Origin of the sequence: Pseudomonas sp. NPDC089758 (assembly GCF_044748705.1) — a bacterium.
Taxonomy (GTDB): Bacteria; Pseudomonadota; Gammaproteobacteria; order Pseudomonadales; family Pseudomonadaceae; genus Aquipseudomonas; species Aquipseudomonas putida_X.
Window position 1 is genome coordinate 228,949 of sequence record NZ_JBIVGN010000003.1, and the last position, 55,431, is coordinate 284,379.

The 55,431-nt window shown below is 63.1% G+C and carries 49 protein-coding genes, 1 pseudogene and 1 riboswitch (1 of these 51 only partly in view); of the genes and pseudogenes, 22 read left to right on the top strand and 28 right to left on the bottom strand.

Annotated elements, in window-relative coordinates; all coding sequences use genetic code 11:
• The 6 genes from ACIPZH_RS05655 to ACIPZH_RS05680 form a co-directional block, all read left to right on the top strand.
• On the top strand, nt 1–535 hold the 3' portion of the coding sequence (locus ACIPZH_RS05655; protein WP_400635468.1) for a multidrug efflux RND transporter permease subunit. It extends 2,558 nt beyond the left edge of the window; only the last 535 of its 3,093 coding nucleotides appear in the window; its start codon lies beyond the left edge, outside the window; its stop codon occupies nt 533–535.
• 9 nt (nt 536–544) lie between these two features.
• Nucleotides 545–1,219, top strand: a complete 675-nt coding sequence (locus ACIPZH_RS05660) for a heavy metal response regulator transcription factor (RefSeq protein ID WP_267818660.1) — start codon at nt 545–547, stop codon at nt 1,217–1,219.
• Nucleotides 1,194–2,606, top strand: a complete 1,413-nt coding sequence (locus ACIPZH_RS05665; protein WP_400635470.1) for a heavy metal sensor histidine kinase — start codon at nt 1,194–1,196, stop codon at nt 2,604–2,606. The genes ACIPZH_RS05660 and ACIPZH_RS05665 overlap by 26 nt, the downstream gene beginning before the upstream one ends.
• A 131-nt stretch (nt 2,607–2,737) precedes the next feature.
• Nucleotides 2,738–2,959: a hypothetical protein gene (locus ACIPZH_RS05670; RefSeq protein WP_349974836.1), complete on the top strand. Its 222-nt coding sequence runs from the start codon at nt 2,738–2,740 to the stop codon at nt 2,957–2,959.
• A gap of 204 nt (nt 2,960–3,163) precedes the next feature.
• Nucleotides 3,164–4,498 (top strand): OprD family porin, encoded by a 1,335-nt coding sequence (locus ACIPZH_RS05675; protein WP_400635472.1) that lies wholly within the window; start codon nt 3,164–3,166, stop codon nt 4,496–4,498.
• Between the two features lie 302 nt (nt 4,499–4,800).
• Nucleotides 4,801–6,297 (top strand): diguanylate cyclase domain-containing protein, encoded by a 1,497-nt coding sequence (locus ACIPZH_RS05680; protein ID WP_400635474.1) that lies wholly within the window; start codon nt 4,801–4,803, stop codon nt 6,295–6,297.
• Here the strand turns inward: ACIPZH_RS05680 and ACIPZH_RS05685 are convergent.
• The gene (locus ACIPZH_RS05685; protein ID WP_267818670.1) at nt 6,294–6,770 is read right to left on the bottom strand and encodes a PA2169 family four-helix-bundle protein; all 477 of its coding nucleotides are present in this window, start codon (nt 6,768–6,770) and stop codon (nt 6,294–6,296) included. The two genes, ACIPZH_RS05680 and ACIPZH_RS05685, sit on opposite strands and share 4 nt — an antisense overlap.
• A gap of 201 nt (nt 6,771–6,971) precedes the next feature.
• Here ACIPZH_RS05685 and ACIPZH_RS05690 point away from each other — a divergent pair, with 201 nt between their 5' ends.
• A complete protein-coding gene (locus ACIPZH_RS05690; RefSeq protein WP_012316204.1) occupies nt 6,972–7,193 on the top strand; it encodes a DUF3820 family protein in 222 nt (73 codons plus the stop codon).
• Nucleotides 7,194–7,474: 281 nt separating this feature from the next.
• On the opposite strand, the gene ACIPZH_RS05695 is transcribed toward ACIPZH_RS05690, so the two are convergent.
• Genes ACIPZH_RS05695 through ptsP form a run of 3 tightly spaced genes read right to left on the bottom strand, consistent with a single transcriptional unit; the run spans nt 7,475 to nt 13,011 of the window.
• Nucleotides 7,475–9,214 carry a PTS fructose-like transporter subunit IIB gene (locus ACIPZH_RS05695; protein ID WP_267818673.1) on the bottom strand — a complete coding sequence of 580 codons (1,740 nt, stop codon included), beginning with the start codon at nt 9,212–9,214 and terminating at the stop codon, nt 7,475–7,477.
• The gene (gene pfkB, locus ACIPZH_RS05700; protein WP_400626008.1) at nt 9,211–10,158 is read right to left on the bottom strand and encodes a 1-phosphofructokinase; all 948 of its coding nucleotides are present in this window, start codon (nt 10,156–10,158) and stop codon (nt 9,211–9,213) included. The genes ACIPZH_RS05695 and pfkB overlap by 4 nt, the downstream gene beginning before the upstream one ends.
• Nucleotides 10,159–13,011 carry a phosphoenolpyruvate--protein phosphotransferase gene (gene ptsP, locus ACIPZH_RS05705; RefSeq protein WP_400635477.1) on the bottom strand — a complete coding sequence of 951 codons (2,853 nt, stop codon included), beginning with the start codon at nt 13,009–13,011 and terminating at the stop codon, nt 10,159–10,161.
• A gap of 296 nt (nt 13,012–13,307) precedes the next feature.
• Here ptsP and cra point away from each other — a divergent pair, with 296 nt between their 5' ends.
• Both cra and ACIPZH_RS05715 read left to right on the top strand, forming a co-directional pair.
• The gene (gene cra, locus ACIPZH_RS05710; protein ID WP_241806367.1) at nt 13,308–14,303 is read left to right on the top strand and encodes a catabolite repressor/activator; all 996 of its coding nucleotides are present in this window, start codon (nt 13,308–13,310) and stop codon (nt 14,301–14,303) included.
• A gap of 2 nt (nt 14,304–14,305) precedes the next feature.
• Entirely contained in the window at nt 14,306–15,082 is a 777-nt protein-coding gene (locus tag ACIPZH_RS05715; protein WP_400635479.1) for a TatD family hydrolase, read from the top strand.
• 39 nt (nt 15,083–15,121) lie between these two features.
• Here ACIPZH_RS05715 and ACIPZH_RS05720 read toward each other — a convergent pair whose 3' ends face one another.
• The 5 genes and pseudogenes from ACIPZH_RS05720 to ACIPZH_RS05740 form a co-directional block, all read right to left on the bottom strand.
• Entirely contained in the window at nt 15,122–15,835 is a 714-nt protein-coding gene (locus ACIPZH_RS05720; protein WP_400635617.1) for a methyl-accepting chemotaxis protein, read from the bottom strand.
• Nucleotides 15,836–15,979: 144 nt separating this feature from the next.
• Nucleotides 15,980–17,101 (bottom strand): annotated as a pseudogene (locus tag ACIPZH_RS05725) (HAMP domain-containing protein); the annotation flags it as partial.
• A 135-nt stretch (nt 17,102–17,236) separates the two neighbouring features.
• Nucleotides 17,237–18,067: a regulatory signaling modulator protein AmpE gene (gene ampE / locus ACIPZH_RS05730; protein ID WP_400635481.1), complete on the bottom strand. Its 831-nt coding sequence runs from the start codon at nt 18,065–18,067 to the stop codon at nt 17,237–17,239.
• Entirely contained in the window at nt 18,064–18,636 is a 573-nt protein-coding gene (gene ampD / locus ACIPZH_RS05735) for a 1,6-anhydro-N-acetylmuramyl-L-alanine amidase AmpD (RefSeq protein ID WP_400635483.1), read from the bottom strand. The genes ampE and ampD overlap by 4 nt, the downstream gene beginning before the upstream one ends.
• 85 nt (nt 18,637–18,721) lie before the next feature.
• On the bottom strand, nt 18,722–20,887 hold the full coding sequence (locus tag ACIPZH_RS05740; protein ID WP_400635484.1) for a DUF1631 domain-containing protein: 2,166 nt from the start codon (nt 20,885–20,887) through the stop codon (nt 18,722–18,724).
• A 242-nt stretch (nt 20,888–21,129) separates the two neighbouring features.
• On the opposite strand from ACIPZH_RS05740, the gene nadC reads away from it, so the two are divergent.
• Nucleotides 21,130–21,978, top strand: a complete 849-nt coding sequence (gene nadC, locus ACIPZH_RS05745; protein ID WP_267818691.1) for a carboxylating nicotinate-nucleotide diphosphorylase — start codon at nt 21,130–21,132, stop codon at nt 21,976–21,978.
• A gap of 138 nt (nt 21,979–22,116) precedes the next feature.
• On the opposite strand, the gene trxB is transcribed toward nadC, so the two are convergent.
• On the bottom strand, nt 22,117–23,079 hold the full coding sequence (gene trxB / locus ACIPZH_RS05750) for a thioredoxin-disulfide reductase (RefSeq protein WP_003247318.1): 963 nt from the start codon (nt 23,077–23,079) through the stop codon (nt 22,117–22,119).
• 330 nt (nt 23,080–23,409) lie between these two features.
• Here trxB and cysZ point away from each other — a divergent pair, with 330 nt between their 5' ends.
• Together cysZ and ACIPZH_RS05760 are read left to right on the top strand one after the other, a co-directional pair.
• A complete protein-coding gene (gene cysZ, locus ACIPZH_RS05755; RefSeq protein WP_241806360.1) occupies nt 23,410–24,135 on the top strand; it encodes a sulfate transporter CysZ in 726 nt (241 codons plus the stop codon).
• 92 nt (nt 24,136–24,227) lie between these two features.
• Nucleotides 24,228–24,605: a hypothetical protein gene (locus ACIPZH_RS05760; protein ID WP_400635486.1), complete on the top strand. Its 378-nt coding sequence runs from the start codon at nt 24,228–24,230 to the stop codon at nt 24,603–24,605.
• Between the two features lie 64 nt (nt 24,606–24,669).
• Here the strand turns inward: ACIPZH_RS05760 and ACIPZH_RS05765 are convergent, their stop codons facing one another.
• Entirely contained in the window at nt 24,670–25,986 is a 1,317-nt protein-coding gene (locus ACIPZH_RS05765) for a methyl-accepting chemotaxis protein (protein ID WP_400635487.1), read from the bottom strand.
• Between the two features lie 174 nt (nt 25,987–26,160).
• Here ACIPZH_RS05765 and ACIPZH_RS05770 point away from each other — a divergent pair, with 174 nt between their 5' ends.
• Nucleotides 26,161–27,375, top strand: coding sequence for a glycosyltransferase family 4 protein (locus tag ACIPZH_RS05770; RefSeq protein WP_400635489.1), 1,215 nt, complete (start codon nt 26,161–26,163; stop codon nt 27,373–27,375).
• On the opposite strand, the gene ACIPZH_RS05775 is transcribed toward ACIPZH_RS05770, so the two are convergent.
• From ACIPZH_RS05775 to ACIPZH_RS05785, 3 genes are all read right to left on the bottom strand, one after another.
• A complete protein-coding gene (locus ACIPZH_RS05775; RefSeq protein WP_400635491.1) occupies nt 27,344–28,447 on the bottom strand; it encodes an NADH:flavin oxidoreductase in 1,104 nt (367 codons plus the stop codon). The two genes, ACIPZH_RS05770 and ACIPZH_RS05775, sit on opposite strands and share 32 nt — an antisense overlap.
• Before the next feature lie 124 nt (nt 28,448–28,571).
• Nucleotides 28,572–29,054 (bottom strand): glutathione peroxidase, encoded by a 483-nt coding sequence (locus tag ACIPZH_RS05780; protein ID WP_046784531.1) that lies wholly within the window; start codon nt 29,052–29,054, stop codon nt 28,572–28,574.
• 142 nt (nt 29,055–29,196) lie between these two features.
• Nucleotides 29,197–29,682 (bottom strand): peptidylprolyl isomerase, encoded by a 486-nt coding sequence (locus tag ACIPZH_RS05785; protein ID WP_400635493.1) that lies wholly within the window; start codon nt 29,680–29,682, stop codon nt 29,197–29,199.
• On the opposite strand from ACIPZH_RS05785, the gene ACIPZH_RS05790 reads away from it, so the two are divergent.
• Nucleotides 29,681–29,983, top strand: coding sequence for a DUF3565 domain-containing protein (locus ACIPZH_RS05790; RefSeq protein WP_400635495.1), 303 nt, complete (start codon nt 29,681–29,683; stop codon nt 29,981–29,983). The genes ACIPZH_RS05785 and ACIPZH_RS05790 overlap by 2 nt on opposite strands.
• A 31-nt stretch (nt 29,984–30,014) precedes the next feature.
• On the top strand, nt 30,015–32,102 hold the full coding sequence (pta, locus tag ACIPZH_RS05795; protein ID WP_400625985.1) for a phosphate acetyltransferase: 2,088 nt from the start codon (nt 30,015–30,017) through the stop codon (nt 32,100–32,102).
• 334 nt (nt 32,103–32,436) lie between these two features.
• On the opposite strand, the gene ACIPZH_RS05800 is transcribed toward pta, so the two are convergent.
• The 8 genes from ACIPZH_RS05800 to ACIPZH_RS05835 all read right to left on the bottom strand — a co-directional run bounded on the left by ACIPZH_RS05800 (nt 32,437) and on the right by ACIPZH_RS05835 (nt 44,800).
• On the bottom strand, nt 32,437–33,159 hold the full coding sequence (locus tag ACIPZH_RS05800; protein WP_241806352.1) for an OmpA family protein: 723 nt from the start codon (nt 33,157–33,159) through the stop codon (nt 32,437–32,439).
• Between the two features lie 109 nt (nt 33,160–33,268).
• Nucleotides 33,269–33,913 (bottom strand): MBL fold metallo-hydrolase, encoded by a 645-nt coding sequence (locus tag ACIPZH_RS05805; RefSeq protein ID WP_400635497.1) that lies wholly within the window; start codon nt 33,911–33,913, stop codon nt 33,269–33,271.
• A 116-nt stretch (nt 33,914–34,029) separates the two neighbouring features.
• Nucleotides 34,030–34,722 carry a sensor histidine kinase gene (locus ACIPZH_RS05810; protein ID WP_400635499.1) on the bottom strand — a complete coding sequence of 231 codons (693 nt, stop codon included), beginning with the start codon at nt 34,720–34,722 and terminating at the stop codon, nt 34,030–34,032.
• Nucleotides 34,719–36,326, bottom strand: coding sequence for a tetratricopeptide repeat-containing response regulator (locus tag ACIPZH_RS05815; protein ID WP_241806349.1), 1,608 nt, complete (start codon nt 36,324–36,326; stop codon nt 34,719–34,721). Before ACIPZH_RS05815 ends, ACIPZH_RS05810 begins: the two co-directional genes overlap by 4 nt.
• Before the next feature lie 159 nt (nt 36,327–36,485).
• Entirely contained in the window at nt 36,486–39,203 is a 2,718-nt protein-coding gene (locus ACIPZH_RS05820; RefSeq protein WP_400635501.1) for a LuxR C-terminal-related transcriptional regulator, read from the bottom strand.
• A 273-nt stretch (nt 39,204–39,476) separates the two neighbouring features.
• Nucleotides 39,477–40,841 carry a DUF1329 domain-containing protein gene (locus ACIPZH_RS05825; protein ID WP_241806347.1) on the bottom strand — a complete coding sequence of 455 codons (1,365 nt, stop codon included), beginning with the start codon at nt 40,839–40,841 and terminating at the stop codon, nt 39,477–39,479.
• A gap of 25 nt (nt 40,842–40,866) precedes the next feature.
• Nucleotides 40,867–42,786 (bottom strand): DUF1302 domain-containing protein, encoded by a 1,920-nt coding sequence (locus ACIPZH_RS05830; protein WP_400635503.1) that lies wholly within the window; start codon nt 42,784–42,786, stop codon nt 40,867–40,869.
• A 331-nt stretch (nt 42,787–43,117) separates the two neighbouring features.
• A complete protein-coding gene (locus ACIPZH_RS05835) occupies nt 43,118–44,800 on the bottom strand; it encodes a fatty acid--CoA ligase (RefSeq protein ID WP_400635505.1) in 1,683 nt (560 codons plus the stop codon).
• A gap of 161 nt (nt 44,801–44,961) precedes the next feature.
• Here ACIPZH_RS05835 and ACIPZH_RS05840 point away from each other — a divergent pair, with 161 nt between their 5' ends.
• The 3 genes from ACIPZH_RS05840 (at nt 44,962) to ACIPZH_RS05850 (ending at nt 47,814) form a co-directional block, all read left to right on the top strand.
• On the top strand, nt 44,962–45,927 hold the full coding sequence (locus ACIPZH_RS05840) for a 2-hydroxyacid dehydrogenase (protein ID WP_400635507.1): 966 nt from the start codon (nt 44,962–44,964) through the stop codon (nt 45,925–45,927).
• 53 nt (nt 45,928–45,980) lie between these two features.
• On the top strand, nt 45,981–46,976 hold the full coding sequence (locus tag ACIPZH_RS05845; RefSeq protein ID WP_400635509.1) for a methyltransferase: 996 nt from the start codon (nt 45,981–45,983) through the stop codon (nt 46,974–46,976).
• Between the two features lie 42 nt (nt 46,977–47,018).
• Nucleotides 47,019–47,138: riboswitch (yybP-ykoY riboswitch) on the top strand.
• A gap of 91 nt (nt 47,139–47,229) precedes the next feature.
• On the top strand, nt 47,230–47,814 hold the full coding sequence (locus ACIPZH_RS05850) for a TMEM165/GDT1 family protein (RefSeq protein WP_241806377.1): 585 nt from the start codon (nt 47,230–47,232) through the stop codon (nt 47,812–47,814).
• Nucleotides 47,815–47,958: 144 nt separating this feature from the next.
• On the opposite strand, the gene ACIPZH_RS05855 is transcribed toward ACIPZH_RS05850, so the two are convergent.
• The 4 genes from ACIPZH_RS05855 to ACIPZH_RS05870 all read right to left on the bottom strand — a co-directional run bounded on the left by ACIPZH_RS05855 (nt 47,959) and on the right by ACIPZH_RS05870 (nt 49,952).
• Entirely contained in the window at nt 47,959–48,774 is an 816-nt protein-coding gene (locus ACIPZH_RS05855; protein WP_400625973.1) for a M48 family metallopeptidase, read from the bottom strand.
• 96 nt (nt 48,775–48,870) lie between these two features.
• Nucleotides 48,871–49,491: an SOS response-associated peptidase gene (locus ACIPZH_RS05860; RefSeq protein WP_400635511.1), complete on the bottom strand. Its 621-nt coding sequence runs from the start codon at nt 49,489–49,491 to the stop codon at nt 48,871–48,873.
• Between the two features lie 15 nt (nt 49,492–49,506).
• Nucleotides 49,507–49,767 carry a putative signal transducing protein gene (locus tag ACIPZH_RS05865; RefSeq protein ID WP_115273872.1) on the bottom strand — a complete coding sequence of 87 codons (261 nt, stop codon included), beginning with the start codon at nt 49,765–49,767 and terminating at the stop codon, nt 49,507–49,509.
• Entirely contained in the window at nt 49,767–49,952 is a 186-nt protein-coding gene (locus ACIPZH_RS05870) for a CPXCG motif-containing cysteine-rich protein (RefSeq protein WP_012316238.1), read from the bottom strand. Before ACIPZH_RS05870 ends, ACIPZH_RS05865 begins: the two co-directional genes overlap by 1 nt.
• Nucleotides 49,953–50,074: 122 nt before the next feature.
• Here ACIPZH_RS05870 and ACIPZH_RS05875 point away from each other — a divergent pair, with 122 nt between their 5' ends.
• Nucleotides 50,075–51,244, top strand: coding sequence for a 1-acyl-sn-glycerol-3-phosphate acyltransferase (locus tag ACIPZH_RS05875; protein ID WP_241806340.1), 1,170 nt, complete (start codon nt 50,075–50,077; stop codon nt 51,242–51,244).
• A gap of 31 nt (nt 51,245–51,275) precedes the next feature.
• Here the strand turns inward: ACIPZH_RS05875 and ACIPZH_RS05880 are convergent, their stop codons facing one another.
• Nucleotides 51,276–51,536, bottom strand: a complete 261-nt coding sequence (locus tag ACIPZH_RS05880) for a hypothetical protein (RefSeq protein ID WP_400635513.1) — start codon at nt 51,534–51,536, stop codon at nt 51,276–51,278.
• Between the two features lie 160 nt (nt 51,537–51,696).
• On the opposite strand from ACIPZH_RS05880, the gene ACIPZH_RS05885 reads away from it, so the two are divergent.
• The gene (locus tag ACIPZH_RS05885) at nt 51,697–51,903 is read left to right on the top strand and encodes a hypothetical protein (RefSeq protein WP_267818729.1); all 207 of its coding nucleotides are present in this window, start codon (nt 51,697–51,699) and stop codon (nt 51,901–51,903) included.
• Nucleotides 51,904–51,976: 73 nt separating this feature from the next.
• Here the strand turns inward: ACIPZH_RS05885 and ACIPZH_RS05890 are convergent, their stop codons facing one another.
• Nucleotides 51,977–52,561, bottom strand: coding sequence for a YajG family lipoprotein (locus ACIPZH_RS05890; protein ID WP_241806337.1), 585 nt, complete (start codon nt 52,559–52,561; stop codon nt 51,977–51,979).
• A 192-nt stretch (nt 52,562–52,753) separates the two neighbouring features.
• Between ACIPZH_RS05890 and ACIPZH_RS05895 the strand changes: the two genes are divergently transcribed.
• The gene (locus tag ACIPZH_RS05895) at nt 52,754–52,987 is read left to right on the top strand and encodes a hypothetical protein (RefSeq protein WP_400635515.1); all 234 of its coding nucleotides are present in this window, start codon (nt 52,754–52,756) and stop codon (nt 52,985–52,987) included.
• A gap of 604 nt (nt 52,988–53,591) precedes the next feature.
• Nucleotides 53,592–55,097 (top strand): malate dehydrogenase (quinone), encoded by a 1,506-nt coding sequence (gene mqo / locus ACIPZH_RS05900; protein ID WP_400635517.1) that lies wholly within the window; start codon nt 53,592–53,594, stop codon nt 55,095–55,097.
• Nucleotides 55,098–55,431 lie beyond the last annotated feature (334 nt).

A 55,431-nucleotide genomic window follows, 5' to 3' on the forward strand; every position in this document is an offset into this window, starting at 1 on the left:
GTCGAGCCAGCCGTGGCTGATCCTCGCCGCACTGGTGGCGGTGTACATCATCCTTGGCGTGCTCTACGAGAGCCTGGTGCACCCGCTGACCATCATCTCGACCCTGCCGTCGGCGGGCCTGGGCGCGTTGATACTGCTGTGGGCGATGGGCCAGGACTTCAGCATCATGGGCCTGATCGGGGTGGTGCTGCTGATCGGCATCGTCAAGAAGAACGGCATCCTGCTCATCGATTTTGCCCTGGAAGCTCAGCGCCAGCGTGGCCTGACGCCTGAGCAGGCCATCCACCAGGCATGCCTGACGCGCTTTCGGCCCATCATCATGACCACCCTGGCCGCCCTGCTCGGCGCGCTGCCGCTGATGTTCGGCTTTGGCGCCGGTGCCGAGCTGCGCCAGCCGCTGGGTATCGCTGTGGTCGGCGGCCTGCTGGTCAGCCAGGCCCTGACGCTGTTCACCACCCCGGTCATATACTTGGCGCTGGAGCGCCTGTTCCATCGCCCCAAGGCCGCCAGCGCGGTCGCGCCGAGTATCCACTGAGACAAGTCCATGCGTGTGCTGATCATCGAAGACGAAGAGAAAACCGCTGACTACCTGCATCGCGGCCTGAGTGAGCAAGGCTTCACTGTCGACCTCGCGCGGGACGGCATCGACGGCCTGCACCTGGCGCTTGAAGGTGACTATGCGGTGATCGTACTCGATGTGATGCTGCCGGGCCTGGATGGCTATGGCGTGCTGCGTGCCTTGCGTGCACGCAAGCAGACGCCGGTGATCATGCTCACCGCACGCGAGCGCGTCGAGGACCGCATCCACGGGCTGCGCGAGGGCGCCGACGATTACCTGGGCAAGCCGTTCTCCTTCCTTGAACTGGTCGCCCGTCTGCAGGCCCTGACCCGTCGCAGCAGCAGCCATGAACCGTTGCAGGTGCAGGTCGGCGACCTGTGGATCGACCTGATGGCGCGCAAGGCCAGCCGTGCCGGCCAACGCCTGGACCTGACCGCCAAGGAATTCTCGCTGCTCAGCGTGCTGGCCAGGCGCCAGGGCGAAATCCTCTCCAAGACCGCCATCGCCGAACTGGTCTGGGACATCAATTTCGACAGCGACGCCAATGTCGTCGAAGTGGCCATCAAGCGCCTGCGCGCCAAGCTCGACGGGCCATTTGACAACAAGCTGCTGCATACCATTCGAGGCATGGGCTATGTCCTGGAAAACCGTGCCGGTTAACTCCCTCGCATTGCGCTTGTCGGCGCTGTTCATTCTGGTGGCGATGGGCGTGTTTCTGGTTATCGGCTCGGCCCTTTACCGCCAGGTCGACCATAGCCTGGACATGCTCCCAGCGGCCGAGCTGGACGCCCGCTTCAGCGTGCTCGAATCCACCCTCAATCGCTACGGTACCCGCGAGCACTGGGCCAAGATCAGTAACAAGCTCAACCTGCTGAGCGAGGAAGACAAACGTATCCGCTTCTGGGTGGTCGGCAGCGACCCCGCGTTCGAATATGGCCACCCCAGCGAACAGGTCCGCGCATTCGCCCAAGGCCCTGAAGGGATGCGCGACCTGCGCCTGCCTGACAGGCCTTACCCTTACAAGGTGCTGATCAGCGAGTTGCCGGCCCTGGCAGGCCGCCCGCCCCTGCGGTTTCTGATCGCCATCGATACCGAGACCTTCTGGCAGGCCCAACACAGCCTGCTGGTGGCCATCATCGGGCTGGCGGTGCTCGGCGTGCTGCTGGCCTCGCTACTGGGCTACTGGGTAGCACGCATCGGCCTGCGGCCGCTGCTGGCGCTGTCCAACGAGGCCCAGGCCTTGGCCCCCCCGCGCCTGGATGGCCGCTTGCAAACCGTCAACCTGGCCCCGGAACTGGCGCAGTTCGCCGGCGCATTCAACGCCGCGCTCGACCGGGTCAGCCAGGCCTATTCGCAGCTGGAAGCGTTCAACGCCGACGTTGCCCACGAACTGCGCTCGCCGCTGACCAACCTGATCGGCCAGACCCAGGTCGCCCTCACCCGGGGGCGCAGCGCCGAACACTACTTCGAGGTGTTGCAATCGAACCTGGAAGAGCTCGAACGCTTGCGCAACATCATCAACGACATGCTGTTCCTGGCCAGCGCCGACCAGGGCAGCAAAGCCACCGCGCTGACCGAGGTATCGCTGGCCGAAGAAGTGGCCACCACCCTCGATTACCTCGACTACATCCTCGAAGACGCCCAGGTCAGCGTCACCGTCAGCGGCGATGCCCAGGCCCCCATCGAAAAAGCCCACTTGCGCCGGGCATTGATCAACCTGCTGAACAACGCCGTGCAGCACACCGCGCCGCATCAGGTGATCGGCGTGCATATCGATGCCGGGCTGAAGCAGGTCAGCATTGCCGTGAGCAACCCCGGGCCGGCTATCGACGATGATCACCTGCCACTGCTGTTCGAGCGGTTCTATCGGGTGGATGCGGCACGCAGCAACAGTGGCGGGGGCAACCATGGGTTGGGGTTGGCCATCGTCAAGGCGATTGCCTTGATGCATGGGGGCGAAGTTTTCGTGCGCAGCGAGGCAGGTGCCAACACCTTCGGCATTCGCCTGCCAAACGCTCAACTGCAGGGTTTTGCGGCGAAGGGGTGACGGTTTTTGCAGGGATAGTTACCTTTTGCGCAACAGTGCTTATCGTGCCAGGCGCTGTTTCCAAGGCCCTGAAGCGACTAACTTTACCCCTGTCTCCATTAGCACTTGCAGCGCAAGAAGGTAGTTTCAACATGTCCAACAGTATGGGTATTGCCAGCGTTTTCGTTCTGTCTTCCCTGTTGTTGTCGCCCCTGGCCATGGCCGAAGAATCCCCGGCTTTCGTCGCCCGTAATGCAGAGCTGGCCGCTGTGCACCAGCAAGCCCAAGAGGCTGTCGCGCACAAGGTCGACGCAGGCAAAGATGCAGAACAGACAGCCTCCCGGGTTCACAGCGACGCCAATGCCGAAGGCTGATCGCGCACCACTGCCGCTCCCGTTTCCCCCCGGCTACACCATGGGCACCCCCGGCGCCGATATGTTAGCCTTTTAAAGCCGCTGCCGATCAGCGGCTTTTTTTATGTGCGTTGACGATCAGCCCGGCCGTTATTTCTCTAACAAGAAAGTTGCACATTCAAAAATAAAAACTGCCCCACCGTCAGACCAAAGGAGCTAGTACCGGTGCCTTCCGCGTTTCGTTTTACCCCGTTGTTCATTGCATTGATTGCAACGATTCCCTTCGCCGCCCAGGCAGATGAAGACAAGGCTGATGGCTTCATCGAAGGGTCGTCATTCAACCTGCATTTTCGCAATGCCTACTTCAACCGCGACAACCACAACCGCGGCGTGCGCGACACCCGCGAGTGGGGCCAGGGCGCGGTTGCCCGCTTCGAATCGGGCTACACGCCCGGCGTAGTCGGCTTTGGCCTCGATGCGCACGCCATGCTGGGCCTTAAGCTCGATGGCGGTGGCGGCCATGCCGGCACCAGCATCCTGCCCAAGCACGTGAAGGACAACGGTGAACTGGGCGCTGCCCCCCACGCGTTCTCCACCGCAGGCGCGGCGGTCAAGCTCAAGGCCTTCGACACAGAACTCAAAGCCGGTGACCTGTTCCTTACCAACCCGGTGATCGCCGGTGGCGAAACCCGCATGCTGCCGCAAACCTTCCGTGGCGTCAGCCTGACCAACACCAGCGTCGACGGCCTGCTGCTCGAAGGCGGCCAGGTCAGTTTCACCAAGCCGTACAACCAGAGCGGCCACCGCCGCATCGACACCTACTACGGCTTGCTGGATGAGCACGACAAAAGCAAGCATCTGAACTGGGCGGGCGCCTCGTGGAGCGGTACCGAGAACATCACGGCCAACCTTTATGCCGCTGAGCTGAAGGACATCTGGAACCAGTACTACGCTGATTTCGACTACATCTATGTGGTCAACGACCTGGTCAGCCTCAACCCGGGCGTGCACTTCTACCACACCCAGGACACCGGCCAGGCGCTGCTGGGCAAGATCGACAACAACACCTACAGCGTGCACTTCACCGTCAACGCCGGCTACCACAGCGTCACTGCTGCCTACCAGCGGGTCAATGGCGACACGCCGTTCGACTACATCAACCTGGGCGATAGTGTGTACCTGGACAACTCGCGCATGTACTCGGACTTCAACGCGCCCAACGAGCGTTCGTGGAAGCTGCAGTACGGTTATGATTTCACCGGCCTTGGCATGCCTGGCCTGACCACTAGCGTGTCGTACTCGCGCGGCGAGGCGGACCTGACCAAGGCTGACCAGAACAACACCCACTACGACTACTACCGCGCCGACGGCAAGAACGCCCAGCACTGGGAACGTGACCTGGATGTGAAGTACGTGTTCCAGGAAGGCGACTTCAAGGACCTGTCGGTACTGGTGCGCTATGCCGTACATCGCGGCGGCCAGGGCTATGCGTCGATCGACAGCAACAGCGATAACGACGAACTGCGGGTGATCGTCGATTATCCATTGAACGTGTTCTGACCTGAGGCCGGCGATAGCCTGGGGCCGCTTCGCGGCCCATCGCCGGCAAGCCGGCTCCCACCGGGACCGCGCCAGCTTTTAGAAGTTGAGCATGACAGTTCCTGCCACAGGACTGGCGTCTACTTCCGGAAATTGGCAAAGCGCAGAGCTGAAGAGCTGCGCGGTCGCGGTGGGAGCCGGCTTGCCGGCGATGGGCTGCGCAGCAGCCCCTGCTCGATTCCGTCGGACAAAACTTGTCCGACAATCACCACTTCCCTAAAATATCGCCCGCCGCAACCGGCCCTGCCTCAGCAGTAGCGCGAATGCCCACTCGATTACCGCGTCTCGCCCTCTACAGGTCGCACCCCGAACTGATCCTCAATCTGGGCAGTTGCATCGCCGTGCTCGCCATCGTGGGCATCGTCGGTTACCTGCTGGGGCGTGAGCGCGAGAGTGTCGAGCAATCGGCCATGCGCTCCTCCGGCAATATCGTCCAACTGATCGAAAGCGACATTCTGCGCAACGTCGAACTTTATGACCAATCCCTGCGCGGGCTGATCTGGGCCGTGCAGCACCCCGAACTGCTGCAGGTCACGCCCAGCCTGCGCCAGCAGATCCTTTTCAACCAGACGTTCGCGGCCCCGGTGCGCGGCGATATTCTCTGGCTCAATGCCAATGGCGACGTCGTGGCCGACTCCACCAGCGTGACCCCGCGCCAAGCCAATTTCGCCGATACCTTCGACTTCCGGGCCCATCGCCGCAACCCTGACCTGGGCTTGTTGATCAGCCCGCCATTCAAGGCGCGGCTCGGCGACCTTGACTGGTGCATCAGTTTCAGCCGGCGCATCTCCGCAGCCGATGGCAGCTTTGCCGGGCTGGCCGCCGGCGCCCTGCGCCTCTCCTATTTCAACGAACTGTTCCAGCGCCTTGATATCGGCCATGAAAGCAGCATCAACCTGCTCAACGTCGATGGCCAACTGCTCGCCCGCCAGCCACAACGCGACCAAGACCCGTTGATCGGCACCAGCTTCGCCGACCGGCCCAACTTCAAGCGCATCCTCGGCGAGCGCAGCGGCAGCTTTACAGCCCGCTCCAGTTTCTATGGCACCCAGCGCATGTACACCTTCGCCCGGGTCGCCGACCTGCCGTTGATCGTACTGGTGGTGCACTCAAGCGATGAGGTGTTCCAGTCATGGCGCCGCACGGCGTTGGTGGTCAGTATCGCCACCGGCGTGCTGTGCATCGGTATTCTCTGGCTTACCCTGCTGCTGGGTCGCGAATTGCGCCGCAGGCATGAGGCTGAACAGGGCCTGGCCACATTGGCGGCAACCGATAGCCTGACCGGCCTGGCCAACCGCCGCCGTCTGGATCAGGTGCTGCGCCAGGAATGGGCGCGCGCCCAGCGCAACCGTAAACCGTTGGCCGTGCTGATGGTGGATGTGGATCACTTCAAGGCATTCAACCAGCGCCACGGGCACGCCGGGGGCGATCATGCGTTACGAGAAGTGGCCAAGACGATCGAACAGTGCATACGACGCCCGGCAGACTTGGCGGCGCGATACGGGGGGGAGGAATTTCAAGTGGTTTTGCCGGAAACCGAACTGTCCGGTGCCCGTCTGCTGGCGGAAAGGATCCGTACCCATGTCGCGGCACTGGCACCCTTTGCCGATGATGCCCACGCGGTGACGGTGAGCATCGGCATCAGCGTCCACACCCCCGGCACCCAGCAAGATCTGGCGACCATGCTGGGGGCCGCGGATGAGGCGCTCTACCGGGCCAAAGCCAAGGGCCGAAACCGGGTAGAGGGCCCTGAGGATTAGGAGCGGGCGCGTGCGGCGTTGCGCAGTGCCTTCACCTGGTCGTGGTTACGCTGTACGCCCTGCAGTTGCTTTTCAACGAGCATATAGCTCTGGTCGGTGGCAGAACGGCCCAGCTTGACCAGTTTCTCACGGGCTTCCTTGTAGGCTTTGAGGGCATGGTCTTCGCCGCGTTCGACTTCATTGAGCACGGCCTCGTCGTCCTTACCGGTAACCATCGACTTCAGGTTCACCCAGCCGCGGTGCAGGTCGCCGCTGATGCTGGTGGAGGTTTCCGGGTCGCCGCCCAGGCGACGCACTTCACTCTGCAGTTCGCTCGCTGCATTGCCGCACTCGCCAGCGCGTTGGGCGAAGAAGGATTTCAGCTCCGGGTTCTTCACATCCTCAGCAGAAGTTCTGAACCCTTTCTCGCCGTCCTTGCTGTACTCGATCAGGTCGTTAAGCACGTTGATTACGTCTTTGTTGAGGTCGCTCATGGCTGAAACTCCTTGGCAGGTAATAGTCATGTAAACAGGAGCAGCCTTCGTGCCAAACCGACCATTAAATAAAAATGCTTAAAAAACAATAAGTTGCTTGAAGAGTGAAAACCATGGAAAACGGCGTTATGCATGATTGCCGCTTGGGTGCTCGTGCAGATTGCAGTATGGTCGGCGCACGTCTACTGCCAGGTATTACCGATGAAACCGGAAACCCTCGAACTGCTGGTAATCCGCACCATGCCCTTTGGCAAATACCAAGGCCGGATCATCGCCGACTTGCCGGGTGACTACCTGGCATGGTTTGCGCGCAAGGGGTTTCCGGCGGGTGAGCTGGGCGGGTTGCTGGCGTTGATGCACGAGGTCGATCACAACGGCCTGGGGGATCTGCTGGTGCCGCTGCGGCAAAAGCACCGGCGCTGAGCCTGTTGCGGACCCAGATGCGCGTGGGTCCCGTCGAGCTACATCTGCGCTATGGGGGCTGCTGCGCAGCCCATCGCCGGCAAGCCGGCTCCCACCCCGACCGCGCAGCTCCTTAGACCTGCGTTGTACCTGTGCAAGCAACTGGCTTGCTCAACGCCTAAAAGCTGGCGCGATTGGACTGCCCCCAAGAAGCTGGCCACCGATCCAACCCTTGCCCTGGAGAGGACTGGTGTACTAGCGGGCCGGCGTGCCAGCGCTGAGGCCAGTGATGGTCGAACCACCTAGCCCTTGGCCGGCGCCACGACCATTTCCACTCGCTCGCTCTTTTTGATCAGCGCATACACCACCGCTGTCAGCAGACTACCCGCGACGATGGCCAGCAGGTACAGCAGCGCATGGTTGATCGCGTTGGGAATCAGCAGCACGAACAGCCCGCCATGGGGCGCCATCAGCTTGCAACCGAAGTACATCGACAGCGCGCCGGTCAACGCGCCGCCGGCAATACTTGCCGGGATGACCCGCAGCGGGTCTTTGGCAGCGAACGGGATGGCGCCTTCGGAAATGAAGCACAAACCCAGCACCAGAGCGGCCTTGCCGGCCTCTCGCTCGGTTTGGGCGAACTTGCGCCGGGCCAGGAACGTGGCGATACCGAGGCCGATCGGCGGCACCATGCCCGCCGCCATGGTCGCCGCCATCGGCGCGTAGCTCGAGGATGCCAGCAGCCCTACCGAAAAGGCATAGGCCGCTTTGTTGATCGGCCCGCCCAGGTCGATGCACATCATCCCGCCAAGCAGCAGCCCCAGGAGGATGGCGTTGGTGGTGCCCATGCTGTCGAGAAACTGCGTCAGGCCTTCGAGCATGGCAGCCACCGGCTGGCCGACCACATAGATCATCACCAGGCCTGTGAACAGGCTCGCCAGCAGCGGAATGATCAGGATCGGTTTGAGCGCATCGAGGCTGCTCGGCAGGCGTGCCCAGCGGGCAATGGCTTTGGCGCTGTAACCGGCGAGAAAACCGGCGACGATACCGCCGATGAAACCGGCCCCCAGGGTGCTGGCCAGCAGCCCGCCGATCATGCCGGGCGCAAGGCCCGGGCGGTCGGCGATGGACCAGGCGATGTACCCCGCCAGCAACGGCACCATCAGCTTGAATGCAGCCTCGCCGCCGATCTGCATCAATGCCGCCGGCAGGGTGCCCGGCTCCTTGTAGGCCTCGATACCGAAGACGAACGACAGAGCGATCAGCAAGCCGCCTGCCACCACCATCGGCAGCATGAACGAAACACCTGTCAGCAGGTGTTTATAAACACCGGTTTTCTCGCCTTTGCCGGCACTTGCAGCGGCTGCAGTGTCACCTGCGCTTTCCACCTTGGCTTCGGCCAGGGCCTTGTCCAGCGTGGCACGGGCCTGCTTGAGGGCGATGCCGGTTCCGCACCGGTAGATACGCTTACCGGCAAAACGCGCGGTGGGCACTTCGATATCGGCAGCCAGCAGCACCACGTCGGCTTCGGCGATGGCCTGGGCCGACAGCGGGTTACGCGCACCGACCGAGCCTTGGGTTTCTACGGTGAGTTGATAGCCAAGCTGTTGCGCTGCCTGCTGCAACGCTTCGGCTGCCATGAACGTATGCGCCACGCCAGTCGGGCAGGCAGTGACCGCAACGACCTTGGCCCCAGCAGTGGCCATCGGCTGTTCGGCCTGATGAGTAACGGCCTGTACCTGGGCCTTCGCCGCCGCCTCGTCGAGGAAACCTTCACGGTCGGCCAGCGCTTGCGCCGGTGTGCTCTGGAACAAACGCTTGCCGGCGAAGCGGGCCAGGTCGACCGGCCCGGTGCTGACAACCAGCACCCAGTCGGCATCCGCGATCTGCGCGGCGCTCAGTTGGCGGTCGGGATGTTCGGCATCCTGCACTTCCACGCAGGTTTTCCAACCGCGGCGCTGGGCAGCAGCGGCCAGCAGGCGCGCACTCAGCACGCTGGACACCTGGCCGTTCGGGCAGGCGGTGACAATGGCAATGTTCATCGGCGAGCCTCTTGTTGTTCTGTCAGTTGCACGGCGGCCTCCAGGCGCGCCAGTTGCTCGCGGTCACGGATACCGAAACCGACCTGGGTCACGGCCTGGGCGGCGATGGCCGTGGCACGGCGCAGGGTCTGCAAAGGCGCCTCCGCCAGCAGCAAGCCGTGAACCATGCCGGCTACCAGCGAGTCGCCCGCGCCGACCGTGCTGGCAACACGCACTTGCGGTGGCTGGGCGCGCAGCGTGCGGCCAGCCGTGAACCAGCTGACGCCCTGCTCCCCTGCCGACACCACCACATGCTCGACACCCGTGGCCAGCAGCCGTTGGGCGGCAGCCTGCTGTTCGGCGGCGCTGTGCACGTCAAGGCCAAGCACTTCGCCCAGTTCTTCGGTGTTGGGTTTGACCAGCCAAGGGGCGCTGTCCAGTCCTGCGCGCAGGGCCGCACCGCTGCTGTCGAGGGCAACCTTCAGGCCTTGGCCCTTGAGCTGTTCGAGCAACCGGGCGAACCAATCAGGGCTGATACCGCGTGGCAGGCTCCCCGCCACCACCACGGCGTCATGTTGGGGAGCCACCTGCTCGAGCAGGCGCAGCAGGGCCTCGCAAGCAGCCTCATCGACCTGCGGGCCTTGGCCATTGATATCGGTCACACGGCCATCGGCTTCGACCAGTTTGAGGTTGCTGCGTGTCTCGCCCGGCACACGCACGAAGCAATCGGCAAAGCCGCGCCATTGGATCAACGCCTCGAACGGTTGCAGGTTGTCCTGGCCCAGGAAACCACCGACGGTCACGCTGTGCCCAAGGTCGGCCAGTACCTGGGCCACGTTCAACCCTTTACCCGCGGCATGGCTGTGCTGGTCCTGGGCGCGGTTGACGTGCCCGGGGCGCAGCGCATCGAGGCTTACGGTGATGTCCAGCGCCGGGTTCAGGGTCAGGGTAAGGATCTTGGCCATTCAGTAACGCTCCACCAGCGCGCGAACCGCTGCGGCGCTGTCCTGTTGCAGGGCCTCGCGCGCCAGGGCGCGGGCCGTCTGGTGATCGGCCTGGCGAACCAGTGCCTTGACTTCGGCAACGCTGCGCGCGGCCACGCTCAGTTCGTCCACGTCCAGGCCCAGCAGCACCGCCACCGCCTGCGGGTCGGCGGCCAGTTCACCGCACACGCCTACCCACTTGCCCTCGGCATGGGCGGCGCGCACGGTCATGTCGATCAGGCTCAGCACCGCCGGGTGCAGGCCGTCGGCCTGGGCCGACAGGCTGGGGTGGCCACGGTCGATGGCCAAGGTGTATTGGGTCAGGTCGTTGGTGCCGATACTGAAAAAGTCCACTTCGCGGGCCAGTTGTGGCGCCAGCAACGCGGCGGACGGCACTTCGACCATGATGCCCAGTTGCAGGTCGGCTACCGGGATTTCTTCACGCAGACGCTCGACCATGGCCCTCGCCTCACGCCATTCGTGCACCTGGCCGACCATCGGGAACATGATGCGCAACGGGCGCTGATCAGCGGCGCGCAGCAGGGCTCTGAGCTGGTCTTCCATGATCTGCGGGCGCTGCAAGGTCAGGCGCACGCCGCGCACACCGAGAAACGGGTTTTCCTCGGCAGCGATCGGCCAATAGGGCAACGGTTTGTCCCCGCCCACATCGAGGGTGCGCACGACCAGGGGTCGCCCGCCCAGCCCATCCAGCACACGGCGGTACTCGGCTTCCTGGGTGGCGACATCCGGCGCCTGCGAGTGGGCCATGAAGATCAGCTCGGTGCGCAGCAGGCCGATACCTTCGGCGCCCTGCTCCACCACCTTGTCGATGCCGCCGCTCTGGCCGATGTTGGCGAACACCTCGACGGCATGGCCATCGCGGGTTACCGCGGGCTCATGACGGCTGGCCCAGGCTGCTTGCAGGCGCTGTTCGCGCAGGTCGCGCTCGGCCAGCGCACGTTGCAGCTCATCGGCTGGCGGGGCGACGCTGACCACGCCGCGCTGGCCATCGAGCAACAGCGGCGTACCGGGTTCGAGCAGCAGCAGCGCCGCCCCCGCGCCGACCACCGCCGGGATGCCCAGGGCCCGAGCGACGATCGCGCTGTGTGCGGTTGCGCCGCCATGGGCGGTGACGATACCGGCAACCCGCGCCGGGTCCAGGCGGGCAACATCCGAGGGGCCGACTTCGCCCATCACCAGCACATAAGGTTGATCAGGCTCGGCCTGCGTCTGCACACCGCACAACTGCGCCAACACCCGGCGGCCGATGTCACGCAGGTCGGCGGCACGCTCGGCGAGCAGCGCATCATGCAGCGCCTCCTGTTCGCGGGCCGCCGCTTCGATAACGGCCATCCACGCGGCGGCGGCGCTCTCACCCTGGGCCAGACGCAGCTCGACATCGTCGGCCAGTGCAGGGTCGGCGAGCATTTCCTGATGGGTGACGAAGATCTCGCCAACGGCCTTGTCGCTGCGCTGCACCAAGGCCTGCAACTCGGCGTTCACTGTCTCCAGTGCCCGGCGCAGCTTGGCCCGCTCCTGCGCCGGCGATTCGCCACGCAGGGGGTAATCGATGTCGCGCTCGACGCAGACGTGGGCGGGCCCACTGGCAATGCCCGGTGCCGCAGCCACCGCCTGGATACGGCTACCGGCAGCTGGCGCCTGCAACACCTCGACAGGCGCCGGGCTCACCGCAGCCGTGGTTTTCGGCAAAGGCTCGACGTCCTCACCCAAGCCCTGCTCGATTGCCGCCAGCAGTGCTGGCAAAGCATCAGCGGCAATGGACGGCTCGGCCAGCAGCTCCAGTTCCTGGCCACGCCGTGCGCCGAGGCTGAGCAGCTTGCTCAGGCTCTTGACCGACACCGCAGGTTGCGCGCTGTCCAGCACTCGCAGGCGGATTTCGCCCTCGAAACCCTTGGCCAACTGCGCGAGGATTTTTGCCGGGCGGGCGTGCAGGCCATGTGGATTGGCCAGCACGATACGAGCGCTGGGCCAGTCGGGCGCGGTCTCGCCACCGAGCACCTCCAGTACCGCGCGGCTGCTGGTGGCCTGGTAAAGCGTTTGCCCACGCCCCTCGATCAGCACCTCGCACAGGCGCTCGAGCAGCGCCTGGTGGGCTGCGCCGAGGCTGGCCAGGCAAAACAGGCCATTCAGTGGCTGGTCGCGGTAGCGCAGCGGCTGCTGGGGAGTGACGAAGGCCAAGCCTGGCTGGCGGACCTGCCGCTCGCTGTGCAGCCACCAGAGCCCCTCGCCCAGGGGCAGAGGCTCGGCCTGCTGCAGCACGGCGGCAAAACCATTGTCGACACACCCGGCACGTTGCAACAGGCGGGCACCGCGCCAGGCCAACTCGTCGAAGTCTTCGGCGGGCAGGTTCAGGCTGACCAGTTGCGCATCCAGCGCCAGCGCCTGGGGTGCGCCCTGCAGCAGCTTGAGCAGCGCTTCGGCGGAACTGGCACGGCGCAGGGCTTCGGCCAGGTCGGTTTCGCCCAGGGCGCGGGTCAGCAATTGCAGCAAACGCAGGTGCTCGTCGGAGCGTGCGGCAATGCCGATGGCCAGGTAGACGATCTGCCCGTCACCCCAGTCCACGCCTTCAGGAAACTGCAGCAAGCGCACGCCAGTGGCGTACACCAGGTCGCGGGTCTGCGGCGTGCCGTGGGGGATGGCGATACCTTGGCCCAGGAATGTGGACCCTTGCGCTTCGCGCGCCTGCAGGCCCTGCAAATACCCTTCGGCGACCAGGCCGTCAGCGACCAGTCGATCCGCCAGCAGGCGCAGGGCCTGGCCTTTATCGGTAGCCGTCTGGCCCATGGCTATCTGCTCTTTGGCGAGCTCGAGCATGACCTTCTCCTTTTGCAGCCCCTGCGCGCACTTTTGCACCGGGTACTGAGGTATTGTTGTGAAATTCACGTATTCAGCCAGTCAAAGGCCTTGCACGAGCGGCAGGCAAGGCAGAAAAATGAATAGCTGAAACGTTTAATCTGACCAAGCGGCCACGTTACTCGATAATCTTCCGGGGAAAAAGCCCCATCCTGTCGGACAATTGCGACAATGGTCGTCTGCGCGTGGCGACCAGCCCGGGTCAAACTGCCCGGTCTGGTGGTATAGCCCGCCCCGGTAATAACAAGGAAAATTCGGTGAAACTCAGCGATATCGCCCGTCTGGCTGGTGTGTCCGTGACCACTGCCAGCTACGTCATCAATGGCAAGGCCGAACAGCAGCGCATCAGCAACAGCACCGTCGAGCGGGTGCGTGCGGTGGTCGAGGCCCACGGCTTCACGCCCAACCCCCAGGCTGCGGGCCTGCGCAGCCGGCATACCCGTACCTTGGGCTTCATTCTGCCGGACCTGGAAAACCCCAGCTACGCTCGCATTGCCAAGCAGCTGGAGCAAGGCGCCCGCGCCCGTGGCTATCAACTGCTGATCGCCAGCAGCGATGACCGGCCCGACAGTGAGCGCCAACTGCAGCAACTGTTCCGTGCCCGGCGTTGCGATGCCTTGTTCGTCGCCAGTTGCCTGCCCCCGGAAGATGACAGCTACCGTGAACTGCAGGACAAGGGCCTGCCGGTGATCGCCATCGACCGGCGCCTGAACCCGGCACACTTCTGTTCGGTTATCAGCGATGACCGCGATGCCAGCCGCCAGTTGGCCGATAGCCTGCTGGCCACGGCACCGCGCAGCATCGCGCTGATCGGCGCGCGCCCGGAGCTGTCGGTCAGCCAGGCCCGTGCGGGCGGCTTCGACGAAGCGATGCAGGGTTTTAGTGGGGACGTGCGCCGTTATCAGGGCGAGGCATTCAGCCGCGAATGCGGCCAGCGCTTGATGCAGCAGCTGATCGACGAGCTGGGCGGCCTGCCGGATGCCTTGGTCACGACGTCCTACGTGCTGCTGCAAGGCGTGTTCGACACCCTGCAGGCGCGCCCGGCCGATTCGCGCCTGCTGCACCTGGGCACCTTCGGTGACAACCAGTTGCTCGATTTCCTGCCGCTGCCGGTCAATGCCATGGCCCAGCAACATGGCCTGATCGCCGCCACCGCCCTGGAGCTTGCCTTGGCGGCCATCGAGGACAAACGCTACGAACCCGGCGTGCATGCCGTCGCCAGAACCTTCAAGCAACGTATCACTGTGGCCTGAACATGCGCCTGATCGACACGCACACCCACCTTGACTTCCCCGACTTCGATGCCGACCGCACGCGCCTGCTGGCCCGTGCGCAGGGGCGTGGGGTGGAGCGCATGGTCGTGCTGGGGGTTGATCAGGCCAATTTCCAGCGGGTGTGGGACCTGGCCTGCAGCGATGAGCGCGTGCGCGCAGCGCTTGGGTTGCATCCGGTCTACCTGGAGCAGCATCGCCCCGAGCACCTGGTGCAGTTGCGTCAATGGCTTGAACGTCTGGATGGCGATCCGCGGCTATGCGCCGTGGGCGAATTCGGCCTGGACTACTACATCGAAACGCTGGACAAGGCGCGCCAGCAAGCGCTGTTCGAAGCCCAATTGCAGATGGCCTGTGACTTCGAACTGCCCGCCCTGCTCCACGTGCGCCGCAGCCATGCTCAGGTGATCGCCACGCTCAAGCGCTACAAGCCGGCGCGGGCAGGGATCATCCACGCCTTCGCCGGCAGTTACGAAGAAGCGCGCGAATACATCAAGCTGGGTTTCCGCCTCGGGCTGGGTGGCGCCGCAACCTGGCCGCAGGCTGTGCGCTTGCGCAAGACCCTGCCGCGCCTGCCGCTGGAGAGCATCGTGCTGGAGACCGACGCCCCGGACATGGCCCCGGCGATGTTTGCCGGTGAGCGAAACAGCCCGGAGCATCTGCCAGAGATCGCCCAGGCTTTGGCCGAGGTGATCGGCATTGATGTGCAGTTGCTGGCCGAGGCCAGCAGCACAAATGCCTGTGAGTTGTTTGGCTGGTAGTCCTGGCACAGGCTCGGCCCGTGCACAGGCCGGCACTGGCTAAACCCTGAACGCGCCAATCAAGCGTTTCAATTCCACCACCTGCTCCGACAATGCCCGGCTGGCATCCTCGGTCTGGCAAGCGCCCAACGAGGTGTCCTGCGCCGCCTGGTTGATCGCCACGATGTTCTGGTCAATGTCATGGGCCACCGCCGTCTGCTGCTCTACCGCCGCCGCTATCTGCTGGTTCTGCTCGACGATGCCGCCCACCGCGCCAAGGATATTGCCAAGCGCCTGTTGCACCTGGCGTGCCTCCTCGACCGTGCCCGCAGCCATCTGATGGCTGCTGCCCATGGCGCGAACCGCTGCCCCGACACCGTCCTGCAAACGCTGGATCATCTGCGCTATCTGCGCAGTGGAGTCCTGGGTACGTTTGGCCAAGGTACGCACTTCATCAGCGACCACGGCAAACCCCCGCCCTTGCTCACCGGCCCGGGCTGCCTCGATTGCAGCGTTGAGTGCCAGCAGGTTGGTCTGCTCAGCGATACTGCGGATCACTTCAAGGACCTGGCTGATCGCCTGGCTGTCGTCAGCCAGCTGATTGATCGCCAACACGGTCTGGTCGATTTCGGCAGCCAGCCGGCCAATGCTGCCTTGCTGCTCTTGCACCAAGGTGCGGCCATTGGCACTTTCGTGATTGACCTGCTGGGCACCATCGGCGGCCAAGGCAGCACTGCGCGCCACCTCCTGCGCAGTGGCGCTCATCTGGTTCATCGCCGTGGCCACCTGCTCGATCTGTTCACGCTGGCCGCTCACGGACTGGCTGCTGCGTGCCGATACGGCCAATACCTGCCCGGCCTGCGCTTCGACCGCCACAACGGTGTGGCCAACCTGCTCGATCAGGCAACGGATCCGGCGCACGGTTTCGCTGAAGCCCTGCGCCAGTTCGCCCAGTTCATCGCGGCTGTGGGCGTTGAAACTGACCGTCATGTCACCGGCCGCCAACTTGTCCATCGCGCCACCCAGCTTGCGCAGCGTCGTGCGGGTCGACACATAAAAGCCGCCGTAGAGGTAGAGGATCAGCGCGAAGACGCCCGCCAGCACCGCCACCAGGGCGACCATGCGCAGGCGCTGCTGGCCAAGACGCTCCTGCAACTGCAGTTGCAGATGCCCAAGCACTTGATCGTTCAGTTGGTAGGTGTGAGCCATCAGCTCACTCACCTGTTGATAGAAGGGGAGCCAGGGCGCATCCAGGGTTTCAGCGACCACCACACGCTCTTCGAACAACGCGGCGGCTTGTTTGACTGAAGCTTTGCTGGCCTGCGCAGCGGCGCTCATGGCCGCGGGGACGCCGGGGTCACTGGCCAGGGCTTCATCCACCCGCATGCCATAGTCCGCCGCCAAACGCTCCAGGCGCTGCAGCAGGTCTTCGAAGCGCACGCTGCCGGACGAGTCGATGAACCCTCGGCCAAGCGCAATGGCGCCCATCGCCCTGCCCTCGCCCAGGGCCAGGGTCACCTGTGCGGTGGCGGTGCCGAGCAATTCGCTCAACTGGCGCACCGAAACCTGGCTGTCCTGGCTCAGGCCGGACTGGCTGGCCACCAGTTTGCTCAGCACCTGTACTTGGCCCAGCAACTTGTCGAAGAGGGCGACCTTGGCCTGCAAAGAGGTTTCGGCCTGGGCACTGGCAAAAGCGCCGGCCAGCTCGTCGAGCTTTGCCTGAGGAACCGACTCATGGCCTTGCAGGGCCTGCATCTGAGCCTGGACCTTGTCCTGCAAGGCAGCGATGCGCGACTCCAGGTCGCCGGCCTGGCCCGACTGCCCGAGCACGGCATTGATCTGCATGAGGTTGCCGAGGGTTTCCATGTCGGCGCGCAATACCAGGCTGCCACTCAATGGGGTGATGCCCTGCAATTGAGCACGGGTTGCCTGGAACTGCTGATAGGCGTCGCGCACCAGGTAGCTGCTGGTGGCGAGCATGGGCAGGAAGAACAGGGCGCTGATGAGGCTGAACTTCTGGCCGAAGCTCAGCCGGTTCATCAGTGCGATTGCCGGGTAGAGCAGACGCTTCACGGGGCACCTCCTTGAATTCTTGTTGTTCTGCGAGGGGTAGCACTAGGCCACCTGTATAACGCAGATCGAACCGGAGGTTTGTAACTTAAGGTTAACCGGCGCTCAGACCAGCACCGTCCACAGCGCAAAGCCCGCGTACCACAGCACCGCACAGCGCAGCAGCAGCTCCCACAGGCTATCGAGCCGGGCCACACCAGGCTGGCTGTCCTCTTGCTCGGGAATGTCATCGGCAACCCGCCCGACCCTGGCCACCAGGTGCCCGGCGCTGATATGCCAGTTGAGCAGTTCGTGCAGCATCACGCGGGTCACTGCGACGAAATTGCCAACCAGGGCAAAACTCAGGGCCAGCACGCGCACTGGAAGCCAGTCCATGATGTGCCGCAGCTGCTCGGCACGGGCCTTCAGCGCAGGTTGGCTACTGTTATCGCCTGTCAGCGCCAGCAAGCGATAGGCCAACGCCGCCCCGGGGCCGAGCACGAAGTACCAGAAGATCACAGCGAAGAAACTCTGATAGGCCTGCCACAACAGGTAGCCTTGCACGCGCACCAGCAACACCTGGGCTTCATCAGCCTCCAGGCCCAGGTCGCGCTCGGCCACATGCAGCGCGGCCTGGTCGTCGCCGCGCCGCCAGGCATCGCGAAGCGGGCCCAAGGCAGCCTTGGCATCGCCGCGGCCCAGGCTGTAGATCAGCACCAGCAGGTGCACTGGCAGCGCCAGCAACCCATAGGCCACCGGGTCGAGCACGTGCAGCAGCAACACCAGCACCGCCACGGGTGCAAGCACCAGGATGGCCAGGCTCCACCAGGGATGCACCCGCCCGCTGCGCTCCAGGCGCACCAGCTCGCCCAGGAAGAAGCCATCGCGCTGTACCTGATGGCGCAGCGCCGAGAACTTCTCGACCCACAACGCCAGTATCAACACCAGAAAACTCATGCCTTGTCCTCGTTGTGCTGCACGGCGGCACGGTAACGCTGCCAGTCGAATGCCGGGCCGGGATCGGTCTTGCGCTGCGGGGCAATGTCGCTATGGCCACGGATCCGGCCCAGGTCGATAGCTGGCCAAGCCGCCTGAATCTGCCGGGTGAGTTGCTCCAGCGCACGGTACTGGGCATCGCTGTAAGGCAGGTCGTCGGTACCTTCCAGCTCGATACCGATGGAAAAGTCGTTACAGCCTTCTCGGCCGTCAAAACACGACACACCCGCATGCCAGGCACGGTCCAGCAACGACACGAACTGGGTCACCGCACCGTCGCGTTCCACGAACAGGTGCGCCGATACGGTCAGGTGGCTGATGCTGGCAAAGTAGGGATGTTCGTTGGGGTCCAGGCGGTTCTGGAAGAACTGTTGGACTTTGCCGCTGCCGAAGCAGGCCGGCGGCAGGCTGATGTTGTGGATCACCAGCAGGGAAATCGATTCGCCCTCGGGTCGCGCGTTGAAGTTCGGCGAAGGGCAGTGGGTGATTCCGTTTCCGTGGAACCAGCCGGTGACACGGTCCAATTGCATGGGGCAGTTCCTGAAGAACGCTAGGTACAGAGGCGCAGTATGCCCTGCCAGTATCGCGCTTTGCATGTGAATCTGCAGCAGCAGGTCAATGAACCTGCTGCTGGCGCAAGCTTTCCAGCACGCTCTCCAGTGCCCGCTCGAACAGCAGGCCGTCGTCCAGTAGCCGCACCTCACCAAGGCGCAGTGCTTGAGCGAGGCCCAGCAGGTTCCACTCGCGTACCTTCATGCCGGTGCGGTTGGCGAATACCAGGCGGTCACTGCTGTCGATACGCGCCACCAGTTTGCAGCGCAACGGCTCGTCATCGTCGAGCACTTCTATCCACGCGCCGATGCGCAGGCGCTGTACCGCACGCAGCTGCGCGGTGTGCTCGTCGTGCGGGTGCAGCGGCGCACAAGCGGGCTCTTCGGCCATTGCCAGCACAATGTCCTCAGCCACCAGCACTGCGGCCAGGGCCTGATCGTCTGGGGTAGGCGGCAGTTCGGCCCCGGCGCAGGCACGCAGGTGCAGTTGCTCGAGCTGCTGGAAAAAGTCGCGGGTCGACTGCGAGTCCAGCGCCACGCCGGCCAACCCCTCGCGCAATGCCTTGAGCAGGCCGGGCACTTGCTGCAGCAGGGCCTGCGGATCACGCCGGGGGAGGATGCTGGCGAGCAAGGTGTCCATGGTCGCAAGGGCGTTGATCCACGCCGAGGAGCCCTCACCTTGTTTGAGCCATGCCAGCAGCAGCACCTGGCTCCAGGCTTGTACCAGCATCTGCACGACCACCTGAGGCAGCACCTTACCGCGCAAGCGCTGATTGAGTACCTGTTGCACCTGCTGGCGAGCCTGCACCGCCCGCGCACGCCCTTCTTCGGCATCGCGGGTACGCTGCTCGAGCAGTTCGTTGCGCCGCCGTTCATCCTGGCTGAAGGCCATGAAGTCCTCCAGCAGTTCGGCGAACACCGCCGCGTCCTCGGTGAAGTCGTTGAGCAGACGCTGGACGATGCGCTCTACCCGCAGGTGCAGGCTGTCACGCAGGCCTTCGCTGCCGGTCTCCCAGCCGATCGAGGCGGCAGCGATCTCATTGAGCAAGCGCCGGGCAGGGTGGCTGGCGCGGCTGAACAGCCCTTTGTCGAGCAGTGCCACCTTGAGCATCGGGATATGCAGGCGTGCAATCAGCGCCCGCAGGCTGTGCGGCAGGTTGTCATCGGCCTGGATGTAATCGAACAGAAGGCCGACCAGGTTGATCATGTCTATGTCGGCCGTGGCAATGCGCCTGCGGGTGCCACTGCGCACACTCACCCGCAACAGCAACTGTTCGAGCTGCTGGCCAAGGTCGAAATCGTCTTCGTCGAAGGTGGCCGGCACGTAGTGCTGCAAATGCGTGAGCAGGCGCAGCAGGTCGGCAGTGTTTATCGGCTGAGCCGTGGCAATCGATTGCAAGCGTGGCGCGATCCTCCCGCGCGCCGGTGCCAGCAGCCCCTGCAACGAGGTGAAGAAAGCCTGCCCGGCACTGTCTGCGCCGATGGCCCCGTCAGGCCTGAGGCTGGCAGGCGCCCGCCGCGAACTCAGGCGACGGTCCTCGGCACGCCGGCGCGGCGCAGGCGGCAGCTCAGCCAGCACGCCGGCAGCGGCCAGCAACTGGTTGGCTTCGCCGTAGAGCACGTCGGTATCACGCAGCACATAGCGTTCGAACAGCTTCAGCAAGACCAGTTTGACCCGCAGGCCAACACCCAGATTACGCCCGGCTTCGAGGAAGTAGCCACATAATGCGCCAGGTGCGAGCGGGTTCTTTTGCGCGTCCAGGGTACAGTCGAGCAGGGCCTGCAAACGCAGGCTCAACTGATCCAGGGCAAGCCCGTCACGCGACAGCACCTGCGCGACCATGTTGTCGATGGTCGCGGCCCGCTCCTGCTGAGCCTTGTTCCGCGGGTGATCGGCAACGGCTGCAAAACCCAGCGGCTCGGGCTGCCCGAGGCGGGCGAAAGTCTCGTAGAAGGTGTCGAGAAAGCCGCGCTCGATGCTCTTGCGCTTGAGGCGCAGGTCGCGCATGGCTTCGAAATAGAGGTTCTGATCGAAACGGTCGGCAGCCTTCTCGGCCATTTCAAAGAGGGTATCGTCAGCGTTGTCGAACAAGGCCTGCAAGCCTTGGCGCAATTGCAGCGCCGCCTTGTCGCGCACCTGCAGCAACAGCATCGGCAGACAAGGCAAGGGCGTGCGCGCACCTCGATCGATGGCGGCCGCCAAGGGCACCACCTTGCCTTCTTTATGCATCCCGAACTCCTTGCTGGGCGACGTGTTCGATAAATATGAAAATCGTCAAAGCTATGACGCCAAATACTGGGCGCTATTATCGGTAAAAAAGCCGATCCCTGCCAGCGCCGCTTCACTCGCCGGTAAATGACTGTATTTTTTGCCAAATGCTCACTTGGCCTGACCAAAGGTCCGCTGCAAGGCGGCTGTAAACAGCGGCCCCCTGCCCTATAATCGCCGGCAACTTGCTTGTGGAGCCGACCATGCCGAACCTACGCCTTGCCGACCTGACCGCCGAGATCGAAGCCAACGTGCGCCGCGCGCTGCTGGAGGACATCGGCAGCGGCGACATCACCGCGCAGCTGATTCCGGCCGAGCGCCTGGCCAAGGCCACCATCATCACCCGCGAAGATTGCGTGATTGCCGGCACCGCCTGGGTCGATGCCGTGTTCCGTCAACTCGATCCGCGTGTTGCGGTGCACTGGCAGGTGGCCGATGGTGACCGTGCCACGGCCAACCAGGCGCTGTTCCACCTCGAAGGCCCGGCACGTTCACTGCTCAGCGGCGAGCGAAGTGCGCTGAACTTCCTGCAGATGCTGTCGGGCGTGGCCACGCGGGCCCGTGCGCTCGCCGACCTGGTCGAAGGCACCCAGGTGCAACTGCTCGACACCCGCAAGACCCTGCCCGGCCTGCGCCTGGCGCAAAAATATGCGGTGACCTGCGGCGGCTGCCACAACCACCGCATCGGCCTGTTCGATGCGTTCCTGATCAAGGAAAACCATATTGCCGCCAGCGGCGGTGTGCCCGAAGCAGTAGCGGCAGCCCACCGCATTGCGCCGGGCAAGCCGGTGGAAATCGAAGTGGAAAGCCTGGATGAACTGCGCCAGGCGTTGAGCGCCGGTGCTGACATCATCATGCTCGATGAGCTGAGCCTGGACGAAATGGGCGAAGCGGTACGCATTACCGCTGGCAAAGCCAAGCTGGAGGCCAGTGGCGGGGTAACTGAAAGCACCCTGCGGGTGATTGCCGAGACTGGGGTGGACTACATCTCCATTGGTGCGATGACCAAGGATGTGAAGGCTGTCGACCTGTCGATGCGCCTGAGCCTCTGAAGGGGGCTGAACCGGGACTAGAGAAAACACCGGCCAGATGGCGCGATGTGTTGGGATGGGGGCCGCTTTGCGGCCCATCGCCGGCAAGCCGGCGATGGGCTGCGTAGCAGCCCTGAAACGCTAAAAACCGGCAACAGATCAGAACGAGGCGTTGGCCAGGCCGTCCAGGTAACGCTCGACATCCAGCGCCGCCATGCAGCCGGCACCAGCAGAGGTGATCGCCTGGCGGTAAACGTGGTCAGCCACGTCGCCTGCGGCAAACACACCTTCGACATTGGTGGCGGTAGCGTTGCCTTCACGGCCGCCGTTGACCACCAGGTAGCCGTCCTTCAGGGTGAGCTGGCCTTCGAACAGCGAGGTGTTCGGCGTGTGACCGATAGCGATGAACACGCCGTCGACCTTGATTTCGTCGCTGCTGCCATCGTTGTTCTTCAAGCGCGCACCGGTCACGCCCATGTTGTCACCCAGCACTTCATCCAAGGTAGCGTTGAGCTTGAGCTCGATCTTGCCTTCGGCGACGCGGGCGTTGAGCTTGTCGACCAGGATCTTTTCGGCGCGGAACGTTTCGCGGCGGTGCACCAGGGTTACCTTGCTGGCGATGTTGGCCAGGTACAACGCCTCTTCCACGGCAGTGTTACCACCGCCAACCACTGCCACCGGCTTGTTGCGGTAGAAGAAGCCGTCGCAGGTAGCGCAAGCCGACACACCCTTGCCCATGAAGGTTTCTTCCGACGGCAGGCCCAGGTAGCGCGCGCTGGCACCCGTGGCGATGATCAGCGCGTCGCAGGTGTACTTGCCGCTGTCACCCTGCAGGGTGAAGGGCTTGTTGGCCAGGTCCACGGCGTTGATGTGGTCGAAGACGATCTCGGTCTCGAAACGCTCGGCGTGTTCCTGCATGCGCTGCATCAGCGCCGGGCCGGTCAGGCCATGGGGGTCGCCTGGCCAGTTGTCGACTTCGGTAGTGGTGGTCAGTTGGCCGCCAGCCTGCATGCCGGTGATCAGCAGCGGCTTGAGGTTGGCGCGGGCGGCGTACACCGCCGCGCTGTAACCGGCAGGGCCGGAACCGAGGATGATGACGCGCGAATGACGTACTTCAGACATGTCGAACTCCTGTCGAGCGGGCCTCAGGGGCCGGCATCGGTATACCGGCTGCGCCAGCTGGAAATTAAAAAGGACCCACGCAGCACTTGGGGAAGGCTACAACGCGCAGGTCCGAAACCTGAAAGTTGAGCGCACTGTAGCGAGGTGGCAGAGATTAAGGAAATATCCTTCGACAATCCACCTCATAGGCACCCTCTATACGTCAATTTCACCTACGAAAAAGGCCCTGGCGCTTTTGTTACAGGCAGTTTCCCGCACGCTGCCCGCCTTTCGTCGGCGCGGCAAAGCCGGTAAGGTCAGCGCGTTTTCCCTTCTCTGCGGAGCGTCTCGATGCAAGCCCCTGTCCTCTCCGGCCCCCAGTACCTGCGCGAAGGCCTGAAACTGGTGCTCAGCCCCAATCTGCGGTTGTTCGTGCTGCTGCCGTTGGCGATCAACCTGCTGCTGTTCGGCGGCATGATCTACTTCGCCGGCCACCAGTTCGGCCTTTGGCTCGATGCCCTGTTGCCAACCCTGCCCGACTGGCTGAGCTTTCTCAGCTACATCCTCTGGCCGCTTTTCGTCGCCTTGCTGGTGCTGATGGTGTTCTTCACCTTCACCCTGGTGGCCAACATCATCGCCGCGCCTTTCAATGGCTTTCTGGCCGAAAAGGTCGAGGTGGTGGTGCGTGGCGAGGATAACTTCCCAGCCTTCAGCTGGGGCGAACTGGTGGCGATGGTGCCACGCACCTTCGGCCGCGAAATGCGTAAGCTCGGCTACTTCCTGCCACGGGCCATCGCGCTGTTCATCCTCTCGTTCATCCCGGTGGTCAACGTGATCGCCGCGCCGCTGTGGCTGATCTTCGGTGTGTGGATGATGGCCATCCAGTACATCGACTACCCGGCGGACAACAACAAGATGAGCTGGCAGGACATGCTGGCCTGGTTGCGCGAGAAGCGCTGGCAGTCGATGGGCTTCGGTGGCATCACGTACCTGGCGTTGCTTATACCAGGCGTAAACGTGCTGATGATGCCGGCTGCGGTGGCGGGGGCGACGCTGTTCTGGGTGAGGGAGCGCTAGCGAGACATATGTACGGCTAGCCGCATTACCCGCCGTTGTCTACTGATTATCGGGCCGCATCTTCGCAGCCCGATAATCAGGAGTTGAACACTATGAACGACGATAAAGACTATTTGGACCTGTCTGGCATTCCTGAGCACCTGCAAGGCTTCGAGATTCTCAAGCACAAGGCCAACTGGCGGCTGGATGAAGCGTTGCAGGCCCAAGGCATCGATTTTCCGGCCTCCGCGCTGTTCGTCAACAGCGTCAATGACCCAAGTGAGCAGGTGGTGACTCACAGCGCCTCGCTGGTAATCCTGCTGGTCGAGGCTGTGCAAAACAATGAGCATCCGGTCATCAGGGGTGAGACCAGCGGCGTCTTCGGCATCGCGCATTCGTTCGCTGACGAGCACCGCATCGATGGCAAGTACGCCAGTATCGAAACCTTCGCTGCCATTGCCAGTGACGTCTACGAGCAACTGACTGCCTGACCCATGACTGCGTACCCGGCGCCTATCTGCTCCGGGTATTTGGCGTTGTCATGCGGCAACCGTCTCAATGGCTCAGCTGGCTGGAAAACTGCCCCACCGCATCCACCACTTTCTTCGCCCCCTCCTGAATTTCGACGATCACGCCTCCGGTATCCGCCGCCAGCGCAAGCCCCTGTTCGGCCTGGCGCTTGCTGGTATCGATGATGTCCACCGCCGCCTGGGCCAATTGCTCATTCTGCTGCACGACCTTGGCGATCTCTTCAGTAGCGGTACTCGTACGTGAAGCCAACTGGCGCACTTCGTCGGCGACCACCGCGAAGCCACGCCCCTGCTCCCCGGCACGCGCGGCCTCGATGGCGGCGTTGAGCGCCAGCAGGTTGGTCTGGCCGGCAATATCGCTGATGGTCTTGATGATTGCGCCGATCACCTTGGACTGCTTGTCCAACGCCTGGATACCGTCCGCGGCGTCCTGCATCGAGCCCTCCAAGCCGCGCATCACCTCGACGGTCTGGGTCACCACATCGGTAGCCTTGCGCGCGCTGCTGTCGGTTTCGAGCGAGGTGGTGTAGGCGATGTCCGCTGCCTGCGCCACGGCTTGCTCCTGATTGACCTGGTCGGTGATCACGGTGGCGAACTTCACTACCTTGTACAGCACATCATGGGCATCGATGATCGGGTTGTAGGAAGCCTCCAGCCACACGGTACGGCCATGGGCATCGATCCGCTTGAAGCGGTCGGCCACGTACTCACCGCGGCGCAGCTTGTCCCAGAATGCCTGATAGCCCGCCGAGTTGGCTTCTTCCGGCTCGCAGAACATGCGGTGATGCTTGCCGCGAACCTGCTCCAGGCTGTAGCCCACCGTCTGCAGAAAGCGGTCATTGGCAGTCAGCACCAGGCCGTCAAGATTGAATTCGATCACCGCAGTGGAGCGCATCAAGGCCTTGATGAGGCTTTCGTGTTCGCGCGAGGTCTCGATGGTGCGGGTCAGGTCGCTGGAGTGCATGGAGAAATGCCTGATGCGCCCATCACTGCCCTTGACCGGTTGCAGGATTGAGCGCAGCCAGGCTTCTTCGCCGTTGCCACGCAGCAAGCGGAAGGCACCATTGAGGTGTTCGCCGCGGTGGATGGCGCTTTTCATGCGCTGGTAGAAGTCGAGCTTCTTCACATGTTCCGGCACGATTTCTTCGATACTGCGCCCGATCAGTTGCTCGCTACGGTACAGCATCTCTTTCTCGAAGTTGCCGTTGACCAGCTCGATACGCCCTTGGGGGTCGAGCTGGAGCACCAGCATTTCGCTGTCCAGGCTGTTCTTGATCTGCTCGATGGAATGAAGCTCCTCGCGCAGTTGCTGGATTTCTTTTTTGAGCTTGCTGTTGAACATCACCGCTCCCGGAGCGCGTCACCTGATCAGATGCATCTTCATCGGCTGCCTATCAGGGCTCTTGAGTGCTGCTCAAGGAAATATTCATCCCACTGAAACGGCCGGCGATCAGGCGTCACGGGCGCGTCACAAGGCTGTCACATGGGCGCAACGCGGCGAGCGGAAACTTTTTTCATGAACACACCAGCCCTGCGCATCACCCTCGTCAGCGAAACCTTCCCACCCGAAATCAACGGCGTGGCCAATACACTTGGCCAACTTGGCGATGGCCTGCGACAGCGTGGCCACCAGGTCGAGATCGTACGGCCACGCCAGGCCGGCGAATTGCCTGCAGGCGACGATCAGAACCTGTTGCTGTGCCGCGGCTGGGGCCTGCCGGGATACCCGGGGCTGCAATGGGGCGAAGTGTCGATGCACACGCTATTGCGGCGCTGGCGCCGGCAGCGCCCGGATGTGCTGTACATTGCCACGCAAGGGCCTCTGGGGCTCAGCGCATTACGGGCGGCCCGGCGCTTGGGCGTCCCGGTGGTCAGCGGTTTCCATACCAATTTCCCGCAGTATTGCGGCCGGTATGGCCTTGGCCTGCTGGCGCGGCTGCTCACTCATTACTTGCGTTGGTTCCACCGACGCACCGGTGCCACCTTGGTACCCAGCGCCAGCCAGAAGCTGGAACTGGAGCGGCGTGGCTTCGAACGCCTGGCGTTGATGGCCCGTGGGGTGGACGCCTGCCTGTTCAACCCGACCAGGCGCAGTCAGCCGATGCGTGATACCTGGGGGTTGGGCCCTGAAGACATCGCCGTACTGCACGTTGGGCGCCTGGCGGCAGAAAAGAATCTGGGGCTGCTACGCCCCTGTATGGACGCCCTGAAGAAGACTTATCCACACAAGCGGCTGCGCCTGATCGTGGTCGGTGACGGCCCGCAGCGCGCTGCGCTCGAACAGCAGTTGCCCGATGCCGTGTTCTGTGGCGCCCAGCGAGGTGAGTCACTGGCCGAGCACTATGCCAGCGGCGACCTGTTTCTGTTCCCCAGCCTGACCGAGACTTTTGGCAATGTAGTGCTCGAAGCCATGGCCTCGGGGCTGGCGGTGGTGGCCTATGATGAAGCCGCCGCCGCCCAGCATATCCGCCAGGGGCACAGTGGCGCCCTGGCCATGCCCGGTGATCAGGTGGCGTTCATCGATGCCGCCTGCTGGCTGCTCGAAGAAAGCGAAACCCTGCGCCGGGTGCGTCTGAATGCCCGCCAGCACGCCAGCCGCCAAGGCTGGCCGGCGATCGTCGAGCAATTCGAGACGCACCTGTACAACGCTTGCCTGCTAGCGCGCGCGGGTAGCGAGCCCGCAGGCACCGCCCTGGCGGTCAAGCCAGGGTCGCCAGCGCCTCGCGGCTGAACGGCAGCACCTGTGCTTCGCGGCCTTCGCGAACCTTCTGCGCCCATTCGGCATCCACCAGCAAAGCCCGGCCTACGGCCACCAGGTCAAATTCCTCATCACCCAGGCGGCGTAGCAAACCTTCGAGGCTGGCGGGCTTGGCCACCTTGTCGGTATCGACCATGAACTGCAGGAACTCGCCGTCGAGCCCGACGCTACCCACGGTAATGGTCGGTTTGCCAGTCAGCTTGCGCGTCCAACCGGCGAGGTTCAGCTCGGAACCTTCGAACTCCGGTTCCCAGAACCGTCGCGTCGAACAATGAAAGATATCCACACCCGCATCGGACAGGGGCTTGAGGAAAGCGGCCAGTGCCTCAGGTGTTTCAACCAGGCGGGCGTTGTAATCCTGCTGCTTCCATTGCGAGAAGCGGAAGATGATCGGGAAGTCAGGGCCCACGGCCGCCCGCACGGCCTGGATCAGCTCGATGGCAAAGCGCGAGCGGCCGGCCAGGTCGCCGCCGTACTCATCCTCGCGGCGGTTGCTGGCTGCCCAGAAGAACTGGTCGATCAGATAGCCGTGGGCGCCATGGATTTCCACGCCGTCCATGCCGATGGCCTGGGCATCGCGTGCTGCAGCGGCGAACGCGGCGATCACCTCACGGATATCATCGTGTGTCATGCCGTGCACCAGCACCTGGCCATCCTTGGCCTTTTCGCTTGGCCCATAGCCCGGCACCTCGGGGTCCGGCTCGGTGCCCAGGCGGCGTACCGCACCCACATGCCACAACTGCGGCACGATACGCCCACCTTCGGCGTGGACAGCATCGACTACACGCGCCCAACCGGCCAAGGCATCTTCCCCATGAAAACGCGGGACATGGGCATAACCGTTGGCAGCCTTGTGTTCGACCGTGGTGCCTTCAGTGATGATCAAGCCCACACCTGCAGCGGCGCGACGGCGGTAGTACTCGACCACGCCGTCGTGCGGTACGCCGCCAGGGCAGAAGGTACGGGTCATCGGCGCCATCACGACACGGGTCGGCAACTGGAGCGCGCCGAGGGTGAATGGCTGGAACAGGGGGTTGGTGGACATTGGGCGCTTCCGTCTGGGTGAGGAAATACGCCTGAGGTTAGGGCCAGTGGAAGGCATGGCCCAGCATTATTGATCGGGGTGATTCTGCGGTATCGCTGGGGGCGCGAAGCGGCCCCAGGGATCGTCAGCCCAACGCTTTCTCGATGGCTTGCACCACGGTTGGATCATCCGGCGCCGTACGCGGTGCGAAACGCGCCAACACCCGCCCGTCCTTGCCCACCAGAAACTTTTCGAAGTTCCAGCTGATATCGCCAGGAAACTCGGCGCCCTCACCCGCCAGCAGGCGGTACAGCGAATGACGCTGCGGCCCGTTGACCTCCAGCTTGGCCCCCAATGGGAAGCTCACGCCATAGTTGAGGCTGCAGAACTCCTGGATTTCCTTCTCGCTGCCCGGCTCCTGGCCCGCGAACTGGTTACAGGGCAAGCCAAGCACGTTGAAGCCCTTCCCCTTGAACTGCTGCTGCAGCTTTTCCAGCGAAGCGTATTGCGGCGTCAGGCCACACTTGGAGGCGACATTGACCACCAGCACTACCTGGCCCTTGAACGGTGCCAAAGGCAGGTCCTGGCCGTTAAGCGCCTTTAACGTCAGGTCGTGAAATGCACTCATGATGAATCCCCTCTCAGGTTCCCGGTTGCCGCTGGGGCGAACAGCGCCCACTAAAAAGGCGCTCATCCAAGCCGTGCACCTCGCGGGGAGGTATGTCGGCTTGTCCGAGCGCCTGGCGACTTTCTGAGCTTAGCGCAGAAAATCAGTGGTGATGGCCACCTTCACCGTGGACGTGACGGTGAGCGATTTCTTCTTCGCTGGCATCACGCACGTTGACGACCTTGACCTGGAAGTTCAGACGCTGGCCGGCCAGCGGGTGGTTGCCGTCGACAGTCACGTCGTCGCCGTCCACGTCACGGATGGTGACGATCTGCATCTGGCCGTCCGGTGCCGAGGCATGGAACTGCATGCCCACTTCCACTTGGTCGACACCTTCGAACATGCTGCGGTTCAGGGTGCTGACCAGTTCGGCCAGGTATTCGCCGTAAGCCTCTTCAGGCTCGACGCTGACGTTCAGTTCGTCGCCAGCCTGTTTGCCTTCCAGGGCTTTTTCCAGGCCCGGGATGATGTTGGAGTGGCCGTGCAGGTAGACCAGCGGCGCGCCACCGGCGGAGCTGTCGATGGTCTCCCCGGCGTCGTTGGTCAGGGTATAGTCGATGGAGACTGCCTTGTTGGCGGCGATCAGCATGGGGCAAGACCTTTTGCAAAAGAATGTAGAGCGCACAAGTGTAACCAACGCATCGCCCGATTGCGAACGCAGCGCGGCGGCTGGGAGATCCATCAGTCGGATCATGGGCTTTCACCAGGACCACGAAGGCCACTGGGTGGTCCAGCTGTCCTGCGGCCACACCCAGCACCTGCGCCATCAGCCACCGTGGCAGGCACGCCCGTGGGTGCTCGACCCCCAGCAGCGTGCACTGCGCATTGGCCAGGCTTTCGCCTGTGGCTGGTGTGCACAAGAGGCCGATAGCGATACCCTTGGCCGTTGATTCCTTGCAACGCTTATTCCGAGAAGCACGCATGCAGACATTTTTCATTGCGCCGACCGACTTCGGTGTCGGCCTGACATCCATCAGCCTCGGCCTGGTGCGCACGTTGGAACGGGCCGGGCTAAAGGTCGGTTTTTTCAAGCCGATCGCCCAGCCCCACCCCGGGGATACCGGCCCGGAACGCTCCAGCGAACTGGTCGCACGCACCCACGGTATCAAGCCGCCAATGCCGCTGAGCCTCGCTCAGGTCGAGCGTATGCTCGGCGATGGCCAACTCGACGAGCTGCTCGAAGAAATCATCCGCCTTTACCAGCAGGCTTGCGTGGGCAACGACGTGGTGGTGGTCGAAGGCATGGTGCCGACCCGCCACGCCAGCTACGCAGCACGGGTCAACCTGCACCTTGCCAAGAGCCTGGATGCCGAAGTGATCCTGGTGTCGGCGCCAGAAAACGAAGTGCTCAGCGAACTGTCCGGGCGGGTCGAGTTGCAGGCCCAACTGTTCGGTGGCCCGCGCGACCCGAAAGTGCTCGGGGTGATCCTCAACAAGGTCCGCACCGACGAAAGCATGGCCGAATTCGCCGCACGCCTGCGCGAGCACTCGCCGCTGCTGCGCGGCAACGATTTCAGGCTGCTCGGCTGCATCCCCTACCAACCCGAACTCAACGCCCCGCGCACCCGTGATGTGGCCGACCTGCTTGGCGCCCAGGTGATCAATGCCGGTGACTACGAGCAACGGCGCATGAACAAGATCATCATCTGTGCACGCACCGTGGCCAATACCGTGCCGTTGCTTACGCCAGGCACCCTGGTGGTGACCCCGGGCGACCGCGACGACATCATTCTGGCGGTGAGCCTGGCCGCGATCAACGGCGTGCCCCTGGCCGGCCTGCTGCTGACCAGCGACAGCAAGCCCGATGCACGCATCCTCGGCCTGTGCCGCGGCGCCCTGCAGGCTGGCTTGCCGATCCTCTCGGTCAGCACCGGTTCGTACGACACGGCCAACCAGCTCAACTCGCTCAACCGCGAGATCCCGGTGGACGACCGTGAGCGCGCCGAGTTCATCACCGATTTCGTCGCCAGCCACCTCGACGCTGCCTGGCTGCACCAGCGCTGTGGTACTCCACGTGAGCTGCGCCTGTCACCTGCAGTGTTCCGTTACCAGCTGATACAGCGGGCGCAGCAGGCCAACAAACGTATTGTCCTGCCCGAAGGCGCCGAACCATTGCTGGTACAGGCCGCTGCGATCTGCCAGGCGCGGGGCATCGCCCGCTGCGTGCTGCTGGCCAAGCCCGAGGACGTCGAAGCGGTGGCCCGTGCGCAGGGGATTACACTGCCGGCGGACCTGGAAATCCTTGACCCTGAGTTGATTCGCGGGCGCTATGTCGAGCCGATGGTCGACCTGCGCAAAAGCAAGAACCTCAATGCGCCGATGGCTGAGCAACAGCTGGAAGACCCGGTGGTGATCGGCACCATGATGCTTGCGCTGGACGAGGTCGACGGCCTGGTGTCCGGCCTGGTGCATTCCACCGCCAACACCATCCGCCCTGCCCTGCAGCTGATCAAGACCGCACCCGGGGCCAGCCTGGTGTCTTCGGTCTTTTTCATGCTGTTCCCCGAGCAGGTACTGGTGTACGGCGACTGCGTGATGAACCCGCACCCCAGCGCCAGCGAGCTGGCTGAAATCGCGCGGCAGAGCGCTGAATCGGCGCAAGCCTTCGGCATTGCGCCACGGGTGGCGATGATCAGCTATTCAAGTGACTCGGCGAGCGACGAGGAAGTCGAGAAGGTGCGCGAAGCAACGCGCCTGGCACAAGAGGCCGAGCGGGGCCTTGTGATCGACGGCCCGCTGCAGTACGACGCTGCCGCCAACCCGGCCATCGCCCGCCAGTTGGCGCCGAACAGCCAAGTGGCAGGGCGCGCCACCGTGTTCGTGTTCCCAGACCTGAACACTGGCAACACCACCCACAAGGCGGTGCAACGCAGTACCGATGGCGTTAGCCTGGGGCCAATGCTGCAAGGGCTGCGCAAACCGGTGAACGACCTGCCGCGGGGCGCTCAGGTGGACGATATCGTGCACACGATCGCGCTGACAGCCATTCAGGCCAGCGTGGTGCGTTGAAACCGGGGGCTGCTTTGCAGCCCAATCGCCGGCAAGCCGGCTCCCACACGGGTCCGTGGCGCTTGCAGATTGGACTGTAGGAGGCGGTGCAACGCAGTACTGATGGCGCTAGCCTGGGCTGCTCTGCAGCCCAATCGCCGGCAAGCCGGCTCCCACATGGGTCTGTGGCGCTTGCAGATTGGACTGTGTGGCGGTGCAACGCAGTACTGATGGCGCTAGCCTGGGCTGCTCTGCAGCCCAATCGCCGGCAAGCCAGCCACACGGGTCAGTGGCGCTCGCGATCCCGGTGGGAGCCGGCTTGCCGGCGATTGGGCCGCACAGCGGCCCTGCTGGTTCAAGGGTACTGCTGCACCTGCCCCTGCTGATCGTACTGCTGGCCAGGGATAGGCTTGAGGTTGACCTCGACGCGGCGGTTCTGCGCACGGCCATTGGCATCGGCGTTGCTCGCGATCGGCTGGTCCGGGCCCATGCCACGCACCGACACGCGCGATGCGTCCACGCCTTGCGAGGTCAGATAGGTGCTCACTGCCTGGGCACGGCGCTGCGACAGGTCCATGTTGTGCTGGCGGCTGCCGGTGCTGTCAGTGAAACCAACCACTTCGATGGTGTTCTGGTTGAACTGCTTGAACGAGGTGGCCAGGTTGTTCAGCGGCGAGTAGAAGCTTGGTGCGATGTTCGCTGAATCGGTGGCGAACGTGATGTTGCCCGGCATGATCAGCTTGATCTGATCGCCCTGGCGCTGCACTTCGACGCCGGTGTTGGCCATCTGCGCACGCAGTTCGGCTTCTTGCTTGTCAGCGTAGTAACCGTAACCCGCAGCCGCAGCACCTACCGCAGCGGCGCCAATCAGCGCGCCCTTGCCACGGTTGTCATGGTCGATGGCGGCACCGGCGATGGCGCCGGCCAGCGCGCCCAGGCCGCCGTACTTGGCGGTCTTGCTCATCCCGGTCGAACCACCTTGCGCCTGACCTTGGCTGTCGTAGGGGTTCTGGCCGGCACAGCCGGTCATCAGGGCTGCAGCGGTTGCGACGATAATCAGGCGACGCATGGTGAACATGGACAAGCTCCTACAATAATTCGTGTGTGCGGCACATCATGAATGCATCTATGCCAGCCTTGGATCGCGCTTAGACAAAAAAATTCCATGACGAACTGTTCATGCTGGTTCAGGCCCGCACGAACGGGTTCTCACGCATCTCGTCACCCAGCCGGGTATCAGGGCCGTGGCCGGTGACCACGATTGCATCTTCATCCAGGCGATACAGCCGCTCCTTGATCGAACGAACGATAGCCCGCTGATCGCCACCCCACAAATCGGTACGGCCGATGCCACGCCGGAACAGGGTGTCTCCAGCCACCAACAGCTTGGCGTCAGCGAACCAGAAACTCATCGAACCCGGCGTATGCCCGGGCGTGTGCAACGCCACGCCACAGCCGCAGGCCAGCGCTTCATCGTCACCCAGCCAGCGGTCTGGCGAGGGCACCGGGGTATAAGGGACACCGAACATCTGGCACTGCATCTCCAGGTTGTCCCACAGCACTTGGTCGTCCTTGTGCAGGTGCAAGGTGGCACCGGTCAGCTCCTTGAGCTTGCCCGAGGCGAGGAAATGATCGAAGTGCGCATGGGTGTGGATGATGCTCACCAGGGTCAGGCCGTGGGCCTGCAGGCGGGCGAGGATCTTCTCCGGGTCACCACCGGGGTCGACGGCGATGGCCTTTTTGGTCAGCGGATCGCCGATCAGGGTGCAATTGCACTGCAAAGGCGCGACGGGGAAGGTTTCGCGGATGAGGGTGGTTGGGGCAGTGTTCATGGGGGCTCCTGACGACTGCCTGGATGTTATCGTTGCCCGCCCCAGGGAGGCAATTATGCGGTTTTGTCGAGGATCGAACGCCTGCCTGGAAGCTTTCAGGGCCTATGACATCGCGCCTACGGCAGATACAACCTGAACAAGCCTCCGCCAAGCGCGCCACCATTGGCGATCTCGATCCGCCCCCGCACGCCATCGCGCTCATGCAGCGCAGCGATGCGCGCGGCGAAATAAAGGCCTAGCCCGGTGCTGCCGCTCTGAGCATCGATGCCCTGTACATAATCCTGCTGCCGCTCAAGCATGCGGGCCGGGTAGCCAGGGCCGTCATCGTTGACGCTGATCACCAATTGCTCGTTTTCCTCCGCAATGCTGATCAATAGCGCATGGCCGGCATAGCGGGTGGCATTGGTGATCACATTGGCAATCACCGAAGCGACCAGCTCCCGGTCGAAGAAGCCCAGCGGATTTTCGCTGTCGATGCGCCAGGTGGCGAGGATATCGTTGCGCTCCAGCACTTGCTGATGAGCCGCCAGCTGCGCTTCGATGAAGTCGTCCAGCTCGTGATAGTCCGGGCACACCGGCAGCTGGTTCACGCCCAGTTTGTACAAGCCCAGCATTTGTACCAGCATGCCATTGAGGTGGCGGAATTCGTGCTCGATCACGCCCTGCTCGGTTCCCCCGCGCAGCTCCTCGGGCAGGCGCGCCAGCCACTGGTCGTGGGACTGGATCAGCGCAGACAACGAGTTTTTCAGGTCGTGCACGGTGGAGGCGATCACCGTGGAGAAATCCAGCCCCTGATTGTCCTGGCTCATGCGCCGAACACCTTGATGTGCAGTTTGCGGTAACGGTCATACCGGCTGTCGCTGGCAGGGATACCCGCGACGCTGGTCAGGCAATTGCGACACTCCTGCATGATTGCCGGCGGTGTGGCTTCGCCACCGATGCGCAACAGCGCCTGGGCAGTGTTCAGGGCGATGCTGATGTTCTTCGGTTGCAGTGACAGGGCCTTGCGGAACATCTGCAGGGCTTCATTGAGCTGCCCGGCCTGATAGCTGCGCACGCCCTGGCGGTTGAGGTCCACCGCTTCGGTAACCGCCCCGAGCACAGTGGGGTCATCCGTCAGCTTGGCCACACTCTGCATGACCTTCGGGTCATCGCCGTAGGTTTCCACACAGCCCTTGAGGATCGTACCGCCGGCGTCTTCCTGGCCCAGGGCCTGCAGCTGTTTGGCCACGGTCAGGGCGGCTTCGACCGAGAAGAACTGGTCCATCTTGTCCAGCCGCTGCAGGGCCTGCTCGGTCAGCTTGGCGGCGGTCTCTGCATCACCGGCCTGCTGCAGGCTGGCAGCTTTCATCAAGCGCGCACGCACTTGCAGGCCCTGATCCTCGACGTTGTCCTTGGCCACCTCGCTGAGCACGGTGTTGATCTCGACTCGGGTACGTGCATCCAGGCCGAAGCCGGCGTTCTTGTTCATCAATGCCTGCACCAGCCCAAGGTTGCTTTCGGCATCCTTGTAGCGCGAGCTCTGGCCTTGGTTCACCGCGTGGCGAAACGCCTTCGAGGCGCTTTCGAAGTCTTCGTTGTCCAGCGCCAGTTTGCCCAGCGCGGCCTGGCGGCGTACGGCCAGGGGCGACAGGCGCACGGCTTCTTCAAGCATGTTCTGCGCGCGCTTGGTCTCGCCTTGGGCCACCAGAACATCCGCCATGCCGTCGTAAAGCCCGGGCATGATCGGGAAGGCCTTGAGCGCCTGCTCATAAACGCCCTGGGCCTGGGCATGCTGGCCACGCTTGTGCATCAGGCTGCCCAGTGCCGCATACACCCATGGCTGCGGACGGCTGGCGAGAATGCCCTTGAGGAACTTTTCCAGCTCGTCGAAGCGGTTCAGATCGCGCAAAGCATCAGCCCGGTAACGCAGGCACAGGGGCGCGAAACGCGGGTCCTTCTTGCACAACTCGGCGCACGCTGCCAGCACTTCGGCCGGGCGGCCACGGTCCAGGGCCTGCAGGATCGGCTTGAGCAAGGTCTTGCGCTGCGTCAGCTTGTCCAGGCGCTGAGCCAGGCCTACCCGGTTGAACGGTTTGGTCAGGTAGGCATCGGGCTCGTGCTCCAGGGCGCTGAGCACGATGGCCTGGCTACTCTCGGCGGTCACCATGATGAACACGCACTCGTGGCTGATCAGCTTGTCGAGGATCATGTCCTCCAGCACTTGCTGGCCGTTCTTCTTGCCATCCCCAAGGTGGAAATCCTGAAGAATGTAGTCATAGCGCTTTTGCCCGCACATGCGCAGGGCCTGCTCACCGCTGTCGGCAGTGTCGACGTCACGCACGCCCAGCTCGCGCAGCATGGAGCGCGTCGACGTGCGAAAGTCGGTGAAGTCATCGACGATCAGAAAGCTCTTTTGCCCGTACTGCAGCATCAACACGACCTGTATTGGATGATGGGAGGGTGGCGTGCGGCGATGCATACCGCCGAAACGTGTATCGGCAGGCAGGCGCAAAAGATGAGGGCAGGCTGTGCAGCAGCCAGAGGCTGGCCTGGGCGGTCGTTTATCCGGCCAGGCTGTCAACGGCCGGCATCAGGCCAGCAGGCCCAACGACTTGGCCCGTGCCACCGCCTGGGTACGCCGCTCTACCCCGAGTTTGCTGTTGATATGGCTGGCGTGGGTCTTGACCGTGTGCAAGGAGATGAACAGGCGCTCGCTGATCTGCTGGTTCGAGCAGCCTTGGGCGATCAACTCCAGCACTGCCAGCTCACGACCACTCAGCGCCTCGCACGTGCCGCTACTCGGCGCCGCCAGCTCGGGCAGACGAGCCAGCAGCTCCACCTGAACCTTGCAGGCGGGCCGTGCGAGCAGCTGCTCGCGAAGCCACAGCGGGTGCTGCTCGATCAACCACTGAAACGGCTGCATCACCCCGCCTTGGGCTGCTGCCAGGGCCACGGGCAAACGCTCGGCAGCCTGCGCCTCGGCACCCTGCTCCAACGACAAGGCCATCAGTTGGCACAGCGCGCTGAGGGTCAGCATCATGCCGCCGCTGACCTGCCCGCGCTCGACCAGGCCGCGCAGGCGCGCAGCGGCATCCTCACTGCGGCCTTGGATGCGTTCGAGCAAGGCCTGCTGCAACTCGATGTGCAGCGGTAACAACGGGTGGAACTCCGGCGCCGCCGCCGGCTGTTCGCCACCGTACGTCTGGCCCAGGCGCAGCAGCCAGGACTCGGCCAGGTCGATACGCCCCTGCGCCAGCCACAACTCGCACTTCACCAGCGTGATCATGGCCAGGTAGAAGATCGGCGGCACATCCCAGATATGCATCAGCCTCTCGGCTTCGGCCAACTCGGCGAAGGCGTCGGCGTAGCGCCCTTCACGGCCATCGAGGGTTGCGATCACGCAGTGACCTATCAGCACGCTGATGTCGCGGCAGGCGCGCGCTTCGCCCAGCCCCGCACGCAAGCGCGCACGCCCTTGCGCAGGTTGCAGGCGCGTCACCAGCAGGTAACCCTCGTACAACGTCAGCCGCGCGCGCACCGCATACAGCCGCTGCGCCGAGAGGCCCTGAAGGCGGTGCAGCCCTTGGCGTACTTCATCCAGCGCGCGCAGTGCCTCGCCCCTGGCATGCAGCACCCGGGCACGGTCGTAGTGCGCCAAGGCTTCGAACAAAGGGTTGCCAACCCGCTGGGCCAGCTCCAGCGCCTCGCGGTTCCAACCACGCGCCCGCCAGAAGTCGCCATCGGCAATGGCCAGGTTGGACAGCGTCGACAGGCACACCAGACGCTGCCCGTAACGTTTGCAAGGCAGGCTTTGCAGCGCCTCACCACAATAGGCCAGGGTGCGTTCGCGATCACCGCGGCCACGTGCGATTACCCCGCTCAAGGCCAGCCACTGGGCCAGCATGGAGCGTTGCGCGGTGGCTGAAGGCGCTGGCAAAAAGCGGCTGAGGTAGCTTGCCAGCTCTTCGGCGGCGTCCAACTGGCACGCCAGGCCCAGCGCCCAGCTGTACAGCACGATCAGCCGGGGCGTACTGATCAGCAGGCTGTCGGGCAAGTCCATCTTCCAGCGCAGCAGCATGCCGACGTTCTGCTCGGCCAACAGCTGCTCCTCCGACAGGCTCTGCACCAGGTCAGCGGCAACGTCCAGATGGCCAGCCCGCAGGGCTTGCTCCACCGCTTCGTCAAGCAGCCCCTGAGCCTGGAACCAACGGCAGGCACGCAGGTGCAGGTGCGCCTGCGGTTCGTTGGACTGGCGGCTGCGTAACAGGTCGGAGAACAGGTGATGGTAGCGATACCAGTGGCCATGCTCGTCCAGCGGCACCAGAAACACCTGGTGCGCTTGCAGGTAATGCAGGATGGCCGCGCTGTCGTCGCGCTCGCGCAGGGCATCGCACAACGCCGCGCAGAAGCGCTCCTGGCACGCCGTGTCGAACAGAAACGCCTGCACGTCTTCCGGCAGGATTTCGATGACTTCTTCCAGCAGATAATCGCGGATCAGCCCTTCACCGCCATGCAGAGCCTGGGGCAGCGCATGCTCGTCGCCGGACTCGCTGGCCGCCAGCTGCCAGAACCGCAATCCGGCAACCCAGCCGTCGCTGCGCTGGATCAGGTTGTCCAAGGCCTGGCCGCGCAGGCCTGTAGGCTGGCGTCCGATAACGGCCAGGGCCTCGTCGGGCGTCAGGCGCAGCTCCTGCTCGTTGATCTCGACCAGTTGCCGCGAGAGCCGCAGCCGCGCCAGGTGCCAGTCTGGCCGCTGGCGGCTGGTGACCAGCAACACCAAGCCGGCCGGCAAGTGGTTGAGAAAAAACTGCAGGCAGCGATCGAGCACTGGCCCCTGGGCCAGGTGATAGTCGTCCAGCACCAGCAGCAGCGGTGTGTCAGCTTGCAGGTACAACGCCAACTCGTCGAGCAAGCTGTCGATCCACTCCTCGAAGGCGAAGGGTTGGTGGCGCTGGCGCATTTTCAGCAGGCCCATGGCCTGGCCGCCCAACGCCGGGCAGTACTGCTGCAGGCCCTCTAGCAAGCGCTCGAGAAAACGGCCCGGGTCGGCATCGCGCTGGCTCAGCCCCAGCCAGAGGCTGCGCCAATGGTCGGGCAGCGCCTCGCAGAACTCCATGGCCAAGGAGCTCTTGCCAAAGCCTGCCGGTGCATTGACCAGCAACAAACGGCCGCCGAGACCAGCCTGCAAGCGCTGGCACAGGCGCGCACGCGGCACGTGGCCGTGCGGCAGCGGCGGCCGGAAGAAACGCCCGTCCAGCAGGCCCACGGCCTGGCTGGCGACTCCATGCGTACGGGACAAATCAGTCATGGCCGGCTCGTTCTGATTGGAAGACTACGGCAGTACGGATTGTTCCGAGACTAGCGGGTAATGCGGAGCATTTGAAGATGATGGGCGCAAATGGCCCGTAAAAGACTACGACAAAAAAAGACGGGGCTGATTGACAGAGGGCTGGCGCAGGGTTTAGCGAGATATTCACCCGCTTTATGACTGCCCCGGCGACTCAATGGAGGGGCCGTAACAGAAACGCCCCGGCAAGCCGGGGCGTTCTGGGAGTATCACAAGGGGTGAAACACTAGCGGGTCAGCGAATACCCGACTGGCGCAGCGCAGCTGGCTGGAAATCTGCCTTGCTGGCACTGAAGCCGAAGTCGTAGGCGCGCTTCTCCTCGTTCTTCATGCCCAAGGCCAGGTAACGGCCCGATTGCAGGTCGTAGATGGCCTCCAGGGTGTACCACGGTACCTGCACATTGTAGTAATCCTGGGCGTGCGCCTCGGAAACCCGCCACAGCTGGCCGCGGCCGTCATACTGGTCGATCACCGCTGCCTGCCAAGTATCCTCGTCGATATAGAAGTCGCGCTTGGCATAGATGTGGCGCTGGCCCGGCTTGAGCGTCGCGACCACATGCCAGACCCGGCGCAGCTCGTAACGGGTCAGGTCCTGATTGATGTGACCGGCCTTGAGGATGTCGGAGTACTTGAGCTTAGGATCGTCGAGCTTGTAAGCGTTGGAGGCGATGTACATCTCCTTCTTGCCTTCAAGCTTCCAGTCGTAGCGGTCTGGCGCACCGTTGTACATGTCCAGGTTGTCCGAGGTACGCAGGCCGTCGGCTGCGGTACCTGGCCCGTCATACGACACCTGCGGTGCCTGGCGCACGCGACGCTGGCCGGCGTTGTAGATCCAGGCCTTGCGTGGCTCTTTCACCTGGTCGAGGGTTTCGTGCACCAGCAGCACGGTACCGGCCAGGCGTGCCGGTGCGGTCACCTCCTGCTTGAAGTAGAACAGGACGTTGCCCGGGTTGTTCGGATCGAAGTCCTTCATCTTGTCGCGAAAGACGAACTGGTCGGCGAAGTACACCAGGCTGTAGGAGCCGTTCTGCTGCGGCGTGGCCTGGGTTACCAAACGGCTGACGCTGCCGCCACGGTAGCGGGTGATGTGGTTCCAGATAACCTCGATGCCAGTCTTGGGAATCGGGAATGGCACGGCGGTCTGGAAGTTGTTCAGGCCGTTGCCGCCTTCGACCAGCGTGGTCGCGGTGGCATTCTTCTTGATGGCGGCGAACACATCGTCAGGTACCGTGGAACCGCGGTGGGTCTTGTACACCGGGATCTTGAAGGTTTCCGGGTAGCGCTTGAACATTGCCACCTGGCCTGGCGACAGCTTGTCCTTGTACTGGTCAACGTTCTGCGCGGTGATGGTGAACAGTGGCTTGTCGCTGGCATAGGGGTCGGAAAGGAAACCCTTGGCATCGACGCTGCCTGCAGTCTTTGACAGCGGCTGCCACGGGCCGATGGAACCGTCGGCGTTTCCGGCTTTTTCCGCGCCCATCGGGGTCAGGGTGCTGCCCAGCTTTGCCGCTTCATCGGCGGAAACCGCAGCCATGACGCTGGTTGCCAGCAGGGACAGGCCCAGTACACCGGCTTGCAGCAGACTTCTGGTCTTGTTCATGTCGTGTCGTCCTGGATCTGTGTGCTTAGAAGTTCACGCCGAAGCTGAGGGCGACGAAGTCGCGATCATCCACGGTGCTGTACTTGCCGTCGAAGAAATTGGTGTACGACAGGCTCGCGGTGTAGGTCTGCTGATACTCGGCGTCCAGCCCAAGGCTGACGGCCTTGCGGCCTTCCTCGAAGTTGCCGCCAGGGCCCGGCGAGTAACCATCGACGTCATGCGACCAGGCCAGGCTGGGGCGCAGGTTCACACCGGCAAAGACGTTGTTGTAGTCCCAGATCGCACGGACGCGATAGCCCCAGGAATCAGACGTGGTATAGCCATCGTTCTCGCAGTAGCGCGATACGTTGTTGGCATCGGCGGTGCCCAGCGTACTGCTGTTGAGCGCCTCGCACTGGCCGTTGGGCAGAGGCCCAGGGCCGAACACCGGGTCACGCCCGTAACGCATCTTGGAGGTGCTTTCCAGGCCACCGACGTGGGTCCAGCCGATTTCGCCGACCATGGTCAGCCGCTCGGCACCCATCACCTGATCGAAGAAGTGGGTGAAGGTGGTCTGCAGCTGGGTGATTTCCTTGCGACGATAGCCAGGCTGATCGGCACCAGGTGTGCCCTGCAACACAGACACATCTGGGTTGAGCGGCGTCAGGCCCGAGTAGAGGATATCGGTGGTATTGAGCTGCACTGGAGCGTTCGGCCGGTAGCTGACCTCCCCGCTCCAGGCGGTACCGGTAGGCAGTGTGGTCGAGAAGCTCAGACCATACAGGCGGATGTCCTCCGGGTACTCCACGTAGTAGCTGGAGTTGCCTGCAACCTGCAATGGCATGAGGCTTGGCAACAGGCTCGCGAGCGCAGCAGCCGGCACCCCCGCACTGACCAGCGCGCCCGCCAGGCCGGCTGGATCGTAGAACTGGGCATCGGCACCGCGACCACTGAAGATCGGCGCACGGCTGTGGTAGTTCATGAAGTAGCCACCGAACTCGGTATTGAGCGGCTCATACATATAGCGCAATGCAACGCCAAACTGGCCACTGTCCCGCGCATCGCGATCCGCGCCACGGCGCACGATCACGCCCTCATCGGGGGAGCCGTAACTCACACCGCGTGCAGCCAGAGTGGCCGCGACAGGCGCAGCCAGCGGCCCAAGCCGGCTGGCCAAGGTGTTTTGCGTGGCCAGCACGGCCAGGTTGTTGTCACAGCCGTCGGCGATCACGTCGGGCTGGGAGAAGAAGGTGCTGCAGTTGTCGACAACGGTCTGGTCCCACTCGATCTGGTAGAAAGCTTCGGCCGACAGGTTGTCGGTGAGGCTCTGCGAGACGTAGAACATGTTGACCGGGATCAGGCCTTCCTTGATTTCAGCCCCTGGCCGGCGGAACGCTGAAACATCGATCGGGTTGACCGCGTTGATGCCGCCGCCGATGAAGGTACTTTCCCCCCAGCTCACCACCTGCTTGCCCAGACGCACCGAGCCGGGCTGATCACCAATGGCGTAGTTGTGATAGACGAACGCGTCGAGCAGTTCGGCGCCAGACGATTTTGCGCCCTCTTTGCGGTTTGAATCGCTGATGTCCTTGAACTCGCGGTTTTCGTCCTTGAGTTCGAAGTCGTACCAGTACTTGCCCCGCACGAAGATCCCGGTGTCCCCGTACTTCAGTTCAAGGTCATGAATGCCTTTGAAGATCTTCGAGAAGGTTTCACCTTTCTTGAAGTTGAGGTGACCATCGTCCGAAGTTTGCGAAAGACCCTTGCCGCCGTTGTTGGCGCCGATCAGGTTGCTGTTCGGGTTGGCGGTCGACCAGCTGGCCCCGACAGAGAGCGACGAGTCGAACTGGCCTTCGATTTCCCCGATGTTGAAACTGACCGCGAAAGCAGGGCTTGCGAGCGTGGAAGCAAGGCTGACGGCCAAAGGCAGCTTGGCCCGACGCCAGAACGGGTATGCAGATGTCATCGACGCTACTCCATGTACTTTTTTGTTATGGCAGTGAGTCCTTTCAAGAACGGCCCGTGCGACCGGTGTTCAGGCTTGCGCCCGTGACGACACGTGTTGCGCGTGTCGCCCTCCCCCATTCCTGAAAATCCCCTGGCCCCGACTATAGCCAGCCGACCAAGGTGCTTGATCCCTCTAAAGTGTGATTTGCATTCCCTTGGCCAATTCGCCCTGGCGTGTAACCAGGTTGCGCACCGGCAGTGCTCAAGCATGGCCGATTTTTACTGAATGGCAAGGTGCCAGCCGCTCTGGCCTGCGGGTCGTGTTGTGGGGCACACGACCCGCCATGCGGTTAAAGGGTGGAAAGGAAGGCGCTGTTACTTGCCTGCCACTGGACGATGTCCTGGCGGATGCGCTTCTTGTCGAGTTTCCCGACACTGGTCTTGGGAATTTCTGTAACAACGGCGATCTGGCAGGGAATCGCCCACTTGTTGATGTGACCTTGTTCCACAAACGGCTTGAGGTGCTCCTTCAACGCCTTGGCATCGACCATCTGGCCGTCACGCACCACCAGCAGGGCGAACGGGCGCTCACCCCACTGCGGGTCGGCGACCCCAACCACTGCAACCTCACGCACATCAGGATGGCGGCTGATCAGGTCCTCGAGGTCCAGAGAGGAAATCCATTCGCCCCCGGTCTTGATAACGTCTTTGATGCGGTCGCGGATGTCTATGTAACCCATGCCGTCGAGCGTGGCGACGTCACCGGTGTGCAGCCAGCCACCCTGCCACAGCTCCTCGCTTTTCTGCGGTTCCTTGAAGTAGCCCATGGTCAACCAAGGGGCACGCAACACCAGCTCGCCTTGAGTCTCGCCATCTGCCGGGAGGAAATTGCCATCGCCATCGACGATCGCTGCCTCCACCAGTGGCACCGGCACACCTGCCTTGATGCGGTAGGTCACGCGTTCGTCTTCGCTGCCGGCCTGCAGCTCATCGTTCAGGTGCGCGGCAGAAATCAGCGGGCAGGTCTCGGACATGCCATAGGCTGCAGTCAGCTGAATACCCCGGGCCAGCGCCGCCTGATAAAGCGAGCGGTTGAGCGCACTGCCACCGATGATGATCTTCCAGCCGCCGAAGTGCTGGCCCTGGGAGCTCGGGCAATTGAGCAACATCTGCAGGATGGTGGGCACGCAGTGCGAGAAGGTGACCTTTTCGTCCCGCCACAGCTTGATCAGCATGTCGGGCTCGTAGCGGCCCGGGTACACCTGCTTCATGCCGAGCATGGTGGCCGCATACGGGATGCCCCAGGCATGCACGTGAAACATGGGGGTGATGGGCATGTACACATCATTGCTGCCAAGCAGGCGGACGCTGTCGATACTGCCGGTCACCGAAGCCTCGGCCAAGGTGTGCAGCACCAACTGGCGATGGGTGAAGTAAACGCCCTTGGGGTTACCTGTGGTGCCGGTGGTGTAGAAAGTGGTGGCGACCGAGTTCTCGTCGAAGTCCGGGAAGTCGTACTGCGCGCTGGCCGCAGCGAGCAACTGCTCGTACTCGCCCACCAGGTTCGGCAACTCGGCGGACTTGTCCGGGCCATCGGTCAGCAGCAGGGTCTTGTCGACCGTAGTCAACTGCCCGGCAATGGACTGGTAAAGGCCGACAAAATCGCTGTTGACCAGCACGAAGCGGTCCTCGGCGTGGTTCATGGTGTAGAGGATCTGCTCAGGCGACAGGCGCACGTTGATGGTGTGCACCACCGCGCCGATCATCGGGATGGCGAACATGCATTCCAGATAACGGTGGCTGTCCCAATCCATCACCGCCACGGTGTCACCGGCCTTGACCCCGGCTTCGGTCAGCACGTTGGCCAGGCGGGCGATACGTTCGTTGAGCTGTGGATAAGTCAGCCGCAACTGGTCGCGATAGACGATTTCGCGGGTCTTTTCATAGCGGCTGCCGGACATCAGCAGGCGTTTGATCAGCAGAGGAAAGCTGTAGGCGCCCTCGGCGGGCTTGATGATGCGGGTCTGCAGCATGGTTATCCCTTCTTGAAAAGCTGGCCGGACAAGTCTGCTACCTACTGTAGTTCGTCAATGTGACGGTCAAATCAGCCGAAGGAATGATTTGGCTGCGCGAGGTATGAGTGGCATTGTGCGGTCGATGGACCAACCCTTGCCCTGCCACTGGAGCCGTACCTATGCCCAGCCCGCGTCGCGCCGTGTTTCTCGACCATAAATCCCTGGACCTTGGTGACCTCGACCTATCACCGCTGCAGAGCCAGTTCGACGCCTTCGAACTGTACGACGCCACCCGCCCGGATCAGGTAGCCGAGCGCCTGCAGGGCGCCGTTGCGGTGGTCAGCAACAAGGTCATGCTCGACGCCAACGCCCTGGCTGCCAACCCACAGCTCAAGCTGATCCTGGTCGCCGCCACCGGCACCAACAACGTCGACCTGGCTGCCGCCCGCGCCCAGGGCATCACGGTCTGCAACTGCCAGGGCTACGGCACACCCTCGGTGGCACAACACACTCTGGCCCTGCTGCTGGCGTTGGCCACGCGCCTGTGCGACTACAACCGGGCGGTGGCCGAGGGGCAATGGGCCAAGGCCAGCCAGTTCTGCCTGCTGGACTTTCCGATCGTGGAACTGGAAGGCAAAACCCTGGGCCTGCTCGGCCATGGTGAACTCGGTGGCGCCGTCGCGCGGCTGGCGCAAGCCTTTGGCATGCGCGTGTTGAGCGGGCAGATCCCCGGGCGCCCGGCGCGCGACGACCGCCTGCCGCTGGATGAATTGCTGCCGCAAGTCGATGCCCTGACCCTGCACTGCCCTCTCAACGAACACACCCGGCATATGATCGGTGAACGTGAGCTGGCCTTGCTCAAGCCCGGCGCGCTGGTGGTCAATACTGCCCGCGGCGGCCTGATCGACGAGCACGCCCTGGCTGAAACCCTGCGTCGCGGCCATCTGGGCGGCGCTGCCACCGATGTACTGAGCGTCGAACCACCGGTCAACGGCAACCCGCTGCTGGCCAGCGACATCCCGCGCCTGCTGATCACACCGCATAGCGCCTGGGGCGCGGTGGAGTCGCGCCAGCGCATCGTCGGCCAGCTCAGCGAGAACACCCAGGCATTCTTTGCCGGCCAACCACGCCGCGTGGTCAGCTGAGCGCAAGGGCAGGCTCTGCTACACTGCGCCACTTTTTTCAGGAGGCGTCGTCCATGGACCCGCGCAGTGAAGTTTTGCTCCGCCAGGCGGACCTGTTCCAGGCTCGGCTGCTGATCGCCGGCGCCCCCGCCGATGACCTGCTCGGCCAGTTGCCGCAGGCTCAGGCCTGGACGTGGCATGCGGGCGATCAGGCCATGCTCGACGCCCGCTTTGCCGGGCGCAGCCATTACGGCGTCGACGTGCCGTCGGTCCCCTTCGAGGCGGCAGTGCTGTACCTGCCCAAGTCGCGCGAACTGGCGGCCTACTTGGTTAACGCACTGGCGTCACGCCTGGGCGGTGGCGAGCTCTATCTGGTGGGCGAAAAACGCGGCGGCATCGAAGGCGCGGCCAAGCTTCTGCAAGCCTTGGGCAAGCCACGCAAGCTCGACAGTGCCCGGCATTGCCAGCTGTGGCAGGTCACCGTGGACAACGCGCCCGAAGCCAAGCCACTGGAAAGCCTGGCCGAACGCTTCACGCTCGAACTGGAAGACGGCCCACTGCACGTGGTCAGCCTGCCTGGGGTGTTCAGCCACGGCCGTCTGGACCGCGGCACGGCGTTGCTGCTCAAACACTTGGATAACCTGCCCGTGGGCCATGTACTGGACTTCGGTTGTGGTGCCGGCGTACTCGGCGCCGCGGTCAAACGCCGTTACCCCCAGAGCCGGGTCACGATGCTGGACGTGGACGCCTTCGCCGTGGCCGCCAGTCGCCTGACACTGGCGGCCAATCAGCTGGAAGGTGAAGTGATCAGTGGCGACGGTATCGATGCTGCGCCCGGCGACTTGAGCCTGATCCTGAGCAACCCGCCGTTCCATACCGGGGTGCATACCAACTACCAGGCTTCGGAAAACCTGCTGAAAAAATCAGGGCAACATCTGCGAAAAGACGGCGAAATTCGCTTGGTTGCCAACAGCTTCCTGCGTTATCAGCCACTGATCGAAGGCGCTCTGGGCAACTGCCGGACCTGCGCCGAGGCAGACGGCTTTCGCATCTATCAGGCAACACGCTGACAAAAACAGGGCTTGCCCAAACCGTTTCGCCTAGGCAGAATCCGCACCGTCCTAGGGGAGTAGTCTCCCGCAAGCAACCTGCTTGCCCGGCACGCGTCAACACACTTGGCCCACAGGCCATGGCGCGTGCGACCCACGATCTGCGCAGACGGATCCGGGGTTTGACAAGACCTATGACACGCACACCTTACCCGGGGCGGGGAGGCTGTACGTGTCATAGCCGTGTCGACCCGCCCCCACAGGAATCCTGATGCTGGAATCTCTTCTCGTACCCACCGCGATCGTCGCGTTAGCCGAAATTGGCGACAAGACGCAGCTGCTCGCGCTCATTCTCGCTGCCCGTTTCCGCAAGCCGTGGCCGATCATCGCCGGCATCATCGCCGCCACCCTGGCCAACCATGCCGCAGCAGGTGCAGTGGGTGCCTGGGTCAGCGGGTTCTTCAGCGAGACAGCGCTGCACTGGATACTGGCTGCGAGCTTCACTGCGACGGCCCTGTGGACCCTGGTGCCGGACAAGATGGATGATGATGAAAACCCTGCGCGACGTTTCGGCCCGTTCCTGACCACGCTGATCGCATTCTTCCTGGCCGAGATCGGTGACAAGACCCAGGTTGCGACGGTGATGCTGGCAGCTCAGTACCCGCACCTGATCATGGTCATCATCGGTACCACGCTGGGCATGCTGATTGCGAATGTACCGGTAGTCCTGGCGGGCAATTTTGCCGCAGAAAAGCTGCCGCTGACGCTGATTCGCCGCCTCGCCGCAACAGCCTTCATCGTGCTGGCAATCGTCGCAGTCTACTCGGCCATGAAAGCCAGCGGCTGGGTGGGGGGTTAAGCTGCAAGCTTTGAGCTGCAAGCTGCAAGCTGTACGAGAGAGGCAGACATACGCGTACTGCTCTTGCTCTTGCTCTTGCTCTTGCTCTTGCTCTTGCTTGCAGCTTGTAGCTTGTAGCTTGTAGCTTGTAGCTTGTAGCTGCTCTTACTTCTTGGCGGCCTGGTACAGAGGCATGACTTTGGGAATCGCTGCCTGCAACGAGGCGATCCGGCTCTCGGACGCCGGGTGGGTGCTCATGAACTCAGGCGGTGCGCCTTCGGACGCCTTGCTCATCTTGTTCCACAAGGTGATCGCGGCATTCGGGTCGTAGCCGGCACGTGCCGACAGCTCCAGGCCGATCAGGTCAGCTTCGTTTTCATTGGCACGGCTGTTGGGCAGGGTCATCGCGTAGTTCACCACCTGGTCTGCCAGCGCAATACTGTTCTGGCCAAGGCCAAACAACGCACCTGCACCCTGGCGGGCCATTTCCACGCCATAAGCCTTGGACATCGCCTCGCGGCTGTGCTCACGCAAGGCATGCGCGATTTCATGGCCAACCACGGCGGCAATCTCGGCATCGGTGAGCTTGAGCTGGTCGATCAGACCGGTGTAGACGATGATCTTGCCGCCAGGGCCGCAGTTGGCGTTGAGCTCATCGCTCTTGATCACATTGACCTCCCACTGCCACTGCGCGGCATCAGGACGGAATTTCGGCGCCTGAGCGATCAGCCGGTCGGCAATCACCTGCACGCGCTTGGCATCGGCGCTGGTCTTGTCCAGCACGCCCTTGCTCGACGCTTCGCCGAGGGTCTGCTGGTACGACTGGGCGTACATCTGGTTGACCTCATCGGTCGAGAGCATGCTGAACATGTACTGCTTGCGCTCAACGCCCACAGCACCCCCGCTGGTGGTATTGACCGCCTGGCAGCCAGCCAGCAGGATGCCAGCACTCAACAGGCTGACGACAAAAGACTTACGCATGAAAACACTCCCTTTTTACATGCGGGATATCCTAGGCCGAGTCGCCCATGGGCTACCAGAGCCGCAGGGAAGATTTTATTTGCCGTGAGGGCCTCATCAGGCCGGCGTCAGGCACTCGGGCGCATCCAGCTTCGGGTCATTGACGAAATTCGCCAACGCACGTTCCCGTAGCGTGGCCGGTGGGCTGGCGAGCAGCTCATGCAAACGCGCCAGCGGCGTGTCAAGGTCCAGCCAAGCAGCCTGCCCCGCCTCATCCAGGATCAGCGGCCGACGCTGGTTCATCGCCGCCTGGGTCACTACTGCACAGCTCAACCACACCTGGTCCTGGACCGGATAAGCCTCCCATATGGCCGCGAACCACAACGACGCGCCCTCCCCCGGCGTCAGCCAGTAAGGGCGCTTGCGTGCCGTGCCACGCCATTCGTAAAAGCCGTTGGCGGGCATCAGGCAGCGCCGCAGACGCAACGCTTCGCGAAACATGGGCTGCTCGGCCAAAGTTTCGGCCCGGGCATGCGCGGGGGTGCGTGAGAGGTCAGTGAGCCAGGCCGGGGTCAGGCCCCAGCGTGCCTTGGCCACTTGCATCTGGCCGTCGACCTGGCGCTGGATGAGCACCGAAGCGCCGGGCGAGATATTCCATTGCGCCGGCTGGCCGGCAGGAAAGCCTGGCAGGCTGGCAAGCGCCTGGGGCCAGCGAAACAGGGCATAGCGTCCACACATGGGCGAATTCAGAACCTAGCAGATCAAGGTACCGGGATAGCTCTCCGGTTCGTCGCCGACAAGCGGCTGGGCACCATTGTACGCATCGATCAGCTGCCGTGCGTACCCGGCCTGCTCATCGGCCACCGCAAGCCCGAGCAAGCCTTGCATCGGCAACTCGCCAACACCGCCCATCAGGTCACGGCCGATCAGGTGCACCTCGATGCCCTCGCTGGCCAGCATGCCAGCGAGCATTTCTGCTTCCAGCAACGTTTCTGGTTCGTAGATCCGCCGCATCAGGCATCGTCCTCGCGTCTGACTTCAAGCATCCATTCGTCGCCGTGCACCTGCAGGATGAAAACCACCGGCTGACAACATACCTGGCAGTCTTCGGTATACATCTGGTCGCCACCGGAGATGTCCACGGTGGTTTCCACGCGCTCGCCGCAATAAGGGCAATCGTAGAAGTCGGTTTCCAGCATCGCGGCCTCCGCAGTGACTTATGCGTATAATTGCCGGTCTGTTTACAGGGCCTGCGTGTGTCCGAGCCGTTTTTCGGGCCCCACCCCTACCTTATTACCCTAGCCGTTTCCAACAAGAGAGCATGATGGGCGAATTCGATGCCATCCGACCGTACGACGATGCTGAGGTCCCTGCCGTGCTGGCACGCCTGCTCAGCGACCCGGCATTCCTCGATATCCTCACCCACTTCCGCTTCCCGCGCGCAGCCGGGGCATTCGGCTGGCTGCTCAAGCCGCTGATCGCCCGCCGCCTGCGCAAGGAGTTCGCCGGGGTCACCTGCGTGTCCACGTTGCAGGACAAGGTCGAATACTACGTCGACCACACCATCGAGCGCGCTACCGACGGGGTCACGTACACAGGCGTCGAGCAACTCAAATCCGGTACCGCCTATCTGTTCCTGGCCAACCACCGTGATATCGTCATGGATCCGGCCTTCGTCAACTACGCGGTGTACCACGCCGGCCTGCCGACGCCACGCATCGCCATTGGCGACAACCTGCTGCAAAAGCCATTCGTCAGCGACATGATGCGCCTGAACAAGAGTTTCATCGTCCACCGCTCGCTCAGCGGCCGCCGTGAAAAGCTCGCGGCCTACCAGCTGCTCTCGGCCTACATCAACCATTCGATCCGCAACGACGGTACCTCGATCTGGATCGCCCAGGCCGAAGGCCGTGCCAAGGATGGTGATGACCGTACCGACTCGGCCATCCTCAAGATGTTCCACATGAGCCGCAAGGACGAGCCTTTCGGTGCAGTGATCCAGGGCCTCAACCTCACCCCGGTGTCCATCAGCTACGAGTACGACCCTTGCGATCAGGCCAAGGCGCGCGAGCTGTATATCCGTGCGACCACCGGTACCTACCAGAAAGCGCCGGGTGAAGACGACAACAGCATTGCCAAAGGCATCACCGGCTACAAGGGCCGTGTCCATATCAACTTCGCCCCGCCGGTAACCGCGTTCTACGAGGACACCAAACAGCTGGCGCAGGAGATCGACCGGCAGATCCTGGGTGGCTACCGGTTGTTCCCGGTGCACTACCTGGCCTATGCAATGTGGGACGAAAAGGATGAGGCACTGCAGGTGCCGAGCGCCGAGAAGGTGTTCCCCGCAGAGGAGCTGGCAAAAGCCAAGGAAGAATGGCAACGCCGCCTGGACGCCTGCCCGCAGGAGCAGCGGCCATACCTGGTGTTGCAATACGCCACCCCGGTGCGCAACCAGTATCAGGTCAGGCAACAGGCACCGGTTGCCTGATCACAGGGGCCGCCTGGCGGCCCCGCAGGGTTCAGATCCAGGTACTGAACCAGGACAGCAGCAAGGCCATCGCCAGGCAGGAAAAGCCGAGAATGTAGTAATAGCGCGGCACCCGCTGGTCGAACGCATCCACCAGGCCTTCGTCCGCTGCCAGGCTCTCGCGGGTGATGGCCTGGCGACGCCGTGCACTGTGCAGCAGCAACCCGCCCGGGCAGGTCATCAACAGTGCCAGCAGATTGATCAGCTTGGTCGGATGGGCGGCCAGAACCCCCCAGAGCACTTGCAAGGACATCACGCAACCTCGGTCAGAACGTCAGCGAAGGCCGGCATTCTACCGAAGGCCGGCCCCGACGCCCGACATTGGCGACAAAGTGTCACTAAATTTCATCTGTCACACGCTCGTCATAAGGGCAGGCCACCCTGTCGGCCTTTTCCCAAGCCGGAGCTTGTTCATGCTGCACGCCGAAAACCAGGATCGCCTCTATCTCGTTGCCCAGAGCGATGAACAGCAGGCGTTGATCGATGGTTTCGCCATCAATGTCCAGGACCGCCAGTGGCTGGTGTATTGCGCGCTGGGCGGGCATGCGCATGAGCATTTGCCAGAGGTGGACCTGCTGACGGGCGTGAGCGTGCTGGACTTTCATTTCGACGCGGCCTGAGGCCTGTGCACGAGCAAAAAAAAACCGCTGCCTGGCAAACAGGCAGCGGTTTTTTCTCGCTACAGCGAAAAGCTTATTCGCCCAGCACCTGACCGATGGTCGGGTCCTTGAACAGGCGGGTCAACGCATCGCTCAGCACGTCACTCACCAGCTTGGTGTTGGTTTCCTGGTTGGGCGCCATGCCGAAGCGCTGGTCCAACGAGGCGCCATAGCGGCCGCTGTAACGGCGGTTGGCGTTCGACACATCGGCGCGGAAGGTGGCGCCGATGGTGGCTTCGGTCACGTACAGGTTGTCCTTGGGCGACTGGTACTTCAACTCGGCCAGGGTCACGGTCAGCTGCGGCGCATTGCCGGCGTTGGCCGTGGGGGTGAAGCCCAACAGGCGTACGGCGGCCTCGGCCTGGGCCTGCACTTTGGGCACGATGTCATTGCCACTGACACTGATAGTGCTGGTCTCGGGGTACATGCCACCACGAGTACCCAGGGACTGCGAAGCCCGGCCGTCCACTACCTTGACCACCACCGGCTGGCCGTGGCCGACCGGGGCGAGCTGGGCGTTGAGCTTGGGTTGCGGGCTGAGTTGTTGCGGGCTGTGGGCACACCCCACCAGGCTCAGGCTGGCCACGGCAAGCAAACCGAACAACAGACGTTGCAACATGCGTGTTTCTCCAGAAAATGCGGCGAAGGCTCACAGTATACCTAGCGGCAAGCTACAAGCGGCAAGCTAGAAGTAAAAGCCCGCGGGCGCCTTGTTGTGGCTCGCCGCTTGATACCAGGCGCGTCTGTCACACGCGGTTCATGGTCCGGCGGTTATCCTCGCCGCAAGCCCTAACACACAGGACTCAACACCATGGCCTCGCTCTGGACCCTACTCTTCCAACGCTCGCGCCACACGACCTATGCCCGCCTCGATGGCGACGGCATCTGCCTGGGGTTCAAGCAATGCAGCCAGCCACCCGGCAACAGCGGCTGGGTGCAGGTCACAGAAATCCAGCTTGCCTGGCTGGGCCGCCCACTGCCCGCCAACGCCCGGGTTTGCGCCCATGCAAGCCGCCATTGGCAGCGGCGCACCCTGCCCGCCTGACAAACGCTGCAATAAAAAGCACGAATAACGACCTTTCTGCCCGCGACATCGTTATAATCTCCCCCCGATTATAAGGACGTCTCCTGATCGGGCCCCGCATTTGCCGTTTGACCCCGGCACCTTCACCGCTTCGCCCACAGAGAGCCTTCCACTCAGGTCTTGCATCGGCTGTCGTGCCTGCTTTTCCGGCCCTTCGCACTGCATGAACCTGTGGGTTGCCATCGCGCAGTCCCCTTTTGAGGTTCACGTCTCCAAAAGAGCGTGAAAAAAACGGTTTTCACAACTTCACGAGAGTGTGGCGAGCAAATGAACAGTCTGGCATGTGCAATAGCGACAGAGGTGTCCCGAACGGCCCTGAACAGGCGGCTGATACGCTCATTTCACATGGGTGTCTGAATCCGTTCCATAACGCACGCACGACACCTTGACCATAAGTCGAATTGCCGCACCTGGGGCAAACGGCGTTCAATAGACGAACCCGAAGACTGATTTGGCGGTGTCCGCGGAAGTTGCAAGAACTGCGAAAAGTCGGACATGGCGATCCTGGCACCCCTGGGGTCCTATGCTGTCAATTAGGTAGCTGTAGATTGTGGAGACGCGTTAAATGGCGCAGAACGAATCGGTTGATGTAGTACTGGTAGGCGCGGGCATCATGAGTGCCACCCTGGCCGTACTGCTCAAGGAGCTCGACCCGACCCTGAAGCTTGAGGTCGTCGAGGCGATGGACTCCGGGGCCGCGGAAAGCTCCAACCCCTGGAACAACGCAGGCACCGGCCATGCCGGCCTGTGCGAGCTGAACTACACGCCCCAGGCCGCCGATGGCAGCATCGACATCAAGAAGGCCGTGCACATCAACACCCAGTTCGAGGTATCGCGCCAGTTCTGGGCTTACCTGAGCAAAAAAGGCAATTTCGGCCCGGCCCGTGCTTTCATCAACCCTGTGCCGCACCTGAGCTACGTCGAAGGTGACAAAGGTGTTGCCTTCCTCAAGAAGCGTTTCGAGCTGCTCAAGCAGCACCACGCCTTCGCCGAGATGGAATACACCGAAGACAAGGCGGTGATGAATGAATGGATGCCGCTGATGATGCCAGGCCGCCCGGCCGACCAGCATATCGCCGCCACCCGCGTGACCAAAGGTACCGACGTCAACTTCGGCGCACTGACCAACAAGCTGCTCAAGCTGCTGGGCGACTCGCAGAACGCGCAGGTCAAGTACAGCAAGAAGGTCGTTGGCCTGCGCCGTAATGGCACTGGCTGGACCGTCAGCATCAAGGACGTCAACAGCGGCGGCAGCCGTGAAGTGGACGCCCGCTTCGTGTTCCTCGGCGCCGGCGGCGCGGCACTGCCGCTACTGCAACTGTCGGGCATCCCGGAAGGCAAAGGCTTCGGCGGCTTCCCGGTGAGCGGCCAGTGGCTGCGTTGCGACAACCCGGAAATCGTCAAGCAGCACCAGGCCAAGGTCTACAGCCAGGCCGCCGTTGGCGCGCCGCCGATGTCGGTGCCGCACCTGGACACCCGCGTGGTGGACGGCAAGACATCGCTGCTGTTCGGCCCCTATGCCGGCTTCACTACCAAGTTCCTCAAGCACGGCTCGTTGATGGACCTGCCGCTGTCGGTGCGCATGGGCAACATTGGCCCGATGCTGGCCGTTGCCCGCGACAACATGGACCTGACCAAGTACCTGGTCAGCGAAGTGATGCAGTCGATGGAACAGCGCCTCGAGTCGCTGCGCCGCTTCTACCCGCAGGCCAAGGCCGAAGACTGGCGCCTGGAAGTGGCTGGCCAGCGCGTGCAGATCATCAAGAAGGATCCGAAAAAAGGCGGCATTCTGCAGTTCGGTACCGAGTTGGTGTCGGCACAGGACGGCAGCCTGGCAGCGCTGCTCGGCGCGTCCCCTGGCGCATCGGTGACGGTGTCGATCATGCTTGAACTGATCGAACGCTGCTTCCCCGAGCAGACCAAGGGCGCCTGGGCCGCCAAGCTCAAGGAGATCTTCCCGGCTCGCGAGAAGACCTTGGCCACCGATGCAGCCCTGTACCACAAGATCAGTGCCGAGAATGATGAGGCGCTGGACCTGGTAGAGAACAGCCCGGCCAAGCATTACGCCTGAACCGGCTGAGACGAAAACGCCCCTTGGGGTTATGCCTGTGAGCTAGGTGATCCAGGGCCGCTATGCGGCCCATCGCCGGCAAGCCGGCTCCCACAGGGATCGCGCCAGCTTTTGAAGTTGAGCAAGACAGTTGTTGCTCAAAAAGTGCGCTGTCCCTGGGGGCATTACGCCTGAACAGGCTGAGACGAAAACGCCCCTTGGGGTTATGCCTGTCAGTTAGGTGATCCAGGGCCGCTTTGCGGCCCATCGCCGGCAAGCCGGCTCCCACAGGGATCGCGCCAGCTTTTGAAGTTGAGCAAGACAGTTGTTGCTCAAAAAGTGCGCTGTCCCTGGG

Coding starts and splice junctions, on each gene's coding strand:
- ACIPZH_RS05660 (WP_267818660.1), top strand. CDS start 545: ATGCGTGTGCTGATCATCGAAGACGAAGAGAAAACCGCTGACTACCTG.
- ACIPZH_RS05665 (WP_400635470.1), top strand. CDS start 1,194: ATGTCCTGGAAAACCGTGCCGGTTAACTCCCTCGCATTGCGCTTGTCG.
- ACIPZH_RS05670 (WP_349974836.1), top strand. CDS start 2,738: ATGTCCAACAGTATGGGTATTGCCAGCGTTTTCGTTCTGTCTTCCCTG.
- ACIPZH_RS05680 (WP_400635474.1), top strand. CDS start 4,801: ATGCCCACTCGATTACCGCGTCTCGCCCTCTACAGGTCGCACCCCGAA.
- ACIPZH_RS05685 (WP_267818670.1), bottom strand. CDS start 6,770: ATGAGCGACCTCAACAAAGACGTAATCAACGTGCTTAACGACCTGATC.
- ACIPZH_RS05690 (WP_012316204.1), top strand. CDS start 6,972: ATGAAACCGGAAACCCTCGAACTGCTGGTAATCCGCACCATGCCCTTT.
- ACIPZH_RS05695 (WP_267818673.1), bottom strand. CDS start 9,214: ATGAACATTGCCATTGTCACCGCCTGCCCGAACGGCCAGGTGTCCAGC.
- pfkB (WP_400626008.1), bottom strand. CDS start 10,158: ATGGCCAAGATCCTTACCCTGACCCTGAACCCGGCGCTGGACATCACC.
- ptsP (WP_400635477.1), bottom strand. CDS start 13,011: ATGCTCGAGCTCGCCAAAGAGCAGATAGCCATGGGCCAGACGGCTACC.
- ACIPZH_RS05715 (WP_400635479.1), top strand. CDS start 14,306: ATGCGCCTGATCGACACGCACACCCACCTTGACTTCCCCGACTTCGAT.
- ACIPZH_RS05720 (WP_400635617.1), bottom strand. CDS start 15,835: ATGAACCAGATGAGCGCCACTGCGCAGGAGGTGGCGCGCAGTGCTGCC.
- ampE (WP_400635481.1), bottom strand. CDS start 18,067: ATGAGTTTTCTGGTGTTGATACTGGCGTTGTGGGTCGAGAAGTTCTCG.
- ampD (WP_400635483.1), bottom strand. CDS start 18,636: ATGCAATTGGACCGTGTCACCGGCTGGTTCCACGGAAACGGAATCACC.
- ACIPZH_RS05740 (WP_400635484.1), bottom strand. CDS start 20,887: ATGCATAAAGAAGGCAAGGTGGTGCCCTTGGCGGCCGCCATCGATCGA.
- nadC (WP_267818691.1), top strand. CDS start 21,130: ATGCCGAACCTACGCCTTGCCGACCTGACCGCCGAGATCGAAGCCAAC.
- trxB (WP_003247318.1), bottom strand. CDS start 23,079: ATGTCTGAAGTACGTCATTCGCGCGTCATCATCCTCGGTTCCGGCCCT.
- cysZ (WP_241806360.1), top strand. CDS start 23,410: ATGCAAGCCCCTGTCCTCTCCGGCCCCCAGTACCTGCGCGAAGGCCTG.
- ACIPZH_RS05760 (WP_400635486.1), top strand. CDS start 24,228: ATGAACGACGATAAAGACTATTTGGACCTGTCTGGCATTCCTGAGCAC.
- ACIPZH_RS05765 (WP_400635487.1), bottom strand. CDS start 25,986: ATGTTCAACAGCAAGCTCAAAAAAGAAATCCAGCAACTGCGCGAGGAG.
- ACIPZH_RS05770 (WP_400635489.1), top strand. CDS start 26,161: ATGAACACACCAGCCCTGCGCATCACCCTCGTCAGCGAAACCTTCCCA.
- ACIPZH_RS05775 (WP_400635491.1), bottom strand. CDS start 28,447: ATGTCCACCAACCCCCTGTTCCAGCCATTCACCCTCGGCGCGCTCCAG.
- ACIPZH_RS05780 (WP_046784531.1), bottom strand. CDS start 29,054: ATGAGTGCATTTCACGACCTGACGTTAAAGGCGCTTAACGGCCAGGAC.
- ACIPZH_RS05790 (WP_400635495.1), top strand. CDS start 29,681: ATGGGGCAAGACCTTTTGCAAAAGAATGTAGAGCGCACAAGTGTAACC.
- ACIPZH_RS05785 (WP_400635493.1), bottom strand. CDS start 29,682: ATGCTGATCGCCGCCAACAAGGCAGTCTCCATCGACTATACCCTGACC.
- pta (WP_400625985.1), top strand. CDS start 30,015: ATGCAGACATTTTTCATTGCGCCGACCGACTTCGGTGTCGGCCTGACA.
- ACIPZH_RS05800 (WP_241806352.1), bottom strand. CDS start 33,159: ATGTTCACCATGCGTCGCCTGATTATCGTCGCAACCGCTGCAGCCCTG.
- ACIPZH_RS05805 (WP_400635497.1), bottom strand. CDS start 33,913: ATGAACACTGCCCCAACCACCCTCATCCGCGAAACCTTCCCCGTCGCG.
- ACIPZH_RS05810 (WP_400635499.1), bottom strand. CDS start 34,722: ATGAGCCAGGACAATCAGGGGCTGGATTTCTCCACGGTGATCGCCTCC.
- ACIPZH_RS05815 (WP_241806349.1), bottom strand. CDS start 36,326: ATGCTGCAGTACGGGCAAAAGAGCTTTCTGATCGTCGATGACTTCACC.
- ACIPZH_RS05820 (WP_400635501.1), bottom strand. CDS start 39,203: ATGACTGATTTGTCCCGTACGCATGGAGTCGCCAGCCAGGCCGTGGGC.
- ACIPZH_RS05825 (WP_241806347.1), bottom strand. CDS start 40,841: ATGAACAAGACCAGAAGTCTGCTGCAAGCCGGTGTACTGGGCCTGTCC.
- ACIPZH_RS05830 (WP_400635503.1), bottom strand. CDS start 42,786: ATGACATCTGCATACCCGTTCTGGCGTCGGGCCAAGCTGCCTTTGGCC.
- ACIPZH_RS05835 (WP_400635505.1), bottom strand. CDS start 44,800: ATGCTGCAGACCCGCATCATCAAGCCCGCCGAGGGCGCCTACAGCTTT.
- ACIPZH_RS05840 (WP_400635507.1), top strand. CDS start 44,962: ATGCCCAGCCCGCGTCGCGCCGTGTTTCTCGACCATAAATCCCTGGAC.
- ACIPZH_RS05845 (WP_400635509.1), top strand. CDS start 45,981: ATGGACCCGCGCAGTGAAGTTTTGCTCCGCCAGGCGGACCTGTTCCAG.
- ACIPZH_RS05855 (WP_400625973.1), bottom strand. CDS start 48,774: ATGCGTAAGTCTTTTGTCGTCAGCCTGTTGAGTGCTGGCATCCTGCTG.
- ACIPZH_RS05860 (WP_400635511.1), bottom strand. CDS start 49,491: ATGTGTGGACGCTATGCCCTGTTTCGCTGGCCCCAGGCGCTTGCCAGC.
- ACIPZH_RS05865 (WP_115273872.1), bottom strand. CDS start 49,767: ATGCGGCGGATCTACGAACCAGAAACGTTGCTGGAAGCAGAAATGCTC.
- ACIPZH_RS05870 (WP_012316238.1), bottom strand. CDS start 49,952: ATGCTGGAAACCGACTTCTACGATTGCCCTTATTGCGGCGAGCGCGTG.
- ACIPZH_RS05875 (WP_241806340.1), top strand. CDS start 50,075: ATGATGGGCGAATTCGATGCCATCCGACCGTACGACGATGCTGAGGTC.
- ACIPZH_RS05880 (WP_400635513.1), bottom strand. CDS start 51,536: ATGTCCTTGCAAGTGCTCTGGGGGGTTCTGGCCGCCCATCCGACCAAG.
- ACIPZH_RS05885 (WP_267818729.1), top strand. CDS start 51,697: ATGCTGCACGCCGAAAACCAGGATCGCCTCTATCTCGTTGCCCAGAGC.
- ACIPZH_RS05890 (WP_241806337.1), bottom strand. CDS start 52,561: ATGTTGCAACGTCTGTTGTTCGGTTTGCTTGCCGTGGCCAGCCTGAGC.
- ACIPZH_RS05895 (WP_400635515.1), top strand. CDS start 52,754: ATGGCCTCGCTCTGGACCCTACTCTTCCAACGCTCGCGCCACACGACC.
- mqo (WP_400635517.1), top strand. CDS start 53,592: ATGGCGCAGAACGAATCGGTTGATGTAGTACTGGTAGGCGCGGGCATC.